Annotated in this window: 50 protein-coding genes and 1 tRNA gene (1 of these 51 running past the window's edge); 26 read left to right on the top strand and 25 right to left on the bottom strand. The window is 69.9% G+C overall.

Going from position 1 to position 56,128, the window contains the following annotated elements:
- Window positions 1-221 precede the first annotated feature (221 nt).
- Window positions 222-368 (bottom strand): hypothetical protein, encoded by a 147-nt coding sequence (locus ACZ432_RS03505; RefSeq protein WP_426963624.1) that lies wholly within the window; start codon window positions 366-368, stop codon window positions 222-224.
- Window positions 369-534: 166 nt separating this feature from the next.
- Between ACZ432_RS03505 and priS the strand changes: the two genes are divergently transcribed.
- The 3 genes from priS to bcp all read left to right on the top strand — a co-directional run bounded on the left by priS (window position 535) and on the right by bcp (window position 3,263).
- Window positions 535-1,698, top strand: coding sequence for a DNA primase small subunit PriS (priS, locus tag ACZ432_RS03500; protein ID WP_426963625.1), 1,164 nt, complete (start codon window positions 535-537; stop codon window positions 1,696-1,698).
- A gap of 19 nt (window positions 1,699-1,717) precedes the next feature.
- The gene (locus ACZ432_RS03495; protein WP_426963626.1) at window positions 1,718-2,728 is read left to right on the top strand and encodes a DNA replication complex subunit Gins51; all 1,011 of its coding nucleotides are present in this window, start codon (window positions 1,718-1,720) and stop codon (window positions 2,726-2,728) included.
- A 73-nt stretch (window positions 2,729-2,801) separates the two neighbouring features.
- Window positions 2,802-3,263, top strand: a complete 462-nt coding sequence (bcp, locus tag ACZ432_RS03490) for a thioredoxin-dependent thiol peroxidase (protein ID WP_426963627.1) — start codon at window positions 2,802-2,804, stop codon at window positions 3,261-3,263.
- 34 nt (window positions 3,264-3,297) lie between these two features.
- Here the strand turns inward: bcp and ACZ432_RS03485 are convergent, their stop codons facing one another.
- Window positions 3,298-4,878 (bottom strand): ABC transporter permease, encoded by a 1,581-nt coding sequence (locus ACZ432_RS03485; protein ID WP_426963628.1) that lies wholly within the window; start codon window positions 4,876-4,878, stop codon window positions 3,298-3,300.
- A 124-nt stretch (window positions 4,879-5,002) separates the two neighbouring features.
- Between ACZ432_RS03485 and ACZ432_RS03480 the strand changes: the two genes are divergently transcribed.
- The 3 genes from ACZ432_RS03480 to ACZ432_RS03470 all read left to right on the top strand — a co-directional run bounded on the left by ACZ432_RS03480 (window position 5,003) and on the right by ACZ432_RS03470 (window position 8,134).
- Window positions 5,003-5,599 carry a gluconate 2-dehydrogenase subunit 3 family protein gene (locus tag ACZ432_RS03480; protein ID WP_426963629.1) on the top strand — a complete coding sequence of 199 codons (597 nt, stop codon included), beginning with the start codon at window positions 5,003-5,005 and terminating at the stop codon, window positions 5,597-5,599.
- Window positions 5,596-7,230, top strand: a complete 1,635-nt coding sequence (locus ACZ432_RS03475) for a GMC family oxidoreductase (protein WP_426963631.1) — start codon at window positions 5,596-5,598, stop codon at window positions 7,228-7,230. Before ACZ432_RS03480 ends, ACZ432_RS03475 begins: the two co-directional genes overlap by 4 nt.
- 256 nt (window positions 7,231-7,486) lie before the next feature.
- Complete coding sequence (locus tag ACZ432_RS03470; RefSeq protein WP_426963642.1) at window positions 7,487-8,134, top strand: dolichyl-phosphate hexose transferase; 648 nt, start codon at window positions 7,487-7,489, stop codon at window positions 8,132-8,134.
- 169 nt (window positions 8,135-8,303) lie between these two features.
- Here the strand turns inward: ACZ432_RS03470 and ACZ432_RS03465 are convergent, their stop codons facing one another.
- The 6 genes from ACZ432_RS03465 to ACZ432_RS03440 all read right to left on the bottom strand — a co-directional run bounded on the left by ACZ432_RS03465 (window position 8,304) and on the right by ACZ432_RS03440 (window position 16,495).
- A complete protein-coding gene (locus ACZ432_RS03465) occupies window positions 8,304-10,520 on the bottom strand; it encodes an ArnT family glycosyltransferase (RefSeq protein ID WP_426963633.1) in 2,217 nt (738 codons plus the stop codon).
- A gap of 4 nt (window positions 10,521-10,524) precedes the next feature.
- Entirely contained in the window at window positions 10,525-11,688 is a 1,164-nt protein-coding gene (locus ACZ432_RS03460) for an extracellular solute-binding protein (protein ID WP_426963634.1), read from the bottom strand.
- Window positions 11,689-11,726: 38 nt separating this feature from the next.
- Window positions 11,727-12,914, bottom strand: a complete 1,188-nt coding sequence (locus tag ACZ432_RS03455) for an alpha-1 4-glucan-protein synthase (protein WP_426963635.1) — start codon at window positions 12,912-12,914, stop codon at window positions 11,727-11,729.
- Window positions 12,915-13,162: 248 nt separating this feature from the next.
- Window positions 13,163-14,089, bottom strand: a complete 927-nt coding sequence (locus ACZ432_RS03450) for a DMT family transporter (RefSeq protein ID WP_426963636.1) — start codon at window positions 14,087-14,089, stop codon at window positions 13,163-13,165.
- Between the two features lie 7 nt (window positions 14,090-14,096).
- The gene (gene idsA3 / locus ACZ432_RS03445) at window positions 14,097-15,146 is read right to left on the bottom strand and encodes a geranylfarnesyl diphosphate synthase (RefSeq protein WP_426963637.1); all 1,050 of its coding nucleotides are present in this window, start codon (window positions 15,144-15,146) and stop codon (window positions 14,097-14,099) included.
- Entirely contained in the window at window positions 15,143-16,495 is a 1,353-nt protein-coding gene (locus ACZ432_RS03440) for an RNase J family beta-CASP ribonuclease (RefSeq protein WP_426963638.1), read from the bottom strand. The genes idsA3 and ACZ432_RS03440 overlap by 4 nt, the downstream gene beginning before the upstream one ends.
- A 753-nt stretch (window positions 16,496-17,248) precedes the next feature.
- Here ACZ432_RS03440 and ACZ432_RS03435 point away from each other — a divergent pair.
- On the top strand, window positions 17,249-17,485 hold the full coding sequence (locus tag ACZ432_RS03435) for an LSM domain-containing protein (RefSeq protein WP_058366912.1): 237 nt from the start codon (window positions 17,249-17,251) through the stop codon (window positions 17,483-17,485).
- A complete protein-coding gene (locus ACZ432_RS03430; RefSeq protein WP_080508449.1) occupies window positions 17,482-17,658 on the top strand; it encodes a 50S ribosomal protein L37e in 177 nt (58 codons plus the stop codon). The genes ACZ432_RS03435 and ACZ432_RS03430 overlap by 4 nt, the downstream gene beginning before the upstream one ends.
- Before the next feature lie 97 nt (window positions 17,659-17,755).
- On the opposite strand, the gene ACZ432_RS03425 is transcribed toward ACZ432_RS03430, so the two are convergent.
- Window positions 17,756-18,526: an alpha/beta fold hydrolase gene (locus tag ACZ432_RS03425; RefSeq protein ID WP_426963639.1), complete on the bottom strand. Its 771-nt coding sequence runs from the start codon at window positions 18,524-18,526 to the stop codon at window positions 17,756-17,758.
- Between the two features lie 209 nt (window positions 18,527-18,735).
- On the opposite strand from ACZ432_RS03425, the gene ACZ432_RS03420 reads away from it, so the two are divergent.
- Both ACZ432_RS03420 and ACZ432_RS03415 read left to right on the top strand, forming a co-directional pair.
- A complete protein-coding gene (locus tag ACZ432_RS03420; RefSeq protein WP_426963640.1) occupies window positions 18,736-18,981 on the top strand; it encodes an Hsp20/alpha crystallin family protein in 246 nt (81 codons plus the stop codon).
- Window positions 18,978-21,254: a CDC48 family AAA ATPase gene (locus ACZ432_RS03415; protein WP_426963641.1), complete on the top strand. Its 2,277-nt coding sequence runs from the start codon at window positions 18,978-18,980 to the stop codon at window positions 21,252-21,254. Before ACZ432_RS03420 ends, ACZ432_RS03415 begins: the two co-directional genes overlap by 4 nt.
- Window positions 21,255-21,675: 421 nt before the next feature.
- Here the strand turns inward: ACZ432_RS03415 and fer are convergent, their stop codons facing one another.
- The 3 genes from fer to ACZ432_RS03400 all read right to left on the bottom strand — a co-directional run bounded on the left by fer (window position 21,676) and on the right by ACZ432_RS03400 (window position 24,137).
- A complete protein-coding gene (gene fer, locus ACZ432_RS03410) occupies window positions 21,676-22,320 on the bottom strand; it encodes a ferredoxin Fer (protein WP_426963643.1) in 645 nt (214 codons plus the stop codon).
- 103 nt (window positions 22,321-22,423) lie between these two features.
- A complete protein-coding gene (locus ACZ432_RS03405; protein WP_426963644.1) occupies window positions 22,424-23,704 on the bottom strand; it encodes an amidohydrolase in 1,281 nt (426 codons plus the stop codon).
- A 100-nt stretch (window positions 23,705-23,804) separates the two neighbouring features.
- The gene (locus ACZ432_RS03400; RefSeq protein ID WP_058366918.1) at window positions 23,805-24,137 is read right to left on the bottom strand and encodes an uS10/mL48 family ribosomal protein; all 333 of its coding nucleotides are present in this window, start codon (window positions 24,135-24,137) and stop codon (window positions 23,805-23,807) included.
- A 244-nt stretch (window positions 24,138-24,381) separates the two neighbouring features.
- Here ACZ432_RS03400 and ACZ432_RS03395 point away from each other — a divergent pair, with 244 nt between their 5' ends.
- The 4 genes from ACZ432_RS03395 to ACZ432_RS03380 all read left to right on the top strand — a co-directional run bounded on the left by ACZ432_RS03395 (window position 24,382) and on the right by ACZ432_RS03380 (window position 27,199).
- A complete protein-coding gene (locus ACZ432_RS03395; protein WP_426963645.1) occupies window positions 24,382-24,828 on the top strand; it encodes a bis(5'-nucleosyl)-tetraphosphatase in 447 nt (148 codons plus the stop codon).
- Window positions 24,829-24,919: 91 nt separating this feature from the next.
- The gene (locus ACZ432_RS03390; RefSeq protein ID WP_426963646.1) at window positions 24,920-25,537 is read left to right on the top strand and encodes a hypothetical protein; all 618 of its coding nucleotides are present in this window, start codon (window positions 24,920-24,922) and stop codon (window positions 25,535-25,537) included.
- Window positions 25,538-25,593: 56 nt separating this feature from the next.
- Window positions 25,594-26,169: a DUF2238 domain-containing protein gene (locus ACZ432_RS03385; protein ID WP_426963684.1), complete on the top strand. Its 576-nt coding sequence runs from the start codon at window positions 25,594-25,596 to the stop codon at window positions 26,167-26,169.
- A gap of 43 nt (window positions 26,170-26,212) precedes the next feature.
- Complete coding sequence (locus ACZ432_RS03380) at window positions 26,213-27,199, top strand: DUF5787 family protein (protein ID WP_426963647.1); 987 nt, start codon at window positions 26,213-26,215, stop codon at window positions 27,197-27,199.
- Between the two features lie 221 nt (window positions 27,200-27,420).
- Here the strand turns inward: ACZ432_RS03380 and ACZ432_RS03375 are convergent, their stop codons facing one another.
- Both ACZ432_RS03375 and ACZ432_RS03370 read right to left on the bottom strand, forming a co-directional pair.
- On the bottom strand, window positions 27,421-30,582 hold the full coding sequence (locus ACZ432_RS03375) for an FAD-binding and (Fe-S)-binding domain-containing protein (protein ID WP_426963648.1): 3,162 nt from the start codon (window positions 30,580-30,582) through the stop codon (window positions 27,421-27,423).
- A gap of 105 nt (window positions 30,583-30,687) precedes the next feature.
- Entirely contained in the window at window positions 30,688-31,512 is an 825-nt protein-coding gene (locus ACZ432_RS03370; protein WP_426963649.1) for a DUF63 family protein, read from the bottom strand.
- Between the two features lie 156 nt (window positions 31,513-31,668).
- Here ACZ432_RS03370 and ACZ432_RS03365 point away from each other — a divergent pair, with 156 nt between their 5' ends.
- Window positions 31,669-32,292, top strand: coding sequence for an adenylate kinase (locus tag ACZ432_RS03365; protein ID WP_426963650.1), 624 nt, complete (start codon window positions 31,669-31,671; stop codon window positions 32,290-32,292).
- Between the two features lie 105 nt (window positions 32,293-32,397).
- The gene (locus tag ACZ432_RS03360) at window positions 32,398-33,315 is read left to right on the top strand and encodes a DUF106 domain-containing protein (protein ID WP_426963651.1); all 918 of its coding nucleotides are present in this window, start codon (window positions 32,398-32,400) and stop codon (window positions 33,313-33,315) included.
- A gap of 49 nt (window positions 33,316-33,364) precedes the next feature.
- Here the strand turns inward: ACZ432_RS03360 and ACZ432_RS03355 are convergent, their stop codons facing one another.
- The 4 genes from ACZ432_RS03355 to ACZ432_RS03340 form a co-directional block, all read right to left on the bottom strand.
- A complete protein-coding gene (locus ACZ432_RS03355) occupies window positions 33,365-33,748 on the bottom strand; it encodes a thioredoxin family protein (RefSeq protein ID WP_426963652.1) in 384 nt (127 codons plus the stop codon).
- A gap of 98 nt (window positions 33,749-33,846) precedes the next feature.
- The gene (locus ACZ432_RS03350) at window positions 33,847-34,800 is read right to left on the bottom strand and encodes a homing endonuclease associated repeat-containing protein (RefSeq protein ID WP_426963653.1); all 954 of its coding nucleotides are present in this window, start codon (window positions 34,798-34,800) and stop codon (window positions 33,847-33,849) included.
- A gap of 100 nt (window positions 34,801-34,900) precedes the next feature.
- The gene (locus ACZ432_RS03345) at window positions 34,901-36,172 is read right to left on the bottom strand and encodes an McrC family protein (protein ID WP_426963654.1); all 1,272 of its coding nucleotides are present in this window, start codon (window positions 36,170-36,172) and stop codon (window positions 34,901-34,903) included.
- Window positions 36,173-36,178: 6 nt separating this feature from the next.
- Window positions 36,179-38,566 (bottom strand): McrB family protein, encoded by a 2,388-nt coding sequence (locus ACZ432_RS03340; RefSeq protein WP_426963655.1) that lies wholly within the window; start codon window positions 38,564-38,566, stop codon window positions 36,179-36,181.
- Between the two features lie 125 nt (window positions 38,567-38,691).
- Between ACZ432_RS03340 and ACZ432_RS03335 the strand changes: the two genes are divergently transcribed.
- From ACZ432_RS03335 to ACZ432_RS03320, 4 genes are all read left to right on the top strand, one after another.
- Window positions 38,692-40,116: a DEAD/DEAH box helicase family protein gene (locus ACZ432_RS03335; RefSeq protein ID WP_426963656.1), complete on the top strand. Its 1,425-nt coding sequence runs from the start codon at window positions 38,692-38,694 to the stop codon at window positions 40,114-40,116.
- 95 nt (window positions 40,117-40,211) lie between these two features.
- Complete coding sequence (locus ACZ432_RS03330) at window positions 40,212-40,370, top strand: hypothetical protein (protein WP_426963657.1); 159 nt, start codon at window positions 40,212-40,214, stop codon at window positions 40,368-40,370.
- On the top strand, window positions 40,371-42,410 hold the full coding sequence (locus ACZ432_RS03325; RefSeq protein WP_426963658.1) for an AAA family ATPase: 2,040 nt from the start codon (window positions 40,371-40,373) through the stop codon (window positions 42,408-42,410).
- Window positions 42,407-42,922 (top strand): hypothetical protein, encoded by a 516-nt coding sequence (locus ACZ432_RS03320; RefSeq protein ID WP_426963659.1) that lies wholly within the window; start codon window positions 42,407-42,409, stop codon window positions 42,920-42,922. The genes ACZ432_RS03325 and ACZ432_RS03320 overlap by 4 nt, the downstream gene beginning before the upstream one ends.
- Window positions 42,923-43,006: 84 nt before the next feature.
- On the opposite strand, the gene ACZ432_RS03315 is transcribed toward ACZ432_RS03320, so the two are convergent.
- From ACZ432_RS03315 to ACZ432_RS03305, 3 genes are all read right to left on the bottom strand, one after another.
- Window positions 43,007-46,324, bottom strand: a complete 3,318-nt coding sequence (locus tag ACZ432_RS03315) for an outer membrane protein assembly factor BamB family protein (protein WP_426963660.1) — start codon at window positions 46,322-46,324, stop codon at window positions 43,007-43,009.
- Window positions 46,325-46,478: 154 nt separating this feature from the next.
- Entirely contained in the window at window positions 46,479-47,513 is a 1,035-nt protein-coding gene (locus ACZ432_RS03310; protein ID WP_426963661.1) for a transcription initiation factor IIB family protein, read from the bottom strand.
- 124 nt (window positions 47,514-47,637) lie between these two features.
- Window positions 47,638-47,793: transfer RNA gene (locus ACZ432_RS03305), tRNA-Met, on the bottom strand.
- Window positions 47,794-47,948: 155 nt separating this feature from the next.
- On the opposite strand from ACZ432_RS03305, the gene ACZ432_RS03300 reads away from it, so the two are divergent.
- On the top strand, window positions 47,949-49,088 hold the full coding sequence (locus tag ACZ432_RS03300) for a DUF7115 domain-containing protein (RefSeq protein WP_426963662.1): 1,140 nt from the start codon (window positions 47,949-47,951) through the stop codon (window positions 49,086-49,088).
- A 7-nt stretch (window positions 49,089-49,095) separates the two neighbouring features.
- Here the strand turns inward: ACZ432_RS03300 and ACZ432_RS03295 are convergent, their stop codons facing one another.
- Window positions 49,096-49,470, bottom strand: a complete 375-nt coding sequence (locus ACZ432_RS03295; protein ID WP_426963663.1) for a DUF5830 family protein — start codon at window positions 49,468-49,470, stop codon at window positions 49,096-49,098.
- A 160-nt stretch (window positions 49,471-49,630) separates the two neighbouring features.
- On the opposite strand from ACZ432_RS03295, the gene ACZ432_RS03290 reads away from it, so the two are divergent.
- On the top strand, window positions 49,631-50,266 hold the full coding sequence (locus ACZ432_RS03290; RefSeq protein ID WP_426963664.1) for a TVP38/TMEM64 family protein: 636 nt from the start codon (window positions 49,631-49,633) through the stop codon (window positions 50,264-50,266).
- Window positions 50,267-50,341: 75 nt separating this feature from the next.
- On the opposite strand, the gene ACZ432_RS03285 is transcribed toward ACZ432_RS03290, so the two are convergent.
- The 3 genes from ACZ432_RS03285 to ACZ432_RS03275 all read right to left on the bottom strand — a co-directional run bounded on the left by ACZ432_RS03285 (window position 50,342) and on the right by ACZ432_RS03275 (window position 52,879).
- Window positions 50,342-51,364, bottom strand: coding sequence for an alpha/beta fold hydrolase (locus ACZ432_RS03285; protein ID WP_426963665.1), 1,023 nt, complete (start codon window positions 51,362-51,364; stop codon window positions 50,342-50,344).
- A gap of 98 nt (window positions 51,365-51,462) precedes the next feature.
- Window positions 51,463-51,849 (bottom strand): hypothetical protein, encoded by a 387-nt coding sequence (locus ACZ432_RS03280; protein WP_426963666.1) that lies wholly within the window; start codon window positions 51,847-51,849, stop codon window positions 51,463-51,465.
- Entirely contained in the window at window positions 51,839-52,879 is a 1,041-nt protein-coding gene (locus ACZ432_RS03275; RefSeq protein WP_426963667.1) for a zinc-binding dehydrogenase, read from the bottom strand. The genes ACZ432_RS03280 and ACZ432_RS03275 overlap by 11 nt, the downstream gene beginning before the upstream one ends.
- Before the next feature lie 125 nt (window positions 52,880-53,004).
- Here ACZ432_RS03275 and ACZ432_RS03270 point away from each other — a divergent pair, with 125 nt between their 5' ends.
- The 4 genes in view from ACZ432_RS03270 to ACZ432_RS03255 are tightly spaced (at most 52 nt apart) and all read left to right on the top strand, a layout consistent with a single transcriptional unit that may run on beyond the window.
- A complete protein-coding gene (locus ACZ432_RS03270) occupies window positions 53,005-53,712 on the top strand; it encodes a hypothetical protein (RefSeq protein ID WP_426963668.1) in 708 nt (235 codons plus the stop codon).
- A 21-nt stretch (window positions 53,713-53,733) separates the two neighbouring features.
- Entirely contained in the window at window positions 53,734-54,522 is a 789-nt protein-coding gene (locus tag ACZ432_RS03265) for a MogA/MoaB family molybdenum cofactor biosynthesis protein (protein ID WP_426963669.1), read from the top strand.
- 52 nt (window positions 54,523-54,574) lie between these two features.
- The gene (locus tag ACZ432_RS03260; RefSeq protein ID WP_426963670.1) at window positions 54,575-55,441 is read left to right on the top strand and encodes a PspA/IM30 family protein; all 867 of its coding nucleotides are present in this window, start codon (window positions 54,575-54,577) and stop codon (window positions 55,439-55,441) included.
- 6 nt (window positions 55,442-55,447) lie between these two features.
- Window positions 55,448-56,128, top strand: the 5' portion of a protein-coding gene (locus ACZ432_RS03255; RefSeq protein ID WP_464378857.1) for a DUF7972 family membrane protein. 483 nt of this gene lie beyond the right edge of the window; only the first 681 of its 1,164 coding nucleotides appear in the window; it begins with the start codon at window positions 55,448-55,450; its stop codon lies off the right edge, out of view.

The following is a 56,128-nucleotide window of genomic DNA, read 5'->3' as shown; positions in this document are numbered from 1 at the left end:
CGGAGTCAGTTGGTCAACGGAGCGGCTGCTCGAGGTCAGTAACGTCGAAAAGGCCGCGAACCCACGGTGAAAAGAGCGTGGGTTCGCGGCCCTCGAATTGGTCCCCGCTGACGCTTCGGCCCTCCAAGACGAAGCGTCACCAGCACGTACCGGAGGCGAAGGAATAAACCTGTCGGGCGTGCGTCCCGCTCGCATGGACGCGACCGTAGTGGCCGACCGCGCTAGATGTGTTCCTCCTCCAACACCCACCCGAGGGCTCGCTTGTAGTAGGTAAACATCTCTCGGACCCCATCGTGACGCATCTCCTCGTCGTCGAGCTGTTCGGCCAGGAACTCGTACTGCTCGCGGATCTCCGCCTCGTCGCGCATGGTCGCCGGTTCGAGCCCCGTGCCGTTAGCCGCTGTGGTCGGTCGCGGGACGCGCCGAACCGCCGTGTGCGGGGCGTGACGGACCGCCGTCCACGGTCGTCACTCGGAGGACGGCGGCCGCGAACGGCAACGCCTTTCACCCGACCGCGTCAAGCGAGGGCGAGCGATGGACGACCGCACGCGCGAGTACCTCCGGGGCCGGTTCCGCGACTACTACCGGAGCGTCTCGCCCTCGCCGCCCCCGGACGCCCACGAGCGGGAGTGGGGCCACATCCCGTGGACCACCGGCACGGGGACGACGATGGTGCGCCACCAGTCGATGCTGGATCTGGGCGACCTGGGCGCCTTCTTCGCCGAGACCGCGCCCAGACACGCCTACTTCTCGGCGGCCCGCTACGACGACCCCGGCGCCTCGACGATGGGCGGGAAGGGCTGGCGCTCGGCGGACCTCGTCTTCGACCTCGACGCCGACCACCTGCCCGGCGTCGACCCCGCGGAGACGACCTACGCCGAGATGCTCGCGGCGTGTAAGGACGCGCTCGGACGCCTGCTGGAGTTCCTGGAGGACGACTTCGCGTTCGAGGACCTGGAGATCGTCTTCTCGGGCGGGCGGGGGTACCACGTCCACGTCCGCGACCCGGAAGTGCTGGACCTGGACAGCGATGCGCGCCGCGAAATCGTCGACTACGTCCGGGCGATCGACCTCGACACCGAGAACCTCGTACACACGGTGTCGGCCGACGGGACCACCCGTCGCGTCCTCCGCAGCGAGGGCGGATGGGGCAAGCGCGTCCACGAGGCGCTCGTCGACTACGCCGAGGAGCTTCGCGGGATGGACGACGACGCCGCGATGGAGAAGCTCCAGGAGCTCGACGGCATCGGCGAGGGGCGCGCGACGACCATCCTCGGCGCGTTCCGGCAGAACCCCGAGGCGCTGGAGCAGGGGAACCTCGAGGCGGGCGGGCCGGGCGTCCGCCGGCTCGCGGAGGCGCTGACCGCGCGGGTGACCGCCACCGAGACGGCCCCCATCGACGAGCCGGTGACGACCGACACGCGGCGGCTCATCCGACTCCCGGGAACCCTCCACGGCGGGAGCGCCCTTCGCGTCACGCGGATCGACCGGGGGGATCTGGCCGACTTCGATCCCCTCGTCGACGCGGTGCCGGAGCGGTTCGAGGGCCGCGAGATCGCCGTCGAGTGCGACGCGGAGCGCGAGGTCGTCCTCGGCGGCGATACATTCATGGTGCAGCCGGGACGAAACACGCTCCCGGAGTACGCGGGCCTGTTTCTGATGGCCCGCGGCGACGCGCGCAAGATACCCGAATCGTGACCACACCACAGCCCCCCGCATGAACCTCGACGAACTCCGCTCCGTACAGGCGAAGGAACGGCGGAAGGACAGCCTCCAGCACCTGCGGGACGACTTCTACGACGAGGTCGCCTCCTACGTCGCGGACCTGCGCGCGGCCCGCGACCGCCGCGCGGAGTCCGTCGAGAACCCCTTCTCGGACGACGACGTGCGCCGGATGTCCGACGAGGTCGAGACCGCCGAGGAGGTCGCGGAGGCGCTCTACGAGCGACGCGTCGGCAAGGTCGTCAAGCTCGCCTCCTTCGCGGCCGCGGACATGCCCGTCGAGCGCGAGGGGATGACCAACCAGGAGCGCGAGCTGTTCGAGGACCTCGTCGGCCGCATCGAGGAGAACAAACGGAGCGTCCTCGACGTGCTGTCGGGCGAGACGGCGCCCTCGGCCGACGCGGTCGACGCGGCTCCCGACCCCGACGCCGCGCCGCGCACGGAGGGCGTCACCGAGGACGCGCCGACGCCGTCGGCCGACGACGACCCGGTTCCGCCCGCGGACCCCGCGACCGAGCGCTCCGCCGATGCTGACGGCGGCGCCGCGGACGAGGGCGGCGTCCTCGCGGACGCGATGGGCGCTGGCGGCGACGGCCCGTCCGCCTCGGACGAGCCGAGCGAGCCGACCGCGGGAACGAGCCCGGCCGAGCGGCCGAGCGCGGGCGCCGGGTCCGCCGACGCCGACGCGGACGGCGACGGCCGCACGCCCGTGGCCCCCGACCCCGCGCCGCCGGGCGCGCCCGGTGCGTCCGAGTCCGACGACGGCGGGAGAGAGGAGGCGGCCACCACCGACGCGGCGGCCGCTCCCGAGGAGGCCGAACCGCCTGAGACGCCCTCTATCGGCGAGATCGACGACCGGACGACAGTACGGATCACCGCCGACGTGGGAGAGATACTCGGCGTCGACGAGCGGGAGTACGACCTCGCCGCCGAGGACGTGGTGACGCTCCCCGCCGCGAACGCGGAACCGCTGATCCAGCGCGACGCCGCCGAGCGGATCGACTGAGGGGGCGCCTTTCGCGGTGACCACGGCGGCCGCGAGCGGAACGGCTTTCCCGGTCGCGCCCGCGCGTTCGACCATGCTCGACGTCGGCACCGACGCACCCGAGTTCTCGCTCCCCGACCAGCGCGGCGAGACGGTCTCGCTCGACGACTTCGACGGGGAGTACGTGGTCGTCTACTTCTACCCCCGCGCGGACACCCCCGGCTGTACGACCGAGGCCTGCAGTTTCCGCGACAACTGGGACGCGTTCGCGGACGCGGGCGTCTCAGTCGTGGGGGTCAGCGACGACCCCGTGGACGACCTCGACGCGTTCGCCGCGGAGTACGACCTCCCGTTCCCGCTGCTGTCCGACGAGGACGGTGAGGTGGCCGCAGCCTACGACTCCTACGGCGAGAAGAACATGTTCGGAAACACCTTCGACGGCGTGTTCCGGAACACGTACGTCGTCGGCCCGGACGGCGACGTGGTCCTCGCCTACGAGGGGGTCGATCCCGAGGAACACGCCGAGGAGATCCTCTCGGACGTGCGAGAACTCTGAGCGCCGCGACTCGCGACCGGTCGGGGCTTCCCCGCTACAGTCCCTCTTCGCGCTCCTGTGAGAGCAGCACCACCATCGAGAGCCCCGAGACCAGCAGCAGGATCAGCGACGGCACCGCGGCGTACTGGAAGTAGGCCGCCGCTTGCGCCCGCCAGATCTGGGTGACGATGGTCTCGAAACCCGTGGGGCGGAGTATCAGCGTCGCGGGCAGTTCCTTCATCGTCGTCAGGAACACGAGCGCGGCCCCCGCCGTCACGCCGGGCGCTATCAGTCGCAGCGTGACGCGACGGAAGGCGCCGCCGGGCGACTCGCCGAGCGTGCGGGCCGCCTCCACGAGCGTCGGGTCGACGCCGAGCGTCGCGGTGCGGATCGAGCCGAGCGCCTGCGGCATGAACCGGACGACGTACGCGAACACCAGGAGCGGGACCGTCTGGTAGAGCCACGGCGCGTAGCCGGCGCCGAAGTAGACCAGCGCGAGCGCGAGCACGACGCCCGGGACGGCGAACCCGAGGTACGTGACCCGCTCGAAGAGGTCCGTGAGCCGGGTTCGATGTCTCGCGGCGACGTACGCGACCGGGAGCGCGAGCGCCGCGGCGACGATGGCCGCCGCGAACGAGACGGTGACGGAGTTGAGCGCGAAGCTCCACTCGAACGCCAGCGAGGGGCGCGAACGACCGCCCGACCGGACGACCCACAGCAGCAGGATCCAGACCGGGACCACGAGCGCGAGCCCCGCCACGCTCGCGGGCAACAGCGTCGCCGGCCACCGGAACCGCCCGAGGCTCACCGTCCCCCGGTCGGTCGACGCGGAGCCGTCGCCCTGGACGGTCTCGTCGGGGCGGATCCGGCGCTCCAACGCGAGCACCACCAGCACGACCGCGAGCAGTTCTAAGGAGAGCAGGGCGGCGTAGTCCGCGCCGAAGGAGTTGTACTCGACGTAGATCTGTCGCGTGAACACCGCCAGCCGCATGATCGACGGCGTCCCGAAGTCGGAGACGGCGTACAGCGCCGCCAGCAGCGCGCCGGCCAGCACCGCGGGCCTGATGTGCGGCAGGGTGACGCGGCGGAACGCGCCCAACTGGCCGTGGTTCAGCGTGCGGGCCGCCTCGACGAGCGAGGTGTCGAGCGAGAGCAGCGACGCCCGTGTCGTGAGGAAGACGTACGGATACGTGTACAGCGTGATCACGAGCACCGCCCCCGGGAGCCCGTAGATCTCCGGCAGACGCTCGACTCCGAGCGGGGACAGGATCTCGTGGAACTCCCCCCGGGGACCGAACGCGGAGACGAACGAGAAGGCACCGACGTAGCTCGGCACGACGAGCGGCAGCGCGACCAGCACCGTCCAGAACCGGCGGAACGGCAGGTCGGTACGCACCGTCAGGAACGCCAGCGGCACGCCGATCAGCACCGAGAACGCAGTCACGCCCGCCATCAGCAGGAGGCTGTTGAACAGCACCTCCAGCCCGCCCGACTGGAACAGGAGTTCGCGCGCGCGGTCCGGATTCACCTTCGCGGCCTCGACGAACAGCCACGTCAGCGGGAACACCATCGCGGCCGCGATGGCTCCCGCCAGCAACGTGAGTCCAACCGACCGAAGCGATCGGGACCGGCTCATCGACTCCCCGTTCGGCGAGCGGACACTTGAGTGACGCCATTCGCCCACGCAGCCGGCCTCGTTCTCCGCACGAGCGGTCGTTCCACACCGATCCACATAAGTTTAGGTTCACCTAAGACGGCCCATGGAGCTGACGAGACGGGACGCCGCGGCCGCGCTCGCGGCGCTCGGGGTGGGCGGTGCGGCGGCCGCGGGCGTCCGCGAGTGGCGTCGCGGATCGACGCGCGACGGGTCGGGGGGCGGGGGGTCGTCGGGCGACGCGCTCGCGTCCGACGTCGCGGTCCGGGACGCCCTCGTCGCCGTCGCCGAGGTCGTCTATCCGAGCGAGGTCGAGGGCATCGCGGCGTTCGTGGAGTCGTTCCTGTCGGGCAGGCTCCTCGACCCCGAACGCGCTGCCGATGCGACCGCGTTCGAGCGGGAACACGATGCCGGCGTCCGCGAGACGGTCGCGACGCTGAACGACCTCGCGGTCTCGTGGTACGACGCTCCCGTCGCGGAGCTCTCCCCCGACGACCGCGACCGCCTGCTCCGGGAGGTCGGCGCCGACACGGCCGAGGCGGCCCCGGACGGCACCGACGCCGAGCGCGTCCGCTACTACGTCGTCAACGAGCTGCTGCTGGCGCTGTACGCCTCGCCGACCGGCGGCGAGCTCGTCGGCATCGAGAACCCGCAGGGCCACCCCGGCGGGACGGACAGCTACCAGCGGGGGCCGGCGCGATGAGCGGCGCGGACGGCGGCACGGACGGCGGCGCGCAGGGCGATCCGACCCCCGACCGCACGCCGGTCGAGAACGCGGACATCTGCGTCGTCGGCGCGGGGCCCGCGGGGGCGCTGGTCGCCGACCGACTGGCGGGGCGGGGCCACGAGGTCGTGGTACTCGACGCCGGGCCGCGGTTCGACCCCTCCACGCGGCGCCGCAGACAGGAGATGGCGATCAGGCCTGCCTACGACCGACCGGACGTGTGGGACGGCGACCCCGAGCGCGACGCCCACTCGGCCTCCGGCGAGTGGTTCTACCCGCTGAACCACGCCCGCGTGAAGGGCGTCGGCGGCTCGACGCTCCACTGGCAGGGGATGGTGATGCGGCTCCACGAGGACGACTTCGCATCGGCGACCGAGCGCGGCGTCGGGGTCGACTGGCCCATCGACTACGCGGACCTCCGTCCCTACTACGCCGAGGCCGAGGCCGAACTGGGCGTCGCAGGGGCCTCCGACAACCCCTACGCGCCGCCGCGCGAGGAGCCGCACCCCATGCCCGCCTTCGAGCCCTCCTACAGCGATTCGCTGTTCGCGGAGGCCTGCGAGGAACTGGGCATCGACATGCACTCGGTGCCGAACGCGCGCAACTCCGAGTCCTACGACGGCCGGAGCCAGTGTGTCGGGTACGGCACCTGCCAGCCGGTCTGTCCTTCCGGGGCGAAGTACGACGCGACGGTCCACATCGAGCGGGCCGAGGAGAAGGGAGCGACGGTCATCGACCGCGCGCCCGTGGAGTACCTCCACCACGACGCCGACCGGGTCACGGCGGCCGAATACGCCACGCCGGACGGCGACCGCCACAGACAGGACGCCGACGCGTTCGTGCTCGCTGCCGGCGGGGTCGAAATCCCGCGGCTCCTCCTGCTCTCGGAGTCCGAGACGTATCCCGGCGGACTGGCCAACTCCAGCGGCGCGGTCGGGAAGTTCTTCATGGACCACCTGTTCGCGGGGATGGGCGGAACGCTCGACGAGCCGACGCGACAGAACCACGTCGGCTTCCTGACCAGCGAGAGCCACCAGTTCTACGACGAGGCCGACGCGGAGGTCGGGCCGTTCAAGCTGGAGTTCTTCAACTACGCCGGTCCCTCGCCGGTGGAGATGGCGCTCTCCGGCGGGGACTGGGGCGACGACCTGCTGGACCGGCTGCGAGACGGGTACGGCACCCACATCGCGATGGGGGGGCTGGTCGAGCAGCTTCCGCGCGAGGACAGCTACGTCGCGCTCGACCCCGACAGGACCGACGACCGCGGCAATCCGGTGCCGGACGTCCACTGGAACGTCGGCGACCGCGCGCTCCGGACGCTCGAACGCGCTAACGAGGTCCAGCGGTCGGTGCTCGAGGAGCTCGGCGCGGAGATCGAGTGGAGCGTCGGTCCCGACAACACCGGCCCCGCGTACCACCACATGGGCACGACCCGAATGGGAACCGACCCGACCGAGAGCGTGGTCGATCCTGACCTCCGCACGCACGACCTCGGCAACTGCTGGATCGCCTCCAGCAGCGTCTTCCCCACCGCCGGCGCGATGAACCCGACGCTCACCATCGCGGCGCTCGCGCTGCGGGCCGCGGACGCGGTCGACGCGGCGCTTTGAGGGCGAGGAATCGCGGCCGACCGTTGTTTTAGGCAAACCTAAAAACATAAGTCCCCCCGGTCGCAACGAGCAGGTAATGAGTCAGGTACACGCGGGCGCGGACCCCGCCGAGCGACCCGATTCCGGTTATGACGAGTCGACGACCCAGCACGCGGCCGACGACGCGGAACCGGCCGCGGACGAGGCGACCGGCGAGAACGTCGCGACCGCGGAGGACGCCGCGGACGCGTACACCTTCGACGACCTCGCGGTCGTGATGGGCACCTACAACGAGGAGGCCGCCATCGGGACGGTGCTGGAGGACATCGAGCGCGTCACGGACGGCCGCGCGGAGGTCGTCTGCGTGGACGGTTCCTCGGACCGGACGCCGGAGATCGCCCGCGAACACGGCGCGACCGTCGTCGAGCAGGAGCCGCAGGGGTACGGCGTCGCGGTCCGCGAGGCCGTCCTGACGCCGGACCGGCCGGTCGTCGTCACGACCGACTGCGACGATACCTACCCGATGGAGAAGCTCCCCGAGTTCCTCGAGTTGATCAACGAGGGCTACGACGTGGTCAGCGGCGACCGCCTCTACCACGGCGCGGAGACGATGCCCGGGTTCAACCGCTTCGGCAACAAGGCGTTCGCGGCCATCGCGAGCGTCCTGATGACCGAGCGCGTCCACGACACCACCACGGGGATGCGCGCGTACCGCCGCGAACTGCTCCACGACATCGAGTGGACCGAGAACACCGGTCTCTCCGCCGAGCTCCTGATCCGGCCGCTGATGCGCGGCTACGAGATCCGCGAGGAGCCGATCCCCTACGGCGAGCGCGCCGGCGAGACGAAGCTCGACCCCATCGAGGGCGGTGCCGCCATCGCGAAGTCCATCGTGAAGGTCTGTCTGCAGGAGCGGTTCCGGTAGTCGTCTCGGGACGCAGTCTCGCGAAGAGGTGGGGTCTTCGACCCCGCGGCCGCGATCGGCGACTTTTGCTTCGGTTTCCGTCCCACCGTCGGAAGGAGGGTTTTCTGTCCTGCTGTCAGAGATGGATCTTCCGTCCTGCTGTTAGCGACCGCTCCGACCGCTCCGCCGGCTACCTCTCGGAGTCGCCCGCGGTCGCGGAGACGTTCGTCTCGAACGAGACGCCCGAGGGGTGTTCCTCGGGGTGGTCCGGGAGGTACGTCCCGCGGTTGTCACAGGCGTCGACCAGCGGGCAGACGGACCGCTCCGGGGGCCAGACGACCTCTACGCGGTCGCCGTCCGTTCTGACCGTCACCTCCTGTCGGTAGGTGAGCGTCGATCCGTCGAACCCCGTCAGCCGGACGAGGACCAGCAGCTCGTCCGTCTCCGCGACCGGGACCGCGGCGTCCGTCGCGTTCCCGTCGCCGCCCGCGGTGGTCCCCGCCCCGGGCCCCGCCGTCGGACCGGTCAGGCGCACCGTCGCCTCGTCGACCGACCACGCGACGGTCAGGTTTCCGCCCGGCTCGACCCGGCCGGCGTCGACCGGCGCGCTCACGTAGTCGCCCGCCTCGTTCTCTAGGCGGACGGTCGCGCGCTCGACGCCCGCGGGGACGCCGACCGTCGTCTCGGCGTCGAGCCGCTCCCCGCTCCGCACGTCCAGCCGCTCCAGCTTCGGCGTGACGTGCTGGTTCGGGTCGCCGGTCCACTGCCCCTGGTAGGCGTAGCGGTAGCTCGTTCTGTTCGGGAACGCGTCGAGGACGGCGAAGTCGCTCTCCGGGTCGCGGTCGAGCGCGTACACCGCGTCGCCGTCGAGCGTCCCGTCGTTCCGGAGGTACTGGAAGGGGTGGTTGAGCCAGTCGCCGTACGGCGTCGGAAGGAGCACGAGGGAGTCCTCGAAATCGGTCGCCTCGACCGGTTCGTACGCCCGGTCGTGCTTCTCGGTGTAGGCGGCGTTGCGCTCGACCGGTCCGTCCAGCACCGCCGCGTTCGCGGCGCCCGCGACGAGCACCCCCGAGAGCGCGAGCGCGACGAGGAGCGCGCGGACCGCGGTCGCGCGCTCGGGGCCGCCGTACTCGGCCAGCAGCCCGCGGGCGCGCCGCCATCCGGTGACCGCGCCGACCGCCGCGAAGATCGACAGCGGGACGAGCAGGTCGAAGTGGTAGAAGGGCCCGAACTGCGCGACGATGCCGTCCGTCGGGTCGGTGGCGTCCGCGAGCAGGTTGTGCGTCCCCCAGAAGAACAGGTTGCCGACCGGCACGGTCGCCAGCAGGCCGGCGACGAGAACGCCGGGCAGGCGCTCGCGAGCGGGAACGGCCCCGGCGCTCCAGCGACGAACCGCGACCGCGAGCCCGGCGACCGCGGCGGCGGTTCCGAGGAGCCCCGCCGTGAACCACCGGGAGATCAGGTACCAGAGCCCGTAGGCGTTCGTCTCCAGCGCGAGCGCGGGCGTATACGTCTCGGAGTGTCCGAGGATCTCGCGGTAGCCGAACCCGGGCCCGTCCAGCGGCGCGAACGCCTGATACGGGAACGTGAGCGGGTCGCCGGTCAGGTGAGCGTTGTACGCCAGCGTGACGCCGACGAACAGCAGCCCGAGCGCCGCGGTGTGGAGCTGGCGAACGACCGCCTCGCCGGGCGGCCACGCACCCGCAGTTCGCGCCGCCGACGCCACCGTCCACAGCGCGTGTGCGATGAACGGCGCCGCGAACAGCACCGCGGTGAACGGGCGAGCGAAGAAGGCCAGCCCGACGGCGACGCCCGCGAACGTCGCGTAGACGCGGCTCTCGCGACGCGTTGCGCGGACGTACGCGACCGCGAACAGCAGGTTCAGAAACGTGGTGGGGGCGTAGGGGAGGAACACGGACCCCGTCAACAGCGCCATCGGCGCGGCGGCGAAGACGGCGGCGGCGACGACGCCCACGCGCCGGTCGAACCCGGCCGACGCCAGCGCGTAGATGCAGGCGGCGTTGCCGGCACTCACCGCGGCGAGCGTGACGCGCGGCTCGTCGAACAGCGCTATCGAGACCGCGTACATCGCGGACGGCACCGGCGAGTACTTCGGGTAGAGCCGACCGCCGTCCTGCACGAAGAACCAGGGATGGACTGCGCCCGCGATCTCGCCCGCGAACAGCTGGAGCTGTCCGTCGAGCAACAGCCCCGCCTGTTGGAGGTACACCGCCTCGTCGTGGTTGCTGGAGTGATACGGGAACAGTCCCGTCGCGGTCAGAAAGGTCACGACGCCCGCCGCGAGCACGACGAGGGCGGCCGCGACCCGGACGCGAGTCGCGGGGTCCTCGCGAAGCCGCGTCCGGGCGCACGTCGCCGTGCGCGCGAGCGTCGTGCGGTCGACCACGGCCTCAGATGTCGATGCCGGCGTCGCGCATCAGGTCGACCGTCGCCTGGAGGTCGGACAGCTGCGCGAGGTCGATGTTCGGCACGTCGAGCTCGTCGATGCTCGGGAGGTCGCCGACCGGCGGGACGCCCTCCACGAGGGGGTACTCGAAGGTGCGGACCGCGAAGTAGTCCTGCGCCTCCGTCGACAGCAGGTGGCGGATGAAGTTCTCCGCGAGCGTCGGGTCGCTCGCCTGGTCGACGACCGCCGCGCCGGCGACGTTGAACACCGCGCCGGCGTCGCCCTCGGTGAACGTCGTGGCGATCGGCGGGTCCTCGCGTCCCTCGATGACGCGCTGGATGTAGTAGTGGTTCGTGAACCCGGCGTCGATCTCGCCGTCAGCGACGGCCTGCGATACGACGAACTCGTCGGGATACGACTCGATCCCCGCCTCCTGAATCGCGTTGAGCCACTCGCGGGTGGCCTCCTCGCCCTCGATGATCCGCATCGCGGTCACGAACGCCTGACAGGACCCGTAGGAGGGGGCCCAGCCGAGCTGGGCGTCGAGATCCGGGAACTCCATGACGCTGTCGGGAAGGTCACCCTCCGACAGCGCGTTGGTGTTGTACGGCACCGAGCGCGCGCGGCCCGACGTGCCGATCCACTGATCCGTGTGGAACTCCTCGCGCACGAGCCCGAGCAGGTCGTCGGAGAGCGCGGCCGTCCGTCCCTCGTCCGCGAGCGCGCCGAGAGCCCCCGCGTTCACCGAGTAGAACACGTCCGCGGGCGTCCCCTCGCCCTCGTTGACGATCTGGTTGACGAGGTCCGTGGCGCCGCCGTAGCGTATCTCCAGCGAGAAGTCGTCGTACAGCGACTCGATGTAGCTCACCAGCTGGCCGACGAGGAACTCGCCGCGGCCGGAGTAGACCGTCAGCTCCCCCTCCAGATCCGGCATCTCGGACATCGGCGTCCCGCCGAGTTCGCCGCGTTCGCGACCGTAGCCGAGCGATTCGAGGTCGTCGGTCCCGCTCCCCCCTTCGGTTCCGGGACCCTCGGTACCGCCGTCACCATCGCCGTCGCCGGTACAGCCCGCCAGTCCCGCGAGCCCCGCGGCCGCCGTGCCGCCGAGGAACGCTCGTCGGTCAACCGGTGCGTCGCCGAGCCGCGTCCGTCGGTCGTCTTCGGTCATGGGTTTAGGTTTGCCTAAAACAACTTATAGCCGTCGGATCAGGCCGCCGCCGACTCGGTCGCCTCGACGTCCGCGAGCGCGTCGAGGCAGTCGAGCCAGTCGTGCATGTGCTCGCCGACGTGGTTGAAGAACGCGCCGTTGCGGTACTCGTCGAACTCGCCCTCGACAAGGCGGTCGGCCATCGCCGCGAAGACGGTCGCGTAGTCGTCCGGCGTCGCGGCCGCGGGGTCGTCCGGCAGTCCCGCCGGCTCCACGTCGTCGACGAGCTCCCAGAGGTGCTCGTTGAGTTCGAGGCCCGCGACCTCGTTGTGGAGGTCGTCGAACGTCGAGCGGGGCGCCTTGTTGTGTTCACAGAGCGGCGCGCCGTTGTACACCTGCTTGCCGAGGAGATCCGCGGCGCGCTTCAGGAAGACGCCGCTCCAGATGTCGTCGAACCGCCCCACGTCCCACTCGTTGTCGTCCATCGGGAGCTGGTAGAAGGCCGGGATCACCTCGCGCTCGAACGCGAGGTTCATCGAGCAGACGGTGAGGTAGTTGTCGGGCGCGGCGACGAAGTCGTCCTCGAAGTCGTCCCGGCTCGTCCGCGTCTGGGCCTGTCCCTGCAGGTCGCCGTCCATCAGGATGCGGACCGCGTCGAGGTCCGGGACGTTGGTCCAGAGCCCCTGCGAGGCGACCACGTCGGTCACGTCCTCGGTGTCGGTCTCGACCGCCTCGTCCATCGCGGAGTAGGGGTAGCCGCGGGGGTAGAGGCCGTGCTCGTCGGCGTTCTCGTGGAGCACGTTCACCCACTGCTTGTCCGAGGAGACGGACTTGACCTCCCCCTCGAACGCGAGGTTCTCCATGTGGGTGCCGAAGAAGTCGTCCTCCGGGTGCGGGAGGGTGTCGTCGTCGATGAAGAAGCCGTAGTCGAACCGGTCGTGCGCCCACATGTACAGCAGGCCGAAGCTCGTCTCGGCGTGGCTGGCCGCGGGGACGACGTGGCCGTACTCCGCGACGCCGTGCGCCTCGTACCACTCCTCGCGGCGCGAGCCGTCGAAGACCTCGCCGGAGACGCCCTCCTCGTCGAGCATCGCGCGCATCTCGTCGGTCTCACAGAAGTCCTCGGTGACGAGGACGACGTGGAGCCGCGAGAGGTCGAACCCGTGGTCGCGAGCGTTCTCGAAGTACGCCCGCATGCACTCGTACTCTCGGATCGTCGGGACGATAACGCAGATGTCCTCGCTCATCGCTTGTCCGGTCGTGTGTTTAGGCTGGCCTAAAGGGTACCGATTCGGCTCGCCGACCGAACGGGAGCGGTCGGGCGGCGGTCGCCGTCAGAACCAGCCCACGACCGCCGTCAGAACCAGCCCACGACCGCCGTCAGAACCAGCCCACGACCGCCGTCAGAACCAGCCCACGACCGCCGTCAGAACCAGCCCACGACCGCCGTCAGAACCAGCCCACGACCGCCGTCAGAACCAGCCCACGACCGCCGTCAGAACCAGCCCGCGACCGCCGCCTTGACCCGGGGTATCTCCCGGCGGATCGCCGCCCGCTTCAGCAGACCGAAGCCGGCGACGATGACGACGAAGCCGGTCGCCGTGTAGACGGTCACCGGCTCGTCCAGAAGCACCGCGCCGGCGACCGTCGCGACCACGGGGACGACGTAGGAGACGAGGTTGACCTGGAACGCGCCGACCCGCTCCAGCAGTGCGAAGTAGAAGCTGTACGCGACCGCCGACGAGAGCAGTCCCAGGAACGCCAGCGCGAGCAGCGGCAGGGGCTCCGCGACCGGCGCCATCTGTCGCTCGCCGAGTCCGAGGCTGAACCCGTGGATCAGCAGGCCGCCGAGCAGCATCGCCCACGCGGTCAGCGCGACGCTCGGGATCGACGGGGAGACGGTTCGGATCCCCACCGCGCCGATCGAGACCGCCACCACGCCGATCAGGATGAGCCCGACGCCGACCGTCACTCCGCCCGTGAGGTTCGCCGGGTCGGGCTGGGCGACCAGCGCGACGCCGACGAACGCCAGTACGACGCCGACGTAGCCGCGGGCGTCGAGCCCGGAGTCGCCGAGCCAGGTCGCGGCCGCCGCCGCGGTGGCGATGGGGACCAGGCTGTACACGACGGCGGCGATGCCGCTCGTGGTGTACTGCTGGCCCACGAACAGCAGCGAGTTGTTGGCCGCCACCGAGAGCCCGCCGCTGAACCCGATCGCCACGAAGTCGGCGCGCGTCCGCGGAAGCGGGGCGTCCTGCGTGACGAGCACGTAGCTCACGAGCGCCAGCGCCGCCAGGTCGAAGCGGTAGGCGGCGAACAGGACGGGCGGGTAGAACGCCAGCCCGACCTCGATGGCGACGAACGACCCGCCCCACAGAAGCGCCACCGCCAGGAACAGGACGGCGTCGCGATAGCGTGACACGGCGGAGTCAGTAGCCTCGGCTGATGAGGTAGTCCGCGATGTCTTCCAGCAGGCTCCGCGCCTCGTTGTCCGGCAACACCGAGAGGTGGTCCTTCGAGCGCGCGGTGAGGTCCTCGGCCGTCTCGCGGGCGTAGTCGATGGAGCCGACCTCCTCCAGCGCCGCGACCGCCTCGTCGACCTCCGCCTCGGTGACTTCCGCGGGCGTCTCCGCGTCCACGAGGTCGTCGACGTCGACGCCCTGTTGGCGCGCGTGGAGGGTGATCAGCGTCTCCTTGTCCTCGACGAGGTCGGAGCCGCGCTGTTTGCCGAGCTGTTCGGAGGGGACCGTGAGGTCCAACACGTCGTCCTGGATCTGGAACGCGCAGCCGGAGTCGATCCCGTAGCGGTAGAGTGCGTCGACGACCTCCTCGCCGGCGCCAGTCAGGATCCCGGCGGTCGCGGCCGCGGCGCCGTACAGCACCGCGGTCTTCAGTTCGACCATCTCGAGGTACTCGTCGGGCAGGATGTCGTCGCGCTCCTCGAAGGCGACGTCGAGCGCCTGTCCCTCGCAGATCTTCGTGCAGGTCGACGCGAGCGTTCGCATCGCCTCCAGCCCCGCCGCGGGGTCGGCGCCCGTCTCCGTCATGATCTCGAACGCCTTCGAGTAGAGCGTGTCGCCGGCGAGGATCGCCGTCGACACGTCGTACTGCTCGTGGACCGCCGGCACGCCGCGCCGGAGGTCGTCCTCGTCCATGATGTCGTCGTGGATCAGGGTGAACGACTGGATCACCTCGATGGAGACCGCGGCGCGCATCAGGTCGAACGCGTCTGCCTCGCCCAGCGCCGGGAACTCCCGGTACGGCGTCGAGAGGGGCGGCACGTCCGTGACCGCCTCGGCCGCGATCAGCGTCACCGTGGGGCGGAGCCGCTTGCCGCCCGCCTCGAGGATGTAGCGGGACGCCTCGTAGAGGCGCTCCGGCTCGGCCATCGGCAGCTCGTCGTCGATCGCGTCGTTGACCAGCTCCCGGCGCTGGCCGATCGCGTCGAGCACCCGTTCTTCGGTCGCTTGGTTCGTCATTCGACCAGCTGGATGGTGTTGCCGTTTCGCGTGACGTGGAGGTCACGGCCCAGCTCGTACCCCTGCGAGTCGGCCAGGTCCACGTACGGGGAGAAGCCCTTCATGTTCTGGTGGGCCGGGATGACGTGTTGCGGCTGCAGCGTCCGCAGCATCTCGTAGTGGCCCTCCTCGCTGAGGTGGCCGGAGACGTGGATGTCGTCGAAGATGCGGGCGCCCTGCATGCGCAGCAGCGTCTCGGCCTGGTAGCGTTGCCCCTCGTTCGTCGGCTCGGGAATGACGCTGGCGCTGAAGATCACCTTGTCGCCGTCGTCGAACTCGTAGGGGGTCTCCCCGCGAGCCATCCGGGTGAGCATCGCGCGCGGCTCTCCCTGATGGCCCGTCACGATGGGGAGGTACTGGTCTTTGCCCTCCTCCATGATCCGCTTGAACGTGCGGTCGACGGACTTCCGGTGGCCGTACATGCCCAGGTCTCCCGGGAAGTTCACGAAGTCGAGGCGCTCGGCGGTGCCGGCGTACTGCTCCATCGACCGCCCGAGCAGCACCGGCTCGCGGCCCATCTCGCGGGCGAACTCGACGAGCGACTTCACGCGGGCGACGTGCGAGGAGAACGTCGTCGCGACGATGCCGCCGTCGTAGTCGGCGACGCTCGTCATCACGTCGTGGAGGTGGTCGCGCGCGACCGACTCGGAGGGCGTTCGCCCCTTCTGGCCGGCGTTGGTACAGTCCTCGATGTAGCAGAGGACGCCCTCGCCCTCGCGGCCGATCTCCGCGAACCGGTCCATGTCGATCGGGTCGCCCAGCACCGGGTCGTGGTCCAGGCGCTTGTCGAGCCCGTAGACGACCGCGCCCTCGGGCGTGTGGAGAACCGGGTTGATGGCGTCGATGATGGAGTGGGCGACGTTGACGAACTCCAGGTCCAGCGCGCCGGAGTCGCCGATCGGCATCGTCTCACCGGCCTCCATCTTCACCAGCTCGTTGCCCACGTCGAACTTGCTCTCGCCCTGGATCTGCTGTTTGACCAGCTCGATCGTGAACGGGGTCGCGACGATGGGCGCGTCGTAGCGGTGGGCGAGCTTCGGGATCGCCGCGATGTGGTCGAGGTGCCCGTGCGTCGGCACGATGGCCCGGACGTCGCCCTCGAGTTCGGACATCACCCGGTCGTCCGGGATGGCGCCCATGTCGATCAGGTCGAGACTGTGCATGCTCTCGGTCTCCACGTCGTCGTGGATCAGGACCTTGCTCAGGTTCAGGCCCATGTCGAAGATGACGATGTCCTCGCCCGCACGGACGGCCGTCATCTGTCGACCGACTTCCTCGTAACCGCCGATTGTCGCGATCTCGATTTCCATAGTTGTCCTGTGTGGACCGCCGCGGTGCGGCGATACCGGTCACTGAAACGCGGGTCGGTTGGGGCCGACGACCCCGGCGTGTGACAGCGCGTCGGCGAGGCCCCGCTACGGTCGAGCCGACTCGGCTCACCGTGTCCCGCGGGATGTGGTGATTCGGGCTACACGCCCGCTCGGTAAAAACTGTATGGGTCGGCGGTTTCACACGGATCGCCGGGAGACGCAGTGAACTCCATTTCTGTGTCTGTCGCGGATCCTGCTGATCGGGACAGCAACGCTCAGAACACCCCAGCCCGCTGCCCCTTTCATCCCCGCCTCGCACCGCGACCGTACCGCAGCCTCACGCCTCCCCAGCCTCGGCCGCGGGCCCGGCGCGGACCCGCAACGCAGCGCGGGACAAACCGCGTCTCGCTGGCCTCCGGCGTGCAGTGGCGCGCCGGAAATCGGAGATTTCCGAGCCGCCGTTCGCTCCGCACCGCGCTCACGGCGACGCCGGAGACACCGCATCGCGCCGGGCCCGCGACCTCCCTCGCGCGTTTCTCGCGCGCCGACCGCACCACATCCGCACCCGGACCGCACCGCACCACATCCGCACCCGGACCGCACCACATCCGCTACTGCACCGCTTCACGACCGCCCCCTCTTCGGACCGCGACGCTCGTTTTCGGTCCTCGTCTTCCCTACGTCCTCCTCAACCGCGACCTGACGCCGCCGGTCCCGACATTTTTAATAGTACGACGAATCGCGGTGTACATCATGAGTGGTCGACCCCTCGACGTGCTCGAAGCGTCGCTCGACGACGCGGTGACGGTTCACCTCAAGGACGGCACGACGTACTACGGAATCCTCGCCGGCTACGACCAGCACATGAACGTGGTCATCGAGCCGGAGGAGGCGGCCGAGGAACGCTTCGACGTCGACGAGGAGTTCGCCGTCGCGGTCGAAGACACAACGATTATACGCGGCGATAACGTCGTCACCATCAAAGCATGACCGGAGCCGGAACGCCCTCTCAGGGGAAGAAGAACAAGACGGTCCACGTGAAGTGCCGCCGCTGTGGCGAAGCATCCTACCACCTCAAGAAGGAGCGCTGCTCCTCTTGCGGGTTCGGCAAGTCGGCGAAGCGTCGCTCCTACAGCTGGCAGTCGAAGTCCGGCGACAACTGACGCGATTCTCCGCTGACCCGTTCTCTCCGCTCCCGAGCGACGGCGCTTTTGAGAACTCCCGTCCGGAACCGCCGGCTCTCAGACCCGCGACAGGCTCTCAGACCCGCGACAAGAACTCCGAGAGCGCCGCGTTGAACGCGGCCGGCTGCTCCAGCATCACGAGGTGGGCCGCGTCCTCGATCAGCGCGCGCTCGCAGCGCGGCATCTCGTCGGCGAGGTAGTCGTGGTACCGCGGCGGCGTGAGCCCGTCGTACTCGCCGACGACCGCGAGCGCCGGCACACCGATCTCCCCGAGCCGGTCGCGCACGTCGAACCGGTGGCAGGTGCGGAAGTCCCGCTCGGCGGTCGCGCGGCCGCACTCGCGCATCGCCGCCTCGGAGAGCTCGACGTACTCCTCGGGCGCGTCGTGGAACAGCCGGTCCTCGCCGTGGAGGAACGCGACCGCGCGGTCGAAGTCCTCGGCGAGCCAGTCGAGCAGGTCCTGTAACACGGCGAGTTTCGCGCCCGTGCCCGCGAGCACCAGTCCGTCGAGCGAGAGGTCGCGCTCCAGCGCGACCCACAGCGCGACCGCGCCGCCCAGCGAGTTCCCGCAGACCACCGACGCTCCCGTCTCCTCGGCGACCGCGACCACGTCGTCCGCGTACGCCGCGAGCGTCTCCGGGCCCGGTCGCGCGTCCACGTCCCCGCTTTCCCCGTGCCCGGACAGGTCGAGCGCCACTATCGGATGTTCGTCGGCCAACCGCGCCTGTGCCTTCCAGACGCCGTGGTTCCCGCCGCTCCCGTGCACGCAGAGGACGCCCGGCCCGTCCGCGTCGCGGTCCGAGACTCGGTAGGCCGTCTCGCGGCCGTGATGGGTGACCCGCTCCATGCGTCACACTCCGCGCGGCACCCTCAAAAATCCCGCACCGGATCACGGCCGGCGAACCACCCCCGCGACGCCGGCGTCGAGGCGAGGGCCGTCCGCGAATGCGTGCCCGAATCGCTACCCTACCGCTCAAACCCCTACACGTTCACGTCCGGCGATTCATTGGCGACAGGTTTATATACTCTCTCGGCTAACTTGGAGTTAGCACCAACATGAGACTCACACAATCTCAGGAGGGTGAAAGCCTCCTCCGTCGCTACGAGTACGACGACCGGCACGTCGTCGCCGCGGACGTGGGCGTCGACGACGACGCGGTCAGCGTCGACACCGTCGGCGACACCGCGATCGTCGTGATCGACCACGGCGACGGCGAGTCGGAGGCGGAACTCGACCTGCCCGGACCGGCCACGACGGTCGCGGTGACCAACGGCGTCCTCACCATCGAGGTGGAGAAATGAAGCTCACGGTCAAGCCGCTGAAGCAGAAGGACGCCGGCCGACGCCTCGCCGCGATCGACCGCGTCGCCGCAGACGAACTCGACCTCTCGGGCGGCGACTTCGTCCGCATCGAGGGGCAGTCGGGCAGCGCCATCGCCCGCGTCTGGCCGGGGTATCCCGAAGACGACGGCACCGGCGTGGTCCGCATCGACGGTCGTCTCCGCCAGGAGGCCAACGTCGGCATCGACGACCGCGTCGAGCTCGAGAAGGTCGACGTCAAGCCCGCCGACAGCGTCACCGTGGCGCTCCCCCAGCGGCTCGGCATCCGCGGGAACATCGAGGCGCTGATCCGCCGCGAGCTCGGCGGCCAGCCCGTCACGCCCGGCCAGAACGTCCAGCTCCCGCTGGGCTTCGGCTTCATGGGCGGCCAGTCGCAGGCGGTCCCGCTGAAGATCGCCGACACCAGCCCGTCGGGGACGGTCGTCGTCACCGACAGCACCGAGATCCACGTCTCCGAACAGCCCGCCGAGGAGATCGTCGAGCAGGCCGGTAGCGGCGCCGGCGCCGGCGGCGACGGCTCGCCCGACGTGGCCTACGAGGACATCGGCGGCCTCGACGAGGAGCTCGAGCAGGTCCGCGAGATGATCGAGCTGCCGATGCGGCACCCCGAGCTGTTCAAGCGGCTCGGCATCGAGCCGCCGAAGGGCGTCCTCCTCCACGGCCCGCCGGGCACCGGGAAGACGCTGATCGCGAAGGCCGTCGCCAACGAGATCGACGCCAGCTTCCACACGATCTCCGGGCCGGAGATCATGTCGAAGTACTACGGCGAGTCCGAGGAGCAGCTCCGCGACGTGTTCGAGGAGGCCTCCGAGGAGGCGCCCGCCGTCATCTTCATGGACGAGCTGGACTCCATCGCGCCCAAGCGCGAGGAGGCCGGCGGCGACGTGGAGCGGCGCGTCGTGGCCCAGCTCCTCTCGCTGATGGACGGGCTGGAGGCCCGCGGCCAGGTCGTCGTCATCGGCGCGACCAACCGCGTCGACGCCATCGACCCCGCGCTCCGGCGCGGCGGCCGCTTCGACCGCGAGATCGAGGTGGGCGTCCCGGACCGCGACGGCCGCAAGGAGATCCTGCAGGTCCACACGCGGAACATGCCGCTGACGGACGGGATCGACCTCGACGAGTACGCCGAGAACACCCACGGCTTCGTCGGCGCCGACCTCGAGTCGCTGGCCAAGGAGTCCGCGATGCACGCGCTGCGGCGGATCCGCCCCAACCTCGACCTTGAGAGCGACGAGATCGAGGCCGAGGTGCTCGAGTCCATCCAGGTCACCGAGAACGACTTCAAGGAGGCGCTGAAGGGCATCGAACCCTCCGCGCTGCGTGAGGTCTTCGTCGAGGTGCCCGACGTGACGTGGGCCGACGTGGGCGGGCTCGAGGACACCAAGGAGCGACTCCGCGAGACCATCCAGTGGCCGCTGGAGTACCCCGAGGTGTTCGACCAGTTGGACATGGCCGCCGCGAAGGGCGTCCTGATGTACGGCCCGCCGGGCACGGGGAAGACCCTGCTCGCGAAGGCCGTGGCCAATGAGGCCGACTCCAACTTCATCTCGATCAAGGGGCCCGAGCTGCTGAACAAGTTCGTGGGCGAGTCCGAGAAGGGCGTCCGCGAGGTGTTCAGTAAGGCCCGCGAGAACGCTCCGACCGTGGTGTTCTTCGACGAGATCGACTCCATCGCCACCGAGCGCGGTCGCAACCAGAGCGACTCGGGCGTCTCCGAGCGCGTCGTCTCCCAGCTGCTGACGGAGCTCGACGGGCTGGAGTCGCTCGAGGACGTGGTCGTCATCGCGACGACCAACCGCCCGGACCTGATCGACTCCGCGCTGCTGCGCCCCGGCCGGCTGGACCGCCACGTCCACGTGCCGGTGCCCGACGAGGACGCGCGCCGGAAGATCCTCGACGTCCACACCCGGCACAAGCCGCTGGCCGACGACGTGGACCTCGACGAGATCGCCCGCCGCACGGAGAACTTCGTCGGCGCCGACCTCGAGGCGCTCGCCCGCGAGGCCGCGATGGCCGCCTCCCGCGAGTTCATCGGCTCCGTCTCGCCCGAGGACGTGGGCGAGTCGGTCGGCAACGTCCGCATCACGATGGACCACTTCGAGGCCGCCCTCGAGGAGGTCGTCCCCAGCGTCACGGAGGACGTCCGCGACCAGTACGAGGAGATCGAGAAGCGGTTCCAGCAGTCCGACATCGAGGAGGAGCCGGACGCCACTGCCGGGCCGGCGTTCCAATAGGACCTTTTTCTGGCGTCGGGTGAGCGCGGCGCAGGCGCCGCGCTCACCGCTCCTTGAAAAAGCTCCACCAAAAACCGCGCCGCGGTCGGCGCTCGGTCGCTTCGCTCCCTCGCGCCTCCGCAGTACAACGATCTCGACAGAAACAGCACCGCGACCGCCCGACAGAAACAGCACCGCGACCGCCCGACAGAAACAGCACCGCGACCGCCCGACAGAAACAGCACCGCGACCGCCCGACAGAAACAGCACCGCGACCGCCCGACAGAAACAGCACCGCGACCGCCCGACAGAAACAGCACCGCGACCGCCCGACAGAAACAGCACCGCGACCGCCCGACAGAAACAGCACCGCGACCGCCCGACAGAAACAGCACCGCGACCGCTACGGGCCTTTTCTGAATTTCGCGGCGCCGCGACTCCCTTATCTTGAACCGTTGCCGAACGGTCCGGGCGGAAGTCGCAGGTCGTCGAGGTCGGGGAGGTGCTTCACGTTGAAGACGACCTGCGTGCCGTCGACGGTGGGCGTTCCCTGACAGGAGAGCCGGAAGCCGCGGTCGACGAGGTCCTCCGTGAGGATGTGGTCGACGGGCATCGAGATGTCGCCCTTGATCACCGCGACCGCGCAGTTCGCGCACGCGCCGCCGCGACATGAGTACGGCCAGCGGTAGCCCTTCTCCATCGCCGCTTCAAGGAGCGACTGGTCGGGCTCGACCAGCACGCGACCGAAGTCCGAGGGCGGGAGATTCGCCTCGGCGGCGCGGTCGAACAGGTCGGGGTCCTCGAGGTCCCAGCCGTAGTCCTCGACCGCCTCGTAGTTCAGGAAGTCCACGCGCCGCGCCTGCGGTTCCGTGCGGACCGATACGTCATCGGGGTCGAACGCTCCCTCGCCGTTCTCCGTCCAGTCGTCGTCGGTGATGCGCTCGTAGGCCGTCCTGACGAGCTGGAACTCCTGCAGCGAGCCGCCGTGGTCCGGGTGGGTCTCCTTGACCGCCTCGCGGTAGGCGCGCTCCACCTCGCGGTCGTCGGCGTCCGACTCGATCCCCAGCACGTCGTAGGGCGACCCCATCAGCGTCCCGTAGTGGTCTCGCGTGTAAGAGCCTTCGTCCGGGTCCCGCTGCGTGGGACCGACGACGCGACGGCGGCGCCGCCGACACCCCTTCCCACCGCGCTCAGGGCCGCGTCTCGGCCACGCGCTCGATGGCCGCCGACAGCACCGCGATGCCGCGGTCGAGGTCCGCCTCGTTCACGTCGAACGTGGAGGTGTGGTGCCCGCCGGGGTGGTCGGTGCCGACGCCGACGTAGCAGGCGAGCCCGCCCTGCTGTTGCACGCGCTGCATCAGGAACGTCGCGTCCTCGCTGCCGCCCAGGTCGGCGCGCTCGACGAGGTTCGTCACGTCCGCGGCCTCCGGCGCGACCTCGCCCACGACGTCGACCAGCTCCTGGTCGCTTTCCGCGCTCGGCGCCTGTCCGAGCATCTCCACCTCGACCTCGCAGTCGTGCATCCCCGCGGCGTTGTCGAGGACGCGCTCGGCGTGCTCGTACATGTAGTCCGCCAGATCCGTCGTCTTTCCGCGGACCTCGCCCTCGACGAACGACTCCTCGGGGATGATGTTCGTCGCGGTGCCGCCGCCGACCATCCCCGCGTTCACCCGCGTCGGGCCGTCGGAGTGGCGCGGGATGGCGTAGAGGTTCTGGACCGCGCTCGCCATCGCCTGCACCGTGTTGCGACCGGCCTCCGGCTGGGCGCCGGCGTGGGCCGGCTCGCCGGTGAACTCCGCGAGGAAGTGCCGCACCGCGAGGAAGCCGTCGACGCCGCAGACGATCTCGCCGGAGGGGTGGTCGAGCCCGATGTGGACCGCGTAGAGGTAGTCCACGTCGTCGAGGTGGCCCGACTCCGCCATCGGCTTACCGCCGACGATCTGCTCCTCACCGGGCTGGAAGAACACCTTCAGCGTGCCCGAGAAGTCGGAGTCGAGCACCGCGTCGATGGTGCCGAGTCCCATCGTCGCGTGCGCGTCGTGCCCGCAGGCGTGCATGTGCCCCTCGTTCTCCGAGCGGAACCCCTCCGCGGCGGGGACGTGGTCCCCGTCCTCGGACTCGGTGATCGGGAGACCGTCGATGTCGACGCGGAGGCCGACCGTCGGCCCGGCGCCGCGCTCGACGACCGCGACGCAGCCGGTGTAGCCCCCCTCGAGCTGGTCGAGCACGTCCGGGTCCGCGCCGGCGTCGCGGGCGCGCTCGAACCACTCCGAGAGCGTCGCCTCGTCGGGGACGTTCAGCCGCTCCCCGCCGGCCAGCGCGTCGCGGCCGACGTGGAGCGCGTCGAGGTCGCGCTCGCGGAGCTCCTCGACGATGCGGGCGGTGGTGTAGAACTCGCACCACGCGGGCTCGGGGTGGCGGTGGAGGTCGCGGCGGAACTGGCTGTAGCGGTCGGTCTCCGTCTTGCTCATACGCCGAGGTGACGACGCGAGGACTTAAAAGGACGAACAGCGGCAGAGTCGTCCCGGATCCGAGGGACGCCCGCACCTCGAGGTGTCGCCCGCGACCGGCTCAGTCGCGGCGGTGCCCGAGCGGCTTCTTGCGGTCGATCTCGATCTCGACGTGGATGGAGTCGGGGAAGTCGCGGCTGGCGACCTCCGCGGCGATGTCGTCGGCGCCGTGGATCTCCATCGACCTGGCGTACACCGAGTAGTCCCACGAGGGGAACTGGTCGCCGGCGCCGAGCCGTTTGTACAGCGGCACGCGGAGCTCCTGGGGCGGCGAGGAGTGCGGGCCCTTGCACTCCGCGCCGCGGCGTTCGATCTCGTCGCGGAGCGCCGAGACGGTCTCCTCCAACACGTCTCGGTCCCCGGACTGGAACGCGAGTTTGGTTACGAAGGTCATGAGCGGGAGTTACCGACACGTGCGTTCCCGAGGGGTAAAAGCGCACCTACCCCCGACCCGCGTGCGAGCGTCCACCACGCGCTCGGCGTCGAAGCCGCGCCCGGGGTCGAACACACGACCGATCTCGAACCCCCGCAAACGACGGGACGCGAGTTACCTCGCCGCCCGACGGATCGCGGCCGAAGGTGGCAGTTCGTTCCGCGGTCCGACACCCTCTTTACATGGGGTCGCTTACCTTTCGCCAATGACGGTCGAAGCGACGAGCGCTGGAGCCATCCTCTTCCGCGACACCCGCGGCGAACGGGAGTACCTGCTCCTGAAGAGCCGTCCGGGGGACTGGGAGTTCCCCAAAGGCGGGGTCGAGGGGGACGAGGAGCTCCAGCAAACGGCGATCAGGGAGGTGCAGGAGGAGGCCGGAATCGAGGACTTCCGGCTCATCGACGGCTTCCGCAAGGAGTACGACTACGTGTTCGAGGCGAACGGCAAGACCATCCACAAGACGGTCCACCTGTTCGTCGCTCACTCCTTCGAGGCGAGCGCGGAGCTGTCGAAGGAACACCGCGACCTCCAGTGGCGCGACTACGAACAGGCGATCAACACGATCACGCAGGACGGCCCCCGCGAGATCCTCGAGGACGCCCACGAGTTCCTCGACGAGAAGAAGACCGAGTCGGACGGCGGCTACGTCTGACCGGCCGGGCCGTTCCACGAGGGGGGCCGGTCGGCTGTCGGTGGCGTCCCCCGACGACAAGGCTGAAATACGCTCTCTCCGAGGTACCCCTATGTCCGAGAGTCGCGACGACGTACTGGCCTCGCTGTTCCGTGATACGCGACGGAACGCCGCGATCGGCTGGATGATCGTCGCCCTCACGGTGTTGACGCTGGGCGAGTCGGTCGTCACGCTCGATTACCAGTGGACGCTGCTGTCGGCTGCGGTCCTCGCCGTAATGGTCCTGCCGCCGCTGGCGCGGCGCAACCGGTGGGTGATGCTGCCGTGGGAGCTCCTCCTTCTGGCCGCGATCCCGGTCGCGACCCGGGGCGCGCTCACGCCGACGGTCGAGTTGGGAACGTTCGCGACCTACCTGTCGCTGGCGGCGCTGGCGCTGCTCATCGTGGTCGAACTCGACATGTTCTCCCGAATGCGGGTGACCCACTGGTTCGCGGTCGCGCTCGTCGTGGTGACGACGCTCTCCTCGGTGGCGCTGTGGACCATCGTCCGCTGGAACCTCGACCGGACGATCGGGACGAGCTACCTCGCCGACAACGAGACGCTGATGGTCGAGTTCGCGTGGGTGACGGTCGCCGGACTGGCCGCCGGCGTCCTCTTCGACCTCTACTTCCGGCGGCGCGACAGGGTGCTCCGTCGCCGTCTCCAAACGGAGGAGGGGGTGGAGCTGTGATCGACCGGCTCCGCGGCCGGCTGCCGGGCGACACGCAGCGTCGCCTCACGCGCGCGATGCAGGGCGCCCTCGTCGTGCTGTTCGCGTGGGGGATCTGGGCTAACCAGCCGAAGGCGGTGACCAACTCGCTCGTCGGGCTGGGAGTGACGCTCGCACCGGCCGTCTTCGAGCGCAACTCGCGGGTGGCGCTCGACCCCTTCCTCACGCTGTGGCTCACGACGGCGGTGGTGCTACACACCCTCGGCTCGGCGGGGCTGTACGCCAGCCTCGGCTGGTGGGACCACCTCACGCACGCCGCGTCCGCGTCGTTCGTCGCCGCCATCGGATACATCGGCGTCCGCGCCATCGACGTGCACCACGAGGAGGTCCAACTCCCGACGCAGTTCTTCGCCGTCTTCGTCGTGCTCTTCGTGCTCGCGTTCGGCGTCGTCTGGGAGCTGTTCGAGTTCGCGCTCGACGTGATCTCCTTCCGGACCGGGATCCGGATGCCCCTCGCGCAGTTCGGACTGGACGACACCGTTCGCGACCTGATGTTCAACACCGCCGGCGCCGTGATCGTAGGGATCTGGGGACAGGCGTACCTCTACGGACTCGGCGAACGGCTCGTCGAGGCGCTTCGCGCCGCCGACTGAGCCGACCGCTTTTTCTCCGGGCGGCCGCTATCGGACCGCGAGCGTGGACCCCGACTCCGAGTTCGGCTACGAACTGCTCGTCTGCCGGTGGGCGGAGCGGGCGTGGCACCCGACAGAGGGGCCGCGCCCGGTCGTCGTCGGCAGACAGATCGGCACCCGGAGCCGCCGCTGGGACACCGTCGTCGTCGAGGTCGACCCCGAGGGGCTCCGCCAGCGGCGGAAGTTCGGCGACGCGGCGCTTGACGCGGACCTGCTGGGCGTCGTCAGGAACGCGCCCGCGGCGTGGGCGTGGTACCGCGAGGCGCTCCCCGAGCCGGACTACCCCTGGCGCTACGTCCGGGAAGCGGTCCACCGCGCGGCGGACCGTGACCTGATCGAGACGCGGAAGCGTGACGGCCGGATCGAGCTCCGCCGCAAGCGCCCCTATCCCGACTGGGTCCGACGGATCGTCGCGGTCGAGAACAAGCCCGACCTCGACGCGAGCGCGGCCGCGGCGCTGTCGGACCAGCTCGACCACGACGTGGAGACGGCCCTCGCCGACGAGGTGTGGCTGGCCACGTCCGCGACCGGCGGACGCGTGGAGCGCGCGCTCCTGCGCGAGATGCCGGTCGAGGCCGGCATCCTCGTCACCGAGTTCGGGGGCGGCGTCGCGGCGGACGCCGCCCGCGTCGAGTGGCTGCCGAGCGGCCTCGCGCCGTCCGGCGACCGCGACGCCGCGACCGAGCGCCGCCGCCTCGTGTTGGCCGAGCGCGCCTACGGCCGCGGCTGGCGCTCCTACCACGACACGATGCGCCCGGACTGCCGCAACTTCGAACTCCGGCGGGCGGGCGACGCCGTGGTGCCCTTCTGTACCGCGAAGGGCCGGATCCCGACCGCGCGCGAGTGCGCCGGATCCTGCGGCTCCTTCGCCCCCGAACCCCCGCAGTGGCGGACGAAGGGCTGGCCCATCGAGGGCGGCCCCGGAAAGGGGATACAGCGGCTGCTGGCGAACCGCCGCCGACGCGCCCGGTACCGAACGCTCCGGCGCTGAGGGGTCGCGGCGCCCGCTCCGCGACCGTCGTACCGACCCCCGCTGTGGCCCGTCCGACGCCCGGCCCGAGTTGACCGCGGTTTCCCTGATAAATGGCTGGGCGGTGGACGAAGCCGGGGACAGAAATGCTCCGCCGCAGGGACAGAAATGCTCCGCCGCAGGGACGGAAATGCTCCGCCGCAGGGACAGAAATGGCCCGCCACGGGGACGGAAAAATGCCCTCAGCGCAGCGCGGCCGCGACCTTCTCGACCGGGTGGGGCGGCTCCGTCTCGACGCCGAGGTGCTCCAACTGCGACCGGCAGGAGTTACCGGGCGCGACGACGGTTTCTCCGGGGCTGTCCCCGACCTGATCCGCGAGGATGGCGCCGATGGCCTCGCTCATCGAGAGGTGTTCGGCCTCGTAGCCGAAGGTGCCGGCCATGCCGCAGCAGGTCGAGTCGAGGGGGTCCACGTCGTAGCCGGCGCGGCGGAGCACGCCGACCGCGTGGTGGTCCTTGCTCGTCGCCTTCTGGTGACAGTGCCCGTGATAGGTGAGCGTCTCCCCGGGCGCGTCGAAGGCGAGGGCCTCGTCGAGTCGGTGGGCGTCGACGTACTCCAGCGCGCCGTAGGTGGCGCTCGCGACCGCCGCGACGCGGTCGTCGTCGACGTCGCTGGCCGAGCCGCCGAGCAGGTCGGCGTAGTCGGTTTGGACCATGACGGCGTCGGAGGGCTCGACGACCACGACCTCCCAGCCGTCCGCGACCGCGGGAGCGAGTTCGGTCATCGTCGCCTCGGCCGTCTCGCGGGCGCGGTCGAGGAACCCCTTGGAGTGGGCGGGGCGCCCGCTCCCCGGCACCTCGGCCATGCGGACGTGGCAGTTCGCGGCCTCGAGAAGGGCGACCGTCGCCTTCCCCGCGCTCGGGTTGACGTAGGTCGTGTACGCGTCCGGGAACAGCAGCACCTTGCGGTCGGCGTCCCGCAACGGGACGCCCGCGCCCTCCCGCTTCGCGAACCAGTCGCGGAGGCTCTCTCGGCGGAAAGTCGGGAGGTCCCGCTCGGCCGCGATGCCGACCGTCTTCTCCAGCAGCGCGCTCGCGCCGGGGAGCTTCGGCAGGCGGTTGGCCACGGGCGCGAGCGCCGAGCCGATGGGCGCCAGCGCCTCGAAGCCGGCGAGCATGCGGTCCCGGAGCGAGGAGCCGTGCTCCTGGTGGCGGGCGTGTTCCACCTCGGCTTTGAGCTTCGCCATGTCCACCTCGCTCGGGCAGTCCTTCTTGCACCCCTTACAGCCGATACAGAGGTCCAGCACCTCGGTCGCGAACTCGTCGCTCGTCGGGTCGTCCGGGAGGTTTCCGGACATCGCGCCGCGCAGTGCGTTCGCCCGGCCGCGGGTCGACTGCACCTCCTCCTCGGCCGCGCGGAACGTCGGGCACATCACGCCGCCCGTCGTCTCCTGCGGGCCGCGACAGCCGCCACAGCCGTGGCAGAGTTCGACCATCCCCTGGAAGCCGTTCTCCTCGGGCCAGTCGAGCGCGGTGTCGAACTCGGCGTCGAACGCGTAGCCGGCGCCGAACCGCAGGTGCTCGGTCATGTCCGTCTCGCCGCAGACGTTTCCGGGGTTGAGGAGCCAGTCGGGGTCGAAGGCGGTCTTGAGGCTCCCGAACGCCTGCCAGAGGTCCTCGCCGTACAGTTTTCTGTTCCACTGCGTGCGTGCGCGGCCGTCCCCGTGCTCGCCCGAGACGGCGCCGCCGAGCCTGACGACGAGGTCCGTCACCTCGTCCGCGATGGACGCCATCGCCGCGACGCCGTCCGCGCTCTTCGTGTCGATCAGCGGCCGGACGTGGAGCACCCCGGGGCCGGCGTGGGCGTAGAACGTGGCGAACGTGTCGTGGTCCGCGAGGATCTCCTGAAACCCGCGGGTGTACTCCGGGAGGTGTTCCGGCGGGATGGCGCAGTCCTCGATGAAGGAGATGTGCTTCTGATCGGAGGTGCGCGACAGCAGAATCGGGAGGCCCGCCTTCCGCATCTTCCAGAAGCGGTCGCGCGTGGCCTCGTCGTGGGCCTCCATCGCGTCGCGGGCGCGGCGCGGGGCCGCGGTCGTGTCGGCCGCGCCGGCGGTCGGGTCCGCGGCGGTGTCGGGGGCGTGTCTGTCGGCGTCGGGCGCGTCGGCGTCGGGCGCGTCGGCGTCGGGCGCGTCGGTTTCGGGCCCCCCGACGCGGTCGGCCACGAGGTCCGCGACCTTCTGCCGGCCCGCGTCGTCGCTCTCGGCGTAGAACTCCACGAGGAGGACCGAGTCCGTGCCCTCCGGGAGCATGCCGACCACGTCCCCGAACTCCTCGGTGTCGCGCGCGAGGCCGAGCAGCACGTCGTCCATCACCTCGACCGCGGCCGGGTCGTGTTCTAAAACCGGCGCCACGTCCTCCATCGCGTCGAGCAGGTCGTCGTAGGTGAGCAGACAGACCGCCTTCGTCTCCGGGATCGGGACCAGCGAGACGGTCGCCTCCGTGACCGTCGCGAGCGTCCCCTCGCTCCCGGCCAGCAGGCGCGCGAGGTTGACGACCCCTTCCTCGCCGTACTCGCCGCGCGCCTCCGCCAGCAGGCGGTCGAGGTTGTAGCCGGAGACGTTCCGCTTCAGGTCGGGGTAGCGCGCCTCGATGGCCTCGGCCTCCTCGTCGAGGATCCTGACGACCTCGGCGTAGATCCGGGACAGCAGGTCGTCTGCGTCCGCGTCGGCGGCCTCACGGAGTTCCGCGACCGTGATCTCGCCGAGGGTCGCCACCGTGCCGTCCGCGAGCACGGCCTCGACCTCCTCGACGTAGTGGTCGGTCTTGCCGTACTTCAGCGAGTGCGAGCCGGTGGAGTTGTTGCCGATGGCGCCCCCGACCGCGGACTTGTCGCGCCACGCGGGATCGGGCGCGAACTTGAGGCCGTGGGGCGCGGCCGCGTCGTTGAGGTCGCCGACGTACGCCCCCGCCTGAACGCGCGCGACGCCCGCCTCGGGGTCCACGTCGACCACCTCGTCCATGAACCGCGAGAGGTCGAGCACCACCGCCTCGTTGACGGTCTGCCCCGCCAGCGAGGTCCCCCCGCCGCGGGGGAGCACCGGGACCCCCTCTTCGGCGCAGTACGACTGCACCGCGGCCACGTCAGCGGTCGACTCGGGAAGGACGACGCCGACCGGCGTCACCTCGTACGCCGAGGCGTCCGTGGCGTAGAGCTGCCTGGAGTAGGCGTCGAAGCGCACGTCGCCCTCGACGCGCTCCTCCAGCGCGGCCACGAGGTCGGGGCGCTCGACCTCGCCGCCGGCGTAGTCGAAGTCGTCGTCGGTCCGCGGGTCGACCGGGTCGACGGCTCCGCCCGCGGTCCCCGACTCGGCGGCGCCGGTCCCCGGCGCGTCGCTTGACATGTCCCGGACAACGCCCCGACGGACCAAAAGTCCCACCGACGGGGCGGGCGTCGCCGGGGTCGCCGAGGCCGACGCGCGACGCGGTCCCGACTGTGCGGCCGTCGGTCAGGCGACGGTGAACAGAAGCAGGTTGTGGACGCCCGGACCGAGCCCCACGGCCGCCACGAAGCCGAGCAGGAGGTACCCCTCGGTCGGGTCCTCCTCGACGTACTCGGCGAACAGCGTGACGACGCCGGCGATCACCGCGAGCTTTACGAGGACGAACAGCCAGCCGACGCCGACGAGGTCGGCGGTCGGGAGCGCGGCCGCCGCGTCCATGATGTGCCGCGAGAGCGGGGACCGCTCGCCGAACCCCAGCACGTCGACGCCGACCGCGGTCGAGACCGCGTCGAGCGCGTGGCCGAACGTCGCCAGCGCCCCAACCCCGCCCGTGACCGCCGCCCGCGGAACCGTCCGCACGACCGCGAGCCACGTCGCGGCCGCCGTCGGAACCGACAGCGCCAGCGCGACGGCCGGCCAGAACGGCGAGAGCGTCCCGCCCTCCGCGCCGGCCAGCAGCGTCGCGGCGGCCGCGAGCGCGAACGCCGCGACCCCGACGCCACCGAGCAGTGCGGGAACGCGGTCCGTCTCGGGTGAGTGGTCTCCCGTGAGGTCGGCCGCCACCCAGACCGCACCGGCGGCCGCCACCGTCGTGAGGTACACCGCGGGCGTCCCGCCCAGCGGCCGCGCGACCGCCGGTAGGCCGCCGGCGACGTGGAGAACGTGGAGACACGAGCCGACGGCGATCCACGGCGCGAACGCGAGGACAGTCCGCTCGGTGACGGCGGGGCGACGGGCGCGGAGGCCCGCTCCCACCGCCGCGAGCGCCAGCGCCAGCGCGGCGAGGTACGGCAGCGGCGGGAGCGCGAACCCCTCGGGGAGCACCTGCATGCCCGGAGCCGGGACCGCTCGGCGTGAAAGGGTTTCGGGTCGGACGGCGTGGCGATTCCGGCCGGTGGGCGCCCGTCCGGACCGCCGCGGGTTCGGTTCCGGCGAAGCTCGTCGCGTATCTTCAAGGCTTTACGTGCGGCCGGCGAGCGCCCACACATGAGCCACCGTATCCTTCTGCTCGGAGCCCCCGGTGCGGGGAAGGGCACCCAGAGCAAGAAGCTGGCCGAGGAGTACGACCTCGAACACGTCACCACGGGCGACGCGCTCCGCGCGAACAAGGACATGGAGACGGAGTACGGCACGCCCCGTTCGTTCATGGAAGCGGGCGAACTCGTCCCCGACCCGGTCGTCAACGAGATCGTCGAGGCCGCGCTGGCCGAGGCCGACGGCTTCGTGCTCGACGGCTATCCGCGCAACCTCGACCAGGCGGAGTACCTCTCGGAGATCACCGACCTCGACGCCGTCATCTACCTCGACGTGGACGAGGACGTGCTGGTCGACCGCCTCACCGGCCGCCGCGTCTGCGACGAGTGCGGCGCCAACTACCACGTCGACTTCCAGCCGCCCGAGGAGCCGGGCGTCTGCGACGAGTGCGGCGGCGACCTGATCCAGCGCGAGGACGACCAGGAGGACACCGCCCGCGAGCGGCTCGAGGTGTACCGCGAGAACACCGAACCGGTCATCGAGCACTTCCGCGACGAGGGCGTCCTCGTGGAGGTCGACGGCGAGGGCACCCCCAACGAGGTCTTCGACGAGATCACCGACGTGGTCGAGTCGTAGGCGTCGCGCCGCCGCGCTCGGCTCCGGCGGAGCCACTACCGGGCCGTTCCGCCCGAGCGCACCGAACTACAAGGTTCTTAACCGTCCCTCGCCAACCTCGCGGCAATGAGTAAGGTCGAACGCAAGGTTCGCGCCCTCGTCGCCGAGGACGGGGAGATGCGCGAGGCGATCCAGGCGGTCCTCGACCGCGCCTCCGACGGCGAGGTCAAGTGGGTCGACGTTCGCGACGATATCACCAGCGGGCAGTGGGGCCGGCTGATCGAGAAGGGCGTGCTCGTCGACGGCGAGTCCGGCTTCGCGCTCGCCGACCGCGACGCCATCGCGGCCGGACTGGAGCCCGAAGAAGACGACTCCGGTTCGGCCGCCTCGACTGGGTCGGACACGGAGACCCCAGAGGGGGCCTCGTGGTCGAAGTGGGACAAACTGGCGGGGCTCGTCACGGTCGGCTTCTTCGTCGGCTACATGATGGAGCCGGTTCGGAACATCATCGCGGGCGCGGTCGACCTCGTGTTCGGCCCGCTCCTGAACGTCGTGCCCTTCTACGTGGTGGTGATGGTCGTCGCGCTCGCGACCGGGCTTTACTCCACGCTGTTGCGCGCCGGCCTGATGGACATGGAGCGGATGAGCCAGTATCAGGACCGGATGAAGGAGATCCAGGAGCGCCGCAAGGAGGCGAAGGAGCGCGACGACCAGGAGGCGCTCGACCAGATCCAGGAAGAGCAGATGGAGGCGATGGGCGACCAGCTCGGCATGTTCAAAGAGCAGTTCCGCCCGATGGTGTGGATCATGTTCCTCACCATCCCGGCGTTCCTCTGGATGTACTGGGCGGTCGGCTACCGCGGGAGCGAGGCCCAGTACGAACTCGGCCAACTCGTCGTTCCCATCGCGGGCACCGTCGAGTGGACGCAGGGCATCGCCGGCCCCATCCAGATGTGGATCGTCTGGTACTTCCTCTGCTCGATGGCGTTCACCCAGATCGTCCAGAAGAGCCTCAACATCCAGATGTCGCCGTCCTCGTCGTAGGACCGCGGTTCGCGGCTGCGGCTCCGTGCGGACCTTCTCGCGACCCGGGCTACTCCGCGTCAGCGTCGGGTACGCGGTCGGGCGCGTGCTCGCGGATCAGCGCCAGCACACGCTCGGCGCCGACGAAGCCGTCCGCGAGCCGGTCGACCGGCTCGTCGCCCTCGAAGAGTACCAGCGTCGGCACGCTCCGCACGTCGTAGTCGGCCACGAGGTCCAGGTCCTCGCCCGGGTTCACGGACGCGACCGCGACGTCTCCGACCTTCGCGACGGTTCCGAGGATCGGGTGCATCGACTGACAGAGCGTGCAGCCCTTCGTGTAGAACATCACGAGCGACCAGTCGGAGTCGGCGAGCAGGGCGTCCAGTTCCTCGCCGCCCGAGAGGTCGACTGGGCGGTCCGGTGCGGCCGCGGCTTGCGGGGTCGTCTCGGTCATTACCGGGAGAAGGCGACGAGGACGGTTAAGCGCCGTGACGAGGCCATGGGGGTGCGGAAACTCGGAACGCCCACAGGGCCCGTGGCGTTCGTCGGCATTCACCCACCCGACAGGTAGGCGACGTTTTCGGGGTACGGATACTCGGCCTCCAGGTGGGCGAGGACCTTGGTCGGATACGGCTCCCACGAGGGAGTCGTCTCGAGCTGGTCGGGCCAGCAGGCCTCGAACACGGACTTGATGTCGAAGACGTTCGAGACGTTCACCTTCCGTTTCCCGTTTCCGCCCTCCGAGACGGTGGGTCGTTTCGCCCCGAACTCTTCGAAGCTATTCTTGAGCCACGTGGCCCGTTCGGGGTTCTCGACGGTGATACGCCAGCCCTGTGAACGGAAGTAGCCGGCCGACTCGAGGTAGCCGCGGACGAAGGCGGGCCGGTATGCGTCCGAAAGCGAGGGGAAATCGCCGGGGTCGCTGGAGTCGGCCGGGTAGCCGGCCGCGAGAAGGTGTTCGATGAACGTCGGGTTGCTGATCTGGAGGTGAACCTTCTCCTGTTCCCGCGGGCGGTCCGAGTTCGAGTAGGTGTTGATCGCGTAGCCCGACTCGACAGTGTCCGCGAACCCGCGCACGAAGTGCTCCTTGCTCGCGACGCGGGCGACCTGCAGTCCGAGGCTCTTCGACCGGCCGATCTCGCTGACCGTTGAGTAGGCGAACAGCGTCCCCAGCCAGTAGGCCTTCTCGGCGGTATCGATCGCCTCGAAGTAGTCCTGATCGATCGGCGTCGACGTGCCGCGTTGGAACGTCTCGAGCCCGGCCGCCTCCTTGGCGTCATTCCAGGTGCCGAAGACGTACCGGATCGCGTCCGACGACGTGGCGAGATCGAGCGCGTCGAACTCCGCAACCGTCGGCGACTTCCCCAGCTCGTCGGCCGCGTGCTGGAGGATCCGGACCATCTCCTCTCGCCGTTCCTCGTCGACGGTCCGCCGTATCTCCTCGGGATCCTCCGGGAGAATCTCGTTCAGGTGGGCGTCGATCTCCTCGATGATCTCCTCCGACATCATCCGGATCGTCGATCAGGGAAGGGAAATAGTTACAGGAACCGGCGGACACCTGTGCGGCGCCGGTCGTCACCGTTCCGCCGGCCGAGTGGATATGGCGTCACTCGATCGCTTCGTCGATGGCGGCGGTCATCGCTTCCGTCACGGCGTCCCGGAACTCGGCGTAGGAGGCGTACGCGTCGCTCGTGGGCAGTTCGAGGAGGCGGAGCGGGTGGCCGTCGGCGATGGTACACGCGTCAGCGACGGCGCCGCCCTGCGACGGGTAGACGAGAACGCTGGGCGCGGCGTGGGCCCGTTGGTACGCGGCGATCTGGTAGAAGTCGGCGTTGGGCGGGGCGCCCCGCTTCCACTTGGCGTCTCCGACGAGCCGGACGGTCCCGCTGGCGTCTCGAACCGTAAAGTCGGGTTTGAGCGTGATGTCGAACCGGCCGTCGTGAAGGAGCCGCTTACTGGCGTCCTGCCTGACGATCCGCCAGCCTTTCCGGTCGGCGACGGCCGCTTCCGCCGCCCGAGAAACGACACTCTCGAACACCTCGTTCATGTTGACGAGAAGCGAGAAGGCGCGCCGGGACCCCGAGGTGACGTCTCCGACGTGGCTATTTCTGAGGAACAACTTCGTCAGCCGAAGGATCCGTTCGTAGTGTTCGTTGAGCCGGTCGAGTTTGATGGCCGCGACGTCGGCGTGGGTGATGTGGGTCCGGCTGACGTCGCGACGGAGGGCCCGTGCGTGGCGCCGGAGCGTGCCGGTGAGTTGGTCGCCGGAGACCATTCTGAGGAGCCCCTCCGTGACCCGGAGGATGGCCTGGTTGATGGGGATGTCGGGCGTGAGCTCCTCGTAGGTGCACTCGAACTCCGTAGGGACCGGCGGATGGCGCTGTATCTGGCGCTGGACGTCGAGCCGACCGCGGAGCCGCCGTTCGACCGACTGCCGCGTGACGTAATCCGTGTGGAGGCCCCGGTTCCGGACACGCTGGAGTTCGCGCTCGTACAGGATTCCGAGGGCGTCGACGAACAGCGTTCCGGCCTCGATCCGGGTGTCCGTGTCGAAGGTGTGCGCGGACGCGGCGGACGCGTACTGGAGGGCGTACAGAAGGTTCGTGGACGGGATCTTCGGACGGATCTCAAGCGTCGGTCCGTCAGGCAAGCCGACCAGGCCGACGTACGACGTGGCGGTGAGGACGGCGTTGCCATCGGGCGTGTACGAGACGTCCACCCGGTCGCCGCCGCGGTCCGATCCGCCGTTGATCTCGTCACGCAGGTACGCTCGCGCCCGCTCGGACAGGGCGATCGGCGAGGCGGATTCGTACTCGGAGAGGACAACGGTTCGATCGGTCGCCGCGTGTGGGTCGGTCGTGTCTGGGCGTACGGGCATGCCGAATCACTCGTCGACGTCGAGCAGCGTCGCGAGCTCGGCGGTGAGCGTCGCGGCGTCGAACGACCGGATCTCTTCGGTGTCGTAGTCGATGAGGCGCTGTCCGCCGCCACCGAAGATCGCGTCGCGGATGCGGTCGAACTGCCCGTAGAAGTATTCCTCAAGCAGTGGCAGGATCTCGAAGCGCCACGTGTCGACGAGCTCCGGGCCGGTGGTCTTTCCGAAGAAGAACGAGTGGCCGATCTGTTTGCCCTTCCCGAGGTCCCCGGTGGCGAGGATCGTCTCGTTGAACTCGATGACGGCGAGGATCGAGAGCGCGAACAGCCGATTGGCATGGCCGGGGGTCTCGGCCGCGGTGCGGAGCGCGTCAATCGACGTAAACGGCGCGGAGGAGTCCTCTACGATGGCCTCGAAGTCCGGCGGAAAGGCGAGGAACCGGAAGCGCCGGCGGAGTGCGGCGTCGACGAGCGCGATCGAGCGGTCGGCCGTGTTCATCGTGCCGATGAGGTAGAGGTTCGGCGGGATCGTGAACGCCTGACCGGAATGGGCGAGTGAGACGGTCGTCTCGTTGGCGCCGTCGAGCCGCTTGTCGTACTCCAGTCCGGTGATCGTTTCCCCGAAGATCTGCGCGAGGTTCCCGCGGTTGATCTCGTCGATGATCAGGACGTACCGCGGCGTGTCGTCGATCGCGGTCCGGTACGCCTCGCGGGCGGACTCCACGAACTCCTTGAACACGCCGGGCTGGTAGTCGTAAACGACGCCGTCGTCGGTGTTGTCCGCCTTGAGCCCCTCGATGAAGTCCTCGTACGTGAACGAGGGGTGGAACGTGACGGTCTCCAGCTGGTCGGTCGTCGGGTCGATGTCGGACTGCTGGTGGAGCCACCACTTAGCGAACTGCGCGGCGGTGTACGTCTTCCCCGTGCCGGGCGGCCCGTAGAACACCATCTGCCCGGTCGCCGCCAGCTGCCGGGCGATGTCGTCGGCCTGGTCGGGCTTCTCGGCAGTAGCGAGCGGCTGTCCCTGCCGGATGGGCGTCTGCCGGCGTGGCGTCGTCACCGTGTAGTCCTCCTCGAGGACGGCCCGGACGTTCACCGGCTTCGCGTACTCGCCCACGTCAGCGGCGCGCTGGAGGTCGCGAAACAGCGCGAAGAACAGGGTCTGCGGCTCGGTGAGGGGTTGGACGGCGCCGATGCCGAGCCGCGACACTGCGGTCGTGAGCCGCGGCTCCGTCCGCTCGTACAGGTCCCTGAAGAGCTCGCAGTACGCGTCGTCGCGCGGCGTGACGTCGCCGTCCGGCTGGATGGTTGGCAGCGTCTCCGCGAGATGGCTCACGGCGGTCGAAAGCGTCTCGTCGGCGAACCAGTCGAGGCCGTGGTCGCTGAAGGCGCTCCGGACGCGGACGTCGACGAGCGCCTCCTCGATCGAGTTGTACGCGTCCGCGGGGGCCGGGCGTTGGACCTGGTAGTACCACGTCTTCAAGTGGTCGAGCAGCGCCGACGACTCCGCGATGAACAGCTCGAGCAGTGCGGGCGGACAGCGCGCGAACTGGACCTCCGCGAGGGGTTCCCGGTCGGCGTCGTAGAGGAAGTCGCCGTGTTCGTCCGCGATCCGGTTGAGCCGAGCGGCGTACGACGGGTCGTCGAAGACGTCGTCAAACAGGCGGATCGTGTCCCGGAGCGGCCGGTATTCGGAGACGGCCACTGCGCCGTCGGCGTCCCGGGCGGTCGAGGACGACACGACCGACGTGCCGACGACCTCGTGGTCGTCACCGGCGAGGTGGAGAACGACGTCACCGATCGACGCGTCCTCCGTCCCGTCGGGGGCGACCAGCTCCGCGCTGGCGGCCGGGGCCCGGTCGGCGAGTGACTCATGTACGCCGTTCGGACGCGCGTCGATCCACACGTCGGGGGGCTCGCGGTGTGCGAGGAGGAGGCGCTCGACGGACCCGTAGTCGTCCTCGACGGTCGTTCGCTCGGCCTCGGTGAGGCGACGGAGCGACCGCGCGGGCTCGTCGTCGAGCACGTCGTGGAGTCCACGCCGGTCGATCGACACCGGGATCGGGACGCCGAGCAGCAGCACCGTGTCTTCGAGCTCCCCCCACGGACCCGACGCGATTCCGGACCCTTGCGAGGCGATCCCCGGCGCGCTTCGGACGTCAGTGACCGTCGCGACCCACGCGTATCGGTCTCCGTCGAGGTCGAAGAGGACACGGTCATCGACGACGTCCCCCGGGTCGAAGGGCGCGTCAGTCGGGACCGGCAGGCACCGAACCGGATCGCCGTGAGTCGCGGGGAGCGCGGCCGGGAAATCGCGCCGTTTGAGGCCCGTTCGAACGAAGTCGTCGAATACGTTGGGAGAGTCGGAGAGGGACGCCAGAAGGAGCGTCGAGCGCATGCGTTGCCGTATAACGCGCAACCGACGACATAAATGCCGGTGGCTCGGCCGGTCTCGGGCCGCCCGGCCCGACACTTATCACCCCTGCCCTCGCAGAGACGGGTATCCTCTGGAGGGTTGCGTAGATGGGATTTGCTCTGTCGAACCCCGAGTGGGTCGAGGCGAGGTCCTACCAGCAGGACGCGATCCGGTCGTGGGTGGGGGGCGGCGCCCGGGGGGTGTTGCAGATGGCGACCGGGACGGGAAAGACGGTGACCGCGCTGATGGCGGCGACCACGATCACCGAGCAACTCGAGGGGAAGCTCGGGCTGATCATCGCGGTACCGTATCAACACCTCGTCGACCAGTGGCGGGAAGACGTACAGGACTTCGGCGGGAATCCGATACGCGCCTACGAGTCCCGGGCAAAGTGGGAGGACCGGTTCGAGGGGGAGGTAGCGGAGTTCAATCGCGGGTTTCGCGACGGCTTCGTCGTCGTCACGACGCACGAGACGTTCACCTCGGAGGCATTCCAGCGGATCCTCTCTCGGATCAATCGGCAGGAGCTGATGCTGATCGGCGACGAGGTGCATCACCTGGGCGCGTCACACCGCCGTGAGCGGCTGCCTGAGCGTATTCCGATGCGGCTCGGCTTGTCGGCCACGCCGCAGCGCTTCTACGACGATGAGGGGTCCGAGGCGCTGTTCGAGTACTTCGGCGACGTGGTCTACGAGTACTCGCTGGCAGAGGCGATCCGGAACGGGAACCTTTGTGAGTACTACTACGTCCCGCACGTCGTCGATCTCACGCCGGAAGAGGCGGACGAGTACCTGAAGCTGTCGCGGAAGATCGCCCGGTTGGTGATGCAGTACGGTGGCGACCTAGGCGACGCCGAGAACAACGAGCGGACGGACCTGAAGTTCGCGCTGTTCGAGCGCGCACGGCTGGTCGGGACTGCCAGGAACAAGCTCGACCGACTCATCCAGCTGATCGGGGACCAGGGACCGGTTCAGCACACGTTGGTGTACTGCGGGGACGGGAGAGTGGAGGGGAGCGTCGGGGACCGGACCGAGCGGCACGTGGACGCGACACTGTCCGAGCTGCGGAAGCTCGGCGTCCACGCGAAGCGGTTCACAGCTGACGAAGACCGGGAGGAGCGGGAGGAGCTCCTGGCGGCGTTCGACGACGGGGACGTCGAGGCGCTGGTGGCGATCCGTTGTCTGGACGAGGGCGTCGACGTGCCGGCGACGCGGACGGCGTACGTTCTGGCGAGCTCGTCGAACCCGCGCCAGTTCGTGCAGCGGCGCGGTCGGATCCTCCGGACGCATTCGGGGAAACAGCACGCGGTGATCCACGACTTCATCGTGGCGCCGCCGCGCGAACTCCGGGACGCGACGGCCGACGACGAGCGGTTCAAGACGGAGCGAACGCTCGTGCAGCAGGAGCTGGAACGCGTGCAGCTCTTCGGCGAGGCGGCCCGGAACCACCCCGACGCCGACGTGCAGGGCATCCCGACGGACGCGGGAGCGATCGGGGAGCTGAAGCGCGCGTTCAACCTCCGACAGCTCTGAAGGCGATCCTCACGACGGCACGTCTCCACGTCGCCGTAGTCCAACGCGTGGTCGGGGAACAATCATTAAGGCGGCTGGAGCGATAATCTCCGAGCATGGACGAAGGGGGTTCGACGCCGGACGTCGATAAAGAGACGCTCCGCCGGATTCGAGAGCGGACGTTACAGGCGGAGAGCGAACAGCTGCACATGCGACGGCCGCATAAGATCATCCCGGAGATCAGGGAGATCGTCGAAGAGGAGATTCCGGAATAGATGCAACTGCACCGGCTGCATCTCGAGAACTTCCGACAGTTCCGGTCCGAGACCGTGGAGTTCGCCCTGGGTGACGACCGGAACGTGACGGTGGTCCACGGACAGAACGGCTCCGGGAAGACGACGCTGAAGAACGCGTTCCTGTGGGTGCTGTACGACGAGTCGAGCTTCAACCTGCGCCCCGACAAGCTCGCCAGCCAGGGGGCGCTCGCGGAGGTGGATCCGGGCGAGACGGTCCCGGTCGAGGTGACGCTGGAGTTCGAACACGAGGGCGTCGACTACGAGGTGACGCGGTCCTACGAGTACCAGCGACAGGCGGCGGACGACTACCTCGGCGAGATCGTCGACGAGGACCTGTCGCTCTCGTATGAGACCGCGGACGGCGACCGCGGAACGCGACGGAACCCCCAGCGCTCGATCGAGCAGATCCTCCCCGAGCGGTTGAGCGACCTGTTCTTCTTCGACGGCGAGTACATCACGCAGCTCTCGGAGGGCCACAGCCAGGCGGAGGTGAAGGAGGCGATCCAGAACATCATGGGCCTCACCATCATCGAGCGGTCCATTCGACACCTCGGGGAGGTCGAGCAGCGGTTCGAGTCGGAGGTCCAAGAACACGGCAACTCCGAGCTCTCGGAGTTGCTCGACACCCGGAGCGAGCTGCGATCCGAGGTCGAGGACCTCACGGGGTCGATCGAGAGCAAGAAGGAGAGCAGACAGCGTCTCCGGGAGGAGATAAGCGAGATCGAACGCAAGCTGGAGGGGATCGAGGAGGCCGCGGACCTCCAGGAGGAACGGGAGCAGCTCGAGTCGCGGCGGGACGCGCTTGAGGCGGAGATCGCGGAGATCAACGAGTCGATCGACGACGAGATCAGCAAGAAGGGACATCTGCCGTTCGTGATGCCGGCAATCGAGGCGACCGCACAGGACCTCGACGACCTGCGCGAACGGGGCGAGATCCCCTCCGAGGTGTCGAACCAGTTCGTGGAGAAGCTGCTCACGCAGGGGGAGTGCATCTGCGGCCGCCCGCTGGAGGAGGGGACGCACCCGTACACGAGCGTCGAATCCTACCGGTCCGACGCCGCCGAGAACGGGGTCGATCAGGCCGCGATCCGCATCATCTCCCACCTCACCAGCATTCAGGACGAGCAGACCGAGTATCAGGAGCGGATCGACGAGCTGCTCGAGCGGCGGTCGGAGCTCCGCGACGAGCTCACGTCCGTCGACGAGCAGCTCGACGAGATCCAAGGCGACCTCGAGGAGATGAACGTGACGGACCCGGAGACCGGCGAGACGCCGTCTGAGCTGGAGTCCGCGCGGACCCGGAAGAAGTCGGAACGTGAGGATTTGAAACGCGAGATCTGGGACCTGGAGCGCGACGTCGAGACGCGTGAGGACCGGCTCGAGGAGATCGGCGAGGAGATCGACGAGGCGCGGCAGGAGGAGAGCCAGGCCGAGCTCGCTCGACGGCGGATGCAGGCGACCTCGAAGGTCCAACAGCAGCTCGAGGCGTCGTTCGAGCAGCTCCAGGACCAGGTGCGGGAGTACTCGAACGACCTCGTCTCGGAGACGTTCGACGAAATAGCGACGAAGGGCTACGAGGCCGAGATCACGGACGAGTTCGAGCTCCGGATCCGCGATCAGCTGCAGGGGAAGTATCTGGAAGTCGATAAGTCCCGTGGGGAACGGCAGATCGCGAGTCTCACGTTCATCGGAAGTCTGGTTCAGATCGCCCGCGAGCGGTACGAGTCAGACACGGACGCGGAGTACTTCAGCGGCGGCATCTACCCGATCGTGATGGATTCGCCGTTCGGCGCGTTGGACGACGAGCACCGCCGGACGGTGAGTCGAGTGATCCCGCGGATGGCCGAACAGGTCGTCGTGCTCGTGACGGACTCCCAGTGGCGGGGGCCGGTCGCGAGCGAGATGAACGAGATCGCGAGCCGGCAGTACCGGCTTGACTTCGACGAGGGCGACGGCGACACCTCGTATCCGCAGACTACCATCGTCGAGGAGACCGTCTCCCAGAGGGTCAACCAATGAGCGAATCCAGCACTGCGACGACACGACAGTACTACCACCGGCACGACATCTATGAGAAGATGGTCAGCGACTGGGAGATATTCGACAGCCTGATCGACTTCTTCGTGTTCTCGGCCAGCGTCGGCTACGCCGTGAGCGACCGGCCGACGGTGAACACGTACGCCGAGTCGGAGTTCCAGGGGACCACCGACGAGGGGACGCGAGGTGAGATGCTGTGGATGCACTTCACCGACAAGCCGACGTACCGGGCCGTCGCCGCGTCGATCGCCTACCAGCACACGAGCGACTCGAGCGCGCTCGTGGAACCAGAGACGCAACTGGAGGTCCTCGCGCGGTACGCCCACGCCGGCGCGATGCGTCTGGAGCGTGAGTTCGGCGACGCGGCGAATCCGCCGCGTGACGGAGTCATCTCCTTCATCGACCGCTTCCACGAGGCCGACGGCACCGCGGACAACGAGGACATCCTCTCGAAGATCGTCGACAGCTTCGACAACGACATGATGAGCGGCTGACCGGAGCGGTCGAACAGGCCTGCGCGGTCTTGCGCCCCTTCTCTTCCAGTCTCGCTACCGAGGCGAACGCAGCGACGGCGGACGCTATTCCGACTCGGAGCCCGAAAGTCCCTCGAAGTCCTGCTCGATGTCTCCGAGGATACCGTCGTCCTCCGTCCCGACGCCGGGACTCTCCGCTCCGCCGACAGTATCTCCGTCGCCGTCTTCGGTTGCGGGCTCACCCGCGGAGGCCCCCGTCTCCGAAATCGGCTCCCGGTCGGGTTCGTCGCTCCCCGCCCCTCGGGATGAGCCCGTCTCCGTCCGCTCACGCCCGGTCTCCGGTTCGTCAAACGCCTGCTCGACGGCTGCGGTGTACGTCCCGAAGTAGTTGGCGTAGGTGGTCGCCGAGACGTGGCCGTGTTCGTTCATCTCGCTCGTGCTCGGTCGATGGCCCAACTCGTCGGCGACGCGGTGGAGGTCCGCCACGAGCCGCGCTTCGTTGTCGACCCCGGCGGCGGCGAGACCGTTCTGCCAGGACCCGAACACACGGGTGACGTCGTTGGCGGCGTACTCCGTGGCGTCGTCCACGTCGGTCGCTTTCAGTGGCCGATCGACCGCGTTGGCGAGGCTCCGGATCGCTTCGCGGAGTTCGCTGCGGCTCGGTGTCCTACCGTTTCTCGTCGAACCCCTGGTACTGCGAGAGGCGGTCGTTCCGCTCTCCCCGGTCGTTCGATTCGGGGAGGGGGATCCCCCGTTGCAGCCACCCGTTTCGGGATCGGCCGACGATACGCGGAGGTCCTTCGTGCTGCTGAGCTGGTGGCTCGTCCCGGTGCCCGTCTGCCAGCTCTTGTGTCGTGCCTGCTCGATGGTGTACGTGGCGCCGACGGTCCAGTCCAACGAGAGGTCGTGGGTCGTCCAGACGTCGAGGGGTATCTCGGTTCCGTCCGCGAGTTCGACGCGGAGACGGGCGTCGCGCTTCGGCCCCGGGTTCGGATCGTGGTCGCGGACGGTGACGGTGAGCGACTCGACGCGACCTTCGGGGAGATCCCGGCCGCCGGTGTCGTCGTCGGTCTCGTCCGGGGCCGGTCGGTCGGCGTCGGGGTACGCCGGGAACTCACCGAGCAGTTCGACGCCCGACTCGAGCGCCTCAGCGCTGCCGATCGCGACCGGAAGCGGGATGTTCGAGTCCGGCGCGACCGGGACCGCGTGGTCCCAGTCCTCGATGGCGTCGCCGAGCAGGTGCCGGACGCGGTCGTCGACGGTCCCGAACTCGACGTGGTGGAACTCGGTGACGCGCTCTCCGTCGCCGTACGCGTCTCGGTACTCCCGGATGCTGAAGTCGTTCCGGTCGCGCTGCTGGACGCCGTAGTTCGGCGCCCCGTCCGGCCCGCCCTCGGCCCAGTGGTCGAAGACGGCGTCGGCCCACTCTTCCATCGGGGTCGTCCCCTCCGTGTCCAGCTCGTTCGCGAGCTCGTTCAGGAGCCGCTGGAACCTGTCGAACGCGGCGTACAGTTCGGCGAGTTCGTTCGGGGAGAGATCGGTCATGTCGGTCGTATCAGGGGTTCGTTCTCGTGGATCGCTGGTCGTCGCTGGTGTTGTATCTGTCGGGTCGCCGTCGGTTATGTCGGCGACGGCTTCGTGGTCGCTGATCGTGTCGTCTTCGCTGGTTTCGTCGTCGGCCCGACTGTGATCGCCGGCGCCGGCCTCTGCTGCGTCACCATCGGTCGCGTCATCACCGGCCGCGCCGTCCGCCGTCGTAGACCCGTCGTCCGCGTCATCGTCGCTGGTCTTGTCGACCTCCCTCACCCCGGCCGCGGCGAGTGCGGCGTCGAGGGTTCCGAAGGCGGCCTCGTACTCGTCGGGGTGATGTTCGCCGACGGAATAGAGGAGCCGCCGGTCCATCTCCGACCACCGCTCGTCGAGCTCGCGCAACTCGTCGAGCAGATCGGCGCGGTGCGAGGAGTCCTCGGCTGCGGTGGTGGCCGCTTCGGCATCCTCCGGCGAGTCCGTCGCGGAGTTCTCGGTATCCCCGCTCAGGGCGAGCCTCGTCGCTGCGAATAGGACGCCGAGGGTGAGCAGGAGCAGGGAAACGGCCGACGTGACGATCCCCCACGAACCGCTCGTCGTGAGGCCCGCGAGGAATCCGCCGGTTCCCGCGTCCTCGGCACTTTCCTCGGTCCCCGAGCCGTTGCTGTCCGCGTCCGCTTCGATCGGAGCCGGCGACTTGTCCGGAGACGTGATCGCGTAGAGCCCGCCGGCGGTGTTTCCAACGACCGCCACGCCGTCGACGACCGTGGGCGTCGACACGACCGCGTCGCCGGTCGAGAACCGCCACTGCGAGGTCCCGGACTCCGCGTCGACCGCGTACAGGTTGTCGTCTTCGCTTCCGACGTACACCGTGTCGCCGACGACGATGGGAGATCCCGTGATTCCGGGTCCCCAGTAGAGGAAGCTCCACGAGTCGTTCGCATCGAAGCGCCACCGCTCCGTCCCGGACTCGGCGTCCAGCGCGACCAGATCGCCGCTCCCGATCCCGACGTACGCGGACTCGCCGTCGAGCGCCGCCGCGCCGTCGATCCAGTGCTCGGTGGTGAACTCCCACCGCTCCTCCCCCGTGCCGGCATCGAGGGCGTAGACGCGGCCCTGATCGAGTTCCCCCGGACTCGCGCCGGTGACGACCACGGTGCCGTCCGCGACCGAGACGGTCGGCCGCCGGTCGATCACCGTCTCGGTGGTCCACGTCTCGATGAGGTCGGGGGGCCCGCTCGATCTCTCGATCTCAAACGCCGCCACGGTGCCCGCGTCGGTGGCGACGTACAGCGTCGACCCGACGATCGCGGGCGTCGAGACCGCCTCACCGGTCAGTTCGGAGGCCGACGCATGCTCTCCGTCCCGGGAGAACACGTGGACGCGGTTCCCGCCGGCGACCGCGACCAGTCCGTCGTGTACGACAGGCGACGACGGGTCCGGACCGATCTCCGCGGCCCAGTTCTCCGTTCCATCGTCGGCCGCGAGCGCGAAGAGCGACTCCTCCGCAGCGACGTAGACCGTCCCGGCAGCGACCGCCGGAGAGCTCGTGATCCCCTCGTCGATCCGTACCGACCAGCGCTCGGTCCCGTCGACCGCGTCGAGGGCGCGGACCGTCCCGGCCTCGCTCGCCGCGTACACCGCTCCGTCGACGATCGCGGGAGACCCGAACAGTCCCTCGCCGGTATCGGAGTGCCACAGTTGCCGGGGGTCGCTCCGCGGCCCCCGCTCGTTCGGGGCGTGTCCGGTGTTCCCGGCGTCGTACTGGTCCATCCGCGACTCGCCGCTGACTCCCTCTTGTGCCACCGCCGTCGCGATCACGGAGCCGGCCGTTGCGGCGGCACCGGCGGCGCTCCCGAGACCGCGGAGTAACTCCCGCCGGGTCCGCGCAGTCATCCGACTGTCGTTGATCGGCTGCCGGACAAGTACCTTTGTGTATCGGTCATCGACCGTCCCGCGAGCGCGGTCTCCTCAGTGCACGGGTCGACTACCGTTCGTCCCGATCCGTGTCCGTCCTGATCGGAGTTCGACCGTGCTTCGGACGCCACTGCTACCGTTCGCCCACCTGCTGTGCGTGCTGCATCCGGAACTCGTTCAGCTCGACCTGGCTCAAGACGGAGCGGAGCTCCCGCGCCCGCGAGGAGATCTCGTCCGAGTCCTCGTCGGTGTACTGGGAGAGCGTCTTGAGCTTCACGTCGCCGTCCGTCAGCAGGCTCGCCCTCCGGAGCGCCGCGAGCGCCCAGAGCGTGGCCTCCTCGTCGACGGGATAGTCCGCCGCCCGCGCGTTCCGGATCAGCAGCTCCGCGAGCTCCCGCGTCGCGGCTTGAACCTCGCTCGCGTCAGCCACGTGCCCGACGACGTCGTTCGGATCGGACGGTAACGGTTCGGCCCGTCGGAGCCCCGCGCGCTGCTCCTGGTACCGGTTCCTGATCGTCACCTCAGAGACGTTCGCGACGCGGCTGAGCTCCTGCTGGGTCCGCTTCTCGCGCACGTCGAGACAGGCGTTGTACACGGCGGCCGCGGCCCACCCGGACGGGCTCTTCCCGCTGGAGAGCCCGGACTCCTCAGTAATCTGGATGATCTCGTGGGCACGCTGGTTGACCGCGTCGGACACGTCGAGCGCCTCGCAGTACCGGTCGACGTACTGCTCGCTACCGAAGAACGCGGAGGGGTCGAGCCCGACGGTGCTCGCGATGTCCTTCGACCGGCGGAGCAGCGCCTTCCGCGTGACGACCGTCTCGTCCGCCGCCTCGAAGTCGGTCGGATCCAGCGGAACCTCCGTCACCTTCACCGCACAGTACAGACAGGACGCGGCGACCAGTTCGAGCGCTGTGCCGATGAGGTCGCCGCGTTGATCCCGATACTGGTCGCGCAGCGATTTCGCGAGGTCGACCGTCGCTTCCGGAACGTCTAGATCAGCCGCCAACTGCTCGATCCGGTCGTCGACGAACGCCGTCTGTCGCTCGCCGGAGACCGACTGCCCGAAGGTGATGTTCCGTTCGACCTCGGCCCCCGACGTGGCGTCGACATCCCCCAAGACCTCCGAGAGCACGTCGTCGATCTCGTCGACGAACTCGTCACTCATGTCTTGTGGATGACTTAATGCGGCTCAATAATGGTACCGAATCACACACACTACCGGCGGCGCCCGAGCGGAGATCGGCGAATGGACTCACGGATCGGTCGAGACGGCGGCAGAAAACGATGTATGGCCGGGGCGGGCTCCGAACCCGCGATCTCCGCATGACCCAGGTACGAGGCTCGGCGGAGCCCCAGTGGGTCGCGGACGCTTCCAAGGCAGGCGTACCGCACCGAATCTCGTAACCCTATGAGTGCGGCGCTATGTCCAGCTAAGCCACCCGGCCTCACTCCCACGTACCGCGATGATACTCTTTAACCTTCCCATCTCTCACGGCGGTGGGATCGGGGCACACGCCCGGGGAGCGAAGAGCGCGCGAAACGGTCCGGTTCCCCCGGCAACCCCGCGGATTTATACGCGACGGGACGAATCACCTCGCTAATGAGCCAGGCCGACTTGCCCTCCATGCTCGCGGGCGCGGTCGACGGGGAGGACGTCGTCGCCCACGTCGATCTCGGCGGCGAGGATGCCCTCGCGGTGACGCCGACCCGAACGCTCGTCTATCGCGCGGACGGACTCCTCTCGGACGAGAGCGTCACGGAGTACCCCCACGACGTGGAGCGGATCGACGTCTCCGAGGGCCGCCGCAAGGCCAAGATCCAACTGGAGTACGGGCTCGACGGCACCGAGACGATCACCGTGCCGACCAAGCGCGTCGACGACGCGCTCCACCCGATCCTCGCCGGCGTGCTGTCCGCGGCGGGCCTCACGGACCCGGGCGAGTCGGTCCTGCGAACCTTCCGCTTCTCCGAGTTGACGCTGATCGTGACCAGCGACCGGCTGGTCAAACACGTCGGCTCCGCGGTGTGGGACGAGGAGTACGAGGAGTTCCACTTCGACGACGTGACCGGGCTCGACTTCGAGGAGGGCACCGTCGCCACCTCGGTCGTGCTCACTCACGCCGGGAGGCAGGAGCGGTTCAAGGCCCCCAACGAGTCAAAACGCGCCGTCCGCGAGGCGCTCATCGACGCTATCTGCGAGTACCACGACGTGGGGTCGCCCGCGGAGCTCCGCGCGAAGCGAGCGGACACCGCCGAGGACGGCAACGACGCGGACCGCGGGGGGGCCTCGACTACGGACTTCGGCGACGGACCGGACCCCCTCTCGGCCTCCCCGGCGGCGGAGGACGAGGGGTCCGAGCCGGAGGCGTCGGCGGAGGCGGCGGAGACGGCGGAGTCGGTGGGGTCGGCGGCTCCGGCGACGCCCGAGGGGACGACGGCGCCGGAGGACTCGGCGGCCGAAGCGACGCCGGACGCGGACCCTCTCGTTTCGGATCCGGTCGAGACGGGAGCGAGCGGTGCGGAACCCGCCGAGAGCGAGGGGCCAGACGCCGCGGCCGCGGAGCCGGAGCAGGGGGACGGCTTCGGAGGGTCGGGGTTCGAGCCGGCGGGCGTCGAGGAGGAGTCGCTCGCGGACGAGGTGGCGGCGCTGCGCGAGACGGTCGAGGCACAGTCCGAGCAGCTCGACAGACAGGCGGAGCTGATCGAGCAGCTGATCGAGGAGCTCCGGCGCGGTCGCTGACTCCGGGTCAGTCCCTGCCGGTTACCTTTCTGACGCACTCGGGGCCGAACGGGCCGAGTTCGCCCGTTTCGAACCGGACGAAGTGGCCCGTCGAGATGGAGGCGCCGCAGCGCCGGCAGTCGAACTCGCCCTCCCGCCGGACCACCTGCGCGTCGAAGTTCACGTACGTGCCGCCGGTCCGGACCCGAAGGCGGCCGTCCTCGCGGTCGACGATCCCCCGCTTCTCCGCCGCGTCGAGGATGTCGCGGGTGAGCGACGGGCTGTCGGTGACCGTCTCGATCCGGTCGACGGCGTCGGGCAGCGGAAGCTCCTCACGCTCCACGTGCGCCAGCAACTCCAGCGCCAGCTCCAGTTTCTCCTCGCGGGACCGGTCGCGCGTCACACCCGCGCTTCGCGGACGGCGGTTATAAGCGAACGGGAGCGGGTCGCGGGCGGAGGACGGCCGCCGGACGGTTTGCCGGGCAGAGGGCGGCCGCCGAACGGTCCGCCGACGCCGCGCCGGACCCACAAGGCGTTTATCGGGGGCTCGCCCACCGGCTGCCGTGAAGCGCCGCCTCGTCGCCGGCTCGACGGTCCTCGCGGTCGTCGTCGCCGGATTCCTGATCACCTCGCCCGAGGCCGTTCTCGACGAGTTGGCACGGATCGCGGCGCGACCCCTCCGGTTCGGGCTGGTCCTGCTCGCGCTCGCGGCGGTCCGGCCGTTCCTCGCGTGGCCCACGACCCTGCTGGCGGTCGCGGTCGGGTACGGCTACGGCTGGCCGGGCGTCCCGTTCGGCCTGCTGCTGGTGACGCTCACGGCGCTGCCGCCGTACTGGCTGGCGCTCGTCGGCCGCGGGGACGGGGAGGGTCGGGTCGCGAGGGTGGGCGAGCGCGTCGTCTCGGCGACCGGCGGCACGCGCTCGGTCGCCGCCAGCCGGCTCCTACCGGCGCCCTCTGACGCCGTCTCCGTCGCCGCGGGCGTGGCCGGCGTGGGGACGGCCCCGTTCCTCCTCGGGACCGCGCTCGGCGAGCTGCCGTGGGTCGTGGCCGGCGTCGCGGTCGGCGTCTCCGCGGACCGCGTCGCCGCCGGCGGCCTCTCGGGGCTCGATCCGGCGCTGCTGGTCGGGATGGCCGCGGCGGGCGTCCTCCTGTTGGCCGGGCCGCTCTACCGGGGCTACCGCGAGCAATCGGCGGCGTGACGGCTCGCAGTTCTGTGCTGCGTCTCCCCGCGGTCCGTCGCTGCGCCGTCCGCGGCCCCTCGCCGCCTCGCCCGGTCACTCGCGGGCGCCGGGCGGCAGGTCGTCGGCGTGTTCGGCGACCGCCTCCGCGACACGGACCGGTTCCTCGTGAACGACCCAGTGGGTCGCGTCGTGGACCATCAGGAGGCGCCCGTCCGCGCAGCGGTCGACGCTGGCGCTCGCCATCGTGGAGCGCAGGAACTCGTCCTCGGCGCCCCACACGACCAGGGTCGGGACCTCGACGCGCTCGCGGTCCGGCGCCGGTCGCTCGCGGACGACCGCGCGGTACCAGTTCAACATCGCCGAGAAGGCGCCGTCACGGGACCACGCCCGCCGGTATCTGGCGAAGTCGTCGGGCGTGAACGTTCCCGGCCGACTCGACCGCCGCATCCCGCGGACGAGGAGCCGCCAGTTCGCCGCTCGGGCGACGCGCTCCGGGACGCCCGGCAACTGGAACCCGAGGAAGTACCAGCTCTTGAGCCGCTGGCGCCACGACGTTCGGAGCGTCTCCTCGAAGACGGAGGGGTGGGGGACGTTGACCGCGACGAACTCCGAGACGCGGTCGGCGTGGTGGAGCGCGAGCCACCACCCGACTGCTGCGCCCCAGTCGTGACCCGCGACCGCGGCGGTCTCGCGGTCGTAGGCGTCGATCAGGCCGACGACGTCCGCCGCGAGTTCGTCGATCCGGTAGTCGCCGACCTCCGCCGGCTTCTCAGAGCGGTTGTAGCCGCGCTGGTCGGGGACGACCACGCGGAAGCCGGCGTTCGCCAGCGGCCGGATCGTCTCGTGCCACCCGTACCAGAACTCCGGGAAGCCGTGCAGAAGGATCAGGAGCTTGCCGTCCGCGGGCCCCGCCTCGACGACGTGGAGCGTGACGCCGTTCGTCTCGACGAGCCGCGACCGTCCGGGCACGTTCGGAGGGACCTCGTCGTCGAACGCGGCGTCGCGCACCCGGTCGGTCACCCCGGCCGCGGCGTCCCCGGCGTCCGAAGCGTCCGCCTCCGGGCGGCTGCCGGTCGGGTCTCCCGACGTGGCGTCGGGTTCGGACGAGTCGCTCATGGGGTCCGGTAACACGTCGGGGCGGAAATAGCTACGGCGCGCCGCGTTCTCGACGGCCCGCCGACGGGTCGTCGCCACTCGCCGCCGATTGGTCGTCGCTACTCCTCGCTGACGGCCGCGCTCATCGACCAGACGGCGACGAGTCCCAGAAGGACCGCCGGCACCAGGGGAAGCGCGAGGTACGTCCCGAAGAAGGTCAGCCCGAACGAGCCGAGGACGTAGGGGTAGACGTAGATGATGCCCGGGATGACCAGCACGCAGACCAGGAGCGTCGCGGTGAGGACCCAGCCGGCGCGGCCGAAGCCGTCCGCCTCGGGTCCGTCGGTCGCGGTCGGGGCGGCGACGCCCGCGTCCCGGCCGGCGTCCCTCCCGTCCTCGCGGAGCGCGTTCGCGTCCGCCGTCTCCCTGGCCCGGTCGCCTTCGGGGTCGGCTTCCCTCCCGCGGTCCGCCTCCTCGCCGGTCCCGCGCTCCGTCTCAGAACTCACTGTCGGGCTTTACCACCACTTTCCCAAAGCCCTGCCGATCCTCCAGCAGTTCGTGGGCGCGCGCGGCCTCGCTCATCGGCAGGACCTCGCGGATCCGGGGCTCGAAGGTGCCGTCCCACACCAGCTCCAGCACGTCGTCGACCTCGCCCGGCGTCGCCATCGTGGAGCCGATCACGGACAGCTGGTTCCAGAAGATGCGGTCGAGACCGGCGCCCGGGTTCGGCCCGGTCGTCGCCCCGCAGGTGACGACCCGACCGCCGCGCGCGAGCGACTTCAGGGAGTCGGGGTACGTCTCCTTCCCGACGTGGTCGACCACCACGTCGACCCCCCTGCGGCCGGTTATCTCGGCGACCTCGTCGGCGAAGTCGTTCGCCTCGTAGTCGATGACGTGGTCGGCGCCGCACGCCTCGGCGTAGCGGAGCTTCTCCTCGCTGGAGGCGGTCGCGAACACCTCACAGCCCGCGTGGGCGGCGATCTGGACCGCCGCGTGGCCGACGCCGCCGGAGGCGCCGAGCACGAGGACCTTCTCGCCGGCCTCCACGTCGGCGCGCGTGTGGAGCATGCGCCACGCGGTGCCGAACACGAGCGACGCGGAGCCGGCGACCTCCCAGTCGACGCCCTCCGGGACCGGGACGAGGTTCTCCTCCGGCACCGCGGCCGTTTCCGCGTGGACGCCCCGCTGATGCTCGCCCAAAATGTTGAACCGGTAGCAGAGCGTCGGGTCGCCGTCACGGCAGAACTCGCACTCGCCGCAGGAGACGCCCGCGGTGACGGTGACGCGGTCGCCCGGCTCGAACCGAGTCACGTCCTCGCCGACCGCCTCGACCACGCCGGCCGCGTCGCTGCCCGGAATGTGCGGCATCTCGAGGTCGACGCCCGGGAGCCCCTTTCGTGTCCAGACGTCGAGGTGGTTGAGCGCGCCCGCCTTCACGTCCACGAGCACCTCGTCCGCGGCCGGGTCCGGGTCCGGGAACTCGCCGTACTCGATCACGTCGCGGTCGCCGTGCTCGCCGAATTGAACCGCCTTCATGCGGATCACCACCACACCGCGGTCACAAGAACGTTCGGGAAGGGGCGGCGAACCGGGCGCGACCCCGGTGTGAGGGGACGACCACCGGCGCGAGGAGTTATCCGCTCCGGTCGCGAGTGGAGCACATGGACCGCCACACGGACGGAGGGGTCGGGACGCCGGCGCCGTTCCCCTCGTCGCGGCGACCGCGAGCCGGGGCGGTCGCCGCCTGCGGGGCGCTCGCGTGGACCCTCGCGCCGACGCTCGCGCTCGCGGCGCTCGGCACGCGCCCGTACGCCGGGACGGGCTTCGACCTCCTCGCGCTGGTCGGCTGGCTGGGGGTGGGCCTCGGGGCGCTCGGCCTCGGTCGCGCGTTCGGCCCCTCTCCCACGCGGGTCGACCGGGCGGGTCTCGGCCTCTTCGCGCTCGGTTGGGTCCTCCTCGCGGGCCTGCACGCGCGCTCGGCGGCGGCGTACGTCGCCGCCGGCTTCACTCCGGTCCCGGCGACCGGTGAGGACCCCGCCGGCCTGCTGCTGACGTTGCTGTTCCTCTTCGGCTACGCCGCGGTCCTTCTCGGCACCGGCGCGCTCGGTCTTGCGGTCCGCGCGCGGGGGGAAGGCGTCCGGACCGCCGCCGCAGGATGGCTCCTGCTCGCCGCACCCGCGGTCCCCGCGGTGCTGGTCCTGCTGGACCTGCTCGGGGCGTTCCCGCTCTCCGTCAGTCGGGTTCTCGTCACGACGAATGCCGCGCTCGTTCCCCTCGGGCTCGCGTGGATCGCGGTGGGAGTCCTGCTGTGGCTCGGTCCGGGGCGTGGGGACCGAGCGATGAGCGTCGAGCGCGGGGAGTTTTTGTAACCGCGGCCGGAAGCCGGGAGCATGAGCGACCACGGGGGAGCGGACCACGGAGACGACCGCCGTCACGACGGAGACGACCACCACGCCCACGACGGAGGCGACCACGGGGAGGGCCACGATCATCACGGAGAGGGCCACGACCACGGCGGAGACGACCACCACGCCCACGACGCGGAGACGGTCGGCGTCGCGGTCGTGACGGTCTCCTCCTCGCGCTCGCTCGAGGAGGACCCATCAGGCGACTACGCGGTCGAAGCGATCGAGAACGCCGGCCACGAGGTCGTCACGCGGGAGCTGATCCCGGACGACTTCGACCGCGTGCAGGGGACGGTCAACCGGCTGGTCGGCCGCGCGGACACGGACGCCGTGATCACGACCGGGGGCACCGGCGTGACGCCCGACGACGTGACGCCCGAGGCGGCCCGACAGCTGTTCGAGAAGGACCTCCCGGGGTTCGGCGAACTGTTCCGCCGGCTCTCCTACGAGGAAGTCGGGACGCGGACCGTCGGCTCGCGAGCCATCGGGGGGATCGCGGACGGCGTGCCGGTCTTCTGTCTACCGGGGTCCGAGAACGCGGTCCGGCTCGGCGTCGACGAGATAATCCTCCCCGAGGTCGGTCACCTCGCGGGGCTGGCGACGCGGGACGCGGACGGCGACGAGGAGAATGATGGCGGCGAGGATGGCGGGAAAGGGGATAGCGGCGAGGATGGCGGGAAAGGGGATAGCGGCGAGGATGGCGGCGAGGCGGGCGGCGGCGGCGAGGCGGATGGAGACGACGGGAACGGCGAGGACGCCCCCGACGCGACGTGACGCGGCCGCGGGCCACATGAGGTTTTAAACGCTGGAGCGCCAACGGCGGGACATGGGAATCCTCTCGCGCGCCTCCTACGTCATCCGGTCGAAGTTCAACGCCCTCCTCAACCGGGCCGAGGACCCTTCGGAGACGCTGGACTACTCCTACGAGCAGATGCGTGACGAACTCCAGGACGTGAAACAGGGCATCGCGGACCTGACGACACAGAAGAAGCGGCTGGAGATCCAGAAGCGCCGGCTGGAGGAGAACGTCGAGAAACACAACCGGCAGGCGCGCGAGGCGGTCGAGCAGGACCGCGACGACCTCGCACGGCAGGCGTTAGAGAAGAAGAAGTCGAAGATGCAGCAGATCGAGGAGCTGGAGGCGCAGATCGCCGAGTTGCAGAACACGCAGGACAACCTCGTCGAGAAGAAGAACGAGCTCCAGAGCCGCATCGAGGAGTTCCGCACGAAGAAGGAGACGATGAAGGCGCGCTACGAGGCCGCGGAGGCCTCCTCGCGCGTCTCCGAGGCGATGACTGGCGCGGGCGACGAGATGGAGGACGTGGGGCGCGCCATCGAACGCGCCGAGGACCGCACCGAGGAGATGGAGGCACGCGCCGAGGCGATGGACGAGCTTCAGGACTCCGGCGCCTTCGAGGACGCCCTCTCGGACAAGGACAGCATCGACCGCGAGCTGGACGAGCTCTCGGCCGACCGCGAGATCGAGGCGGAGCTGGCGACGCTGAAGGGCGAAGACGGCGCGGCGGAGGCCGACGCGGACACCGACGCCGAACAGGCCACCGCGGAGGAGGCCGACCTCGAGGAGGAGCTCGGCGCCGGGACGGACGTCGAGGAGGACGCCGACGCGGAGACCGAGGTCGCCGACGAGGAGATCGAAAGCGAGCTCGAGGAGCTCCGCGACGATGACCAGTAGCGACGGATGACGCCACCCCCGAGCGACGACGGGGGTGCCGGAGTGGCCAACGCGGCCGATGGCGACGCGTCCCGCGACGACGCTGGTGACGACGCCGGCGACGACACGGTCAGCGACGACGCGGCCGGCGACGACATGGGTGGCCGGATGAACGTGAGCCGTCCGGTCTCGTGGGTCATACTCGACGCCGACCGTCGGGTCGTCGCGGCCGGGATCCTGTTCGTCGTCTTCGGTGCCGTGGTCGCGACCGGGATCGCGCATCCGCTACCGGCCGACGCCCTGCTCGAACGCGGCGACTCGACCGAGACGCTGTTCAACGCGCTGATCGGCTCGACGATCACCGGCGTGACCCTGGTGTTGACGCTCTCGCAACTGATCCTCTCACAGGAGCTCGGCGCGGTCGGCGACCAGCGCGAGCGCATGGAGGGGGCGCTGACGTTCCGCGACGACGCGGCCGAGGCGATGGGCGAGCCCGTCGCGCCCGCGGAGCCGGCCGCGTTCCTGCGCGCGCTCGTGGAAGCGACTCGCGATCGCGCGGCGGCGTTCGCCGCGGCGGCCGAGGGGGAGATCGACGATGGGGAGATCGACGAGGCGATGGCGGAAGCGGCCGGGGACGCGGAGCTGTCGGACCGAGTCGACGACTACGTCGACGGGGTGGTGGGGAACGCGTCGTCCGTCGCTCGCCGA

It is taken from the genome of Haloparvum alkalitolerans, from assembly GCF_055381565.1.
This window is presented reverse-complemented; position numbering and strand designations above follow the sequence as displayed.

What these genes read in the sequence shown, in the direction of transcription:
- ACZ432_RS03340 (WP_426963655.1), bottom strand. Translation starts at nt 38,566, where the DNA reads ATGCGCTCGACGCTCCTTCTGGCGTCCCTCTCCGACTCTCCCAACGTA.
- ACZ432_RS03420 (WP_426963640.1), top strand. Translation starts at nt 18,736, where the DNA reads ATGAGACTCACACAATCTCAGGAGGGTGAAAGCCTCCTCCGTCGCTAC.
- idsA3 (WP_426963637.1), bottom strand. Translation starts at nt 15,146, where the DNA reads ATGACGAACCAAGCGACCGAAGAACGGGTGCTCGACGCGATCGGCCAG.
- bcp (WP_426963627.1), top strand. Translation starts at nt 2,802, where the DNA reads ATGCTCGACGTCGGCACCGACGCACCCGAGTTCTCGCTCCCCGACCAG.
- ACZ432_RS03260 (WP_426963670.1), top strand. Translation starts at nt 54,575, where the DNA reads ATGGGAATCCTCTCGCGCGCCTCCTACGTCATCCGGTCGAAGTTCAAC.
- ACZ432_RS03335 (WP_426963656.1), top strand. Translation starts at nt 38,692, where the DNA reads ATGGGATTTGCTCTGTCGAACCCCGAGTGGGTCGAGGCGAGGTCCTAC.
- ACZ432_RS03350 (WP_426963653.1), bottom strand. Translation starts at nt 34,800, where the DNA reads ATGTCGGAGGAGATCATCGAGGAGATCGACGCCCACCTGAACGAGATT.
- ACZ432_RS03425 (WP_426963639.1), bottom strand. Translation starts at nt 18,526, where the DNA reads ATGGAGCGGGTCACCCATCACGGCCGCGAGACGGCCTACCGAGTCTCG.
- ACZ432_RS03345 (WP_426963654.1), bottom strand. Translation starts at nt 36,172, where the DNA reads ATGCCCGTACGCCCAGACACGACCGACCCACACGCGGCGACCGATCGA.
- ACZ432_RS03265 (WP_426963669.1), top strand. Translation starts at nt 53,734, where the DNA reads ATGAGCGACCACGGGGGAGCGGACCACGGAGACGACCGCCGTCACGAC.
- ACZ432_RS03395 (WP_426963645.1), top strand. Translation starts at nt 24,382, where the DNA reads ATGACGGTCGAAGCGACGAGCGCTGGAGCCATCCTCTTCCGCGACACC.
- ACZ432_RS03365 (WP_426963650.1), top strand. Translation starts at nt 31,669, where the DNA reads ATGAGCCACCGTATCCTTCTGCTCGGAGCCCCCGGTGCGGGGAAGGGC.
- ACZ432_RS03460 (WP_426963634.1), bottom strand. Translation starts at nt 11,688, where the DNA reads ATGACCGAAGACGACCGACGGACGCGGCTCGGCGACGCACCGGTTGAC.
- ACZ432_RS03320 (WP_426963659.1), top strand. Translation starts at nt 42,407, where the DNA reads ATGAGCGAATCCAGCACTGCGACGACACGACAGTACTACCACCGGCAC.
- ACZ432_RS03385 (WP_426963684.1), top strand. Translation starts at nt 25,594, where the DNA reads ATGCAGGGCGCCCTCGTCGTGCTGTTCGCGTGGGGGATCTGGGCTAAC.
- ACZ432_RS03435 (WP_058366912.1), top strand. Translation starts at nt 17,249, where the DNA reads ATGAGTGGTCGACCCCTCGACGTGCTCGAAGCGTCGCTCGACGACGCG.
- priS (WP_426963625.1), top strand. Translation starts at nt 535, where the DNA reads ATGGACGACCGCACGCGCGAGTACCTCCGGGGCCGGTTCCGCGACTAC.
- ACZ432_RS03375 (WP_426963648.1), bottom strand. Translation starts at nt 30,582, where the DNA reads ATGTCAAGCGACGCGCCGGGGACCGGCGCCGCCGAGTCGGGGACCGCG.
- ACZ432_RS03355 (WP_426963652.1), bottom strand. Translation starts at nt 33,748, where the DNA reads ATGACCGAGACGACCCCGCAAGCCGCGGCCGCACCGGACCGCCCAGTC.
- ACZ432_RS03405 (WP_426963644.1), bottom strand. Translation starts at nt 23,704, where the DNA reads ATGAGCAAGACGGAGACCGACCGCTACAGCCAGTTCCGCCGCGACCTC.
- ACZ432_RS03400 (WP_058366918.1), bottom strand. Translation starts at nt 24,137, where the DNA reads ATGACCTTCGTAACCAAACTCGCGTTCCAGTCCGGGGACCGAGACGTG.
- ACZ432_RS03310 (WP_426963661.1), bottom strand. Translation starts at nt 47,513, where the DNA reads ATGAGTGACGAGTTCGTCGACGAGATCGACGACGTGCTCTCGGAGGTC.
- ACZ432_RS03440 (WP_426963638.1), bottom strand. Translation starts at nt 16,495, where the DNA reads ATGGAAATCGAGATCGCGACAATCGGCGGTTACGAGGAAGTCGGTCGA.
- ACZ432_RS03390 (WP_426963646.1), top strand. Translation starts at nt 24,920, where the DNA reads ATGTCCGAGAGTCGCGACGACGTACTGGCCTCGCTGTTCCGTGATACG.
- ACZ432_RS03330 (WP_426963657.1), top strand. Translation starts at nt 40,212, where the DNA reads ATGGACGAAGGGGGTTCGACGCCGGACGTCGATAAAGAGACGCTCCGC.
- ACZ432_RS03480 (WP_426963629.1), top strand. Translation starts at nt 5,003, where the DNA reads ATGGAGCTGACGAGACGGGACGCCGCGGCCGCGCTCGCGGCGCTCGGG.
- ACZ432_RS03370 (WP_426963649.1), bottom strand. Translation starts at nt 31,512, where the DNA reads ATGCAGGTGCTCCCCGAGGGGTTCGCGCTCCCGCCGCTGCCGTACCTC.
- ACZ432_RS03275 (WP_426963667.1), bottom strand. Translation starts at nt 52,879, where the DNA reads ATGAAGGCGGTTCAATTCGGCGAGCACGGCGACCGCGACGTGATCGAG.
- ACZ432_RS03495 (WP_426963626.1), top strand. Translation starts at nt 1,718, where the DNA reads ATGAACCTCGACGAACTCCGCTCCGTACAGGCGAAGGAACGGCGGAAG.
- ACZ432_RS03415 (WP_426963641.1), top strand. Translation starts at nt 18,978, where the DNA reads ATGAAGCTCACGGTCAAGCCGCTGAAGCAGAAGGACGCCGGCCGACGC.
- ACZ432_RS03360 (WP_426963651.1), top strand. Translation starts at nt 32,398, where the DNA reads ATGAGTAAGGTCGAACGCAAGGTTCGCGCCCTCGTCGCCGAGGACGGG.
- ACZ432_RS03285 (WP_426963665.1), bottom strand. Translation starts at nt 51,364, where the DNA reads ATGAGCGACTCGTCCGAACCCGACGCCACGTCGGGAGACCCGACCGGC.
- ACZ432_RS03430 (WP_080508449.1), top strand. Translation starts at nt 17,482, where the DNA reads ATGACCGGAGCCGGAACGCCCTCTCAGGGGAAGAAGAACAAGACGGTC.
- ACZ432_RS03315 (WP_426963660.1), bottom strand. Translation starts at nt 46,324, where the DNA reads ATGACTGCGCGGACCCGGCGGGAGTTACTCCGCGGTCTCGGGAGCGCC.
- ACZ432_RS03300 (WP_426963662.1), top strand. Translation starts at nt 47,949, where the DNA reads ATGAGCCAGGCCGACTTGCCCTCCATGCTCGCGGGCGCGGTCGACGGG.
- ACZ432_RS03325 (WP_426963658.1), top strand. Translation starts at nt 40,371, where the DNA reads ATGCAACTGCACCGGCTGCATCTCGAGAACTTCCGACAGTTCCGGTCC.
- fer (WP_426963643.1), bottom strand. Translation starts at nt 22,320, where the DNA reads ATGGGGTCGCCCTACGACGTGCTGGGGATCGAGTCGGACGCCGACGAC.
- ACZ432_RS03485 (WP_426963628.1), bottom strand. Translation starts at nt 4,878, where the DNA reads ATGAGCCGGTCCCGATCGCTTCGGTCGGTTGGACTCACGTTGCTGGCG.
- ACZ432_RS03475 (WP_426963631.1), top strand. Translation starts at nt 5,596, where the DNA reads ATGAGCGGCGCGGACGGCGGCACGGACGGCGGCGCGCAGGGCGATCCG.
- ACZ432_RS03270 (WP_426963668.1), top strand. Translation starts at nt 53,005, where the DNA reads ATGGACCGCCACACGGACGGAGGGGTCGGGACGCCGGCGCCGTTCCCC.
- ACZ432_RS03470 (WP_426963642.1), top strand. Translation starts at nt 7,487, where the DNA reads ATGGGCACCTACAACGAGGAGGCCGCCATCGGGACGGTGCTGGAGGAC.
- ACZ432_RS03455 (WP_426963635.1), bottom strand. Translation starts at nt 12,914, where the DNA reads ATGAGCGAGGACATCTGCGTTATCGTCCCGACGATCCGAGAGTACGAG.
- ACZ432_RS03505 (WP_426963624.1), bottom strand. Translation starts at nt 368, where the DNA reads ATGCGCGACGAGGCGGAGATCCGCGAGCAGTACGAGTTCCTGGCCGAA.